52 protein-coding genes (1 of these 52 only partly in view) are annotated in these 55,970 nt (G+C 66.0%); 36 read left to right on the top strand and 16 right to left on the bottom strand.

The genetic code is table 11. The annotated features are described in order from the left end of the window. The first annotated feature begins 16 nt into the window (after positions 1 to 16). Positions 17 to 403 carry a contractile injection system protein, VgrG/Pvc8 family gene (locus ACTJLD_RS03015; RefSeq protein ID WP_440657944.1) on the top strand — a complete coding sequence of 129 codons (387 nt, stop codon included), beginning with the start codon at positions 17 to 19 and terminating at the stop codon, positions 401 to 403. Here ACTJLD_RS03015 and tssM read toward each other — a convergent pair. From tssM to tssH, 5 genes are read right to left on the bottom strand one after another with little or no spacing between them, the layout of a single operon-like run. Next, positions 400 to 4,164 carry a type VI secretion system membrane subunit TssM gene (tssM, locus tag ACTJLD_RS03010; RefSeq protein ID WP_440657943.1) on the bottom strand — a complete coding sequence of 1,255 codons (3,765 nt, stop codon included), beginning with the start codon at positions 4,162 to 4,164 and terminating at the stop codon, positions 400 to 402. The genes ACTJLD_RS03015 and tssM overlap by 4 nt on opposite strands. 15 nt (positions 4,165 to 4,179) lie before the next feature. Then, the gene (gene tssA, locus ACTJLD_RS03005) at positions 4,180 to 5,616 is read right to left on the bottom strand and encodes a type VI secretion system protein TssA (RefSeq protein WP_440657941.1); all 1,437 of its coding nucleotides are present in this window, start codon (positions 5,614 to 5,616) and stop codon (positions 4,180 to 4,182) included. Further along, entirely contained in the window at positions 5,604 to 6,314 is a 711-nt protein-coding gene (locus ACTJLD_RS03000) for a type VI secretion system-associated protein TagO (RefSeq protein WP_222214215.1), read from the bottom strand. Before ACTJLD_RS03000 ends, tssA begins: the two co-directional genes overlap by 13 nt. After that, positions 6,311 to 7,873: a sigma 54-interacting transcriptional regulator gene (locus ACTJLD_RS02995; protein WP_060196577.1), complete on the bottom strand. Its 1,563-nt coding sequence runs from the start codon at positions 7,871 to 7,873 to the stop codon at positions 6,311 to 6,313. Before ACTJLD_RS02995 ends, ACTJLD_RS03000 begins: the two co-directional genes overlap by 4 nt. 12 nt (positions 7,874 to 7,885) lie before the next feature. Beyond that, positions 7,886 to 10,453: a type VI secretion system ATPase TssH gene (gene tssH / locus ACTJLD_RS02990; RefSeq protein WP_440657940.1), complete on the bottom strand. Its 2,568-nt coding sequence runs from the start codon at positions 10,451 to 10,453 to the stop codon at positions 7,886 to 7,888. A 475-nt stretch (positions 10,454 to 10,928) separates the two neighbouring features. Between tssH and tssB the strand changes: the two genes are divergently transcribed. The 16 genes from tssB to ACTJLD_RS02910 all read left to right on the top strand — a co-directional run bounded on the left by tssB (position 10,929) and on the right by ACTJLD_RS02910 (position 26,954). Next, positions 10,929 to 11,432, top strand: coding sequence for a type VI secretion system contractile sheath small subunit (gene tssB / locus ACTJLD_RS02985; RefSeq protein WP_059696586.1), 504 nt, complete (start codon positions 10,929 to 10,931; stop codon positions 11,430 to 11,432). A 40-nt stretch (positions 11,433 to 11,472) separates the two neighbouring features. Further along, positions 11,473 to 12,954: a type VI secretion system contractile sheath large subunit gene (tssC, locus tag ACTJLD_RS02980; protein WP_060084967.1), complete on the top strand. Its 1,482-nt coding sequence runs from the start codon at positions 11,473 to 11,475 to the stop codon at positions 12,952 to 12,954. Positions 12,955 to 12,969: 15 nt separating this feature from the next. Next, positions 12,970 to 13,398: a type VI secretion system baseplate subunit TssE gene (gene tssE / locus ACTJLD_RS02975; RefSeq protein WP_059696590.1), complete on the top strand. Its 429-nt coding sequence runs from the start codon at positions 12,970 to 12,972 to the stop codon at positions 13,396 to 13,398. Between the two features lie 19 nt (positions 13,399 to 13,417). Then, positions 13,418 to 15,184, top strand: coding sequence for a type VI secretion system baseplate subunit TssF (gene tssF / locus ACTJLD_RS02970; protein ID WP_440657939.1), 1,767 nt, complete (start codon positions 13,418 to 13,420; stop codon positions 15,182 to 15,184). Continuing rightward, on the top strand, positions 15,148 to 16,167 hold the full coding sequence (gene tssG, locus ACTJLD_RS02965) for a type VI secretion system baseplate subunit TssG (protein WP_060084964.1): 1,020 nt from the start codon (positions 15,148 to 15,150) through the stop codon (positions 16,165 to 16,167). The genes tssF and tssG overlap by 37 nt, the downstream gene beginning before the upstream one ends. Next, positions 16,164 to 17,516, top strand: coding sequence for a type VI secretion system-associated FHA domain protein TagH (tagH, locus tag ACTJLD_RS02960; protein WP_440657938.1), 1,353 nt, complete (start codon positions 16,164 to 16,166; stop codon positions 17,514 to 17,516). Before tssG ends, tagH begins: the two co-directional genes overlap by 4 nt. Then, a complete protein-coding gene (gene tssJ, locus ACTJLD_RS02955) occupies positions 17,513 to 18,616 on the top strand; it encodes a type VI secretion system lipoprotein TssJ (protein WP_440657937.1) in 1,104 nt (367 codons plus the stop codon). Before tagH ends, tssJ begins: the two co-directional genes overlap by 4 nt. Beyond that, complete coding sequence (gene tssK, locus ACTJLD_RS02950; protein ID WP_440657936.1) at positions 18,613 to 19,950, top strand: type VI secretion system baseplate subunit TssK; 1,338 nt, start codon at positions 18,613 to 18,615, stop codon at positions 19,948 to 19,950. Before tssJ ends, tssK begins: the two co-directional genes overlap by 4 nt. A gap of 1 nt (position 19,951) precedes the next feature. After that, positions 19,952 to 20,839 (top strand): type IVB secretion system protein IcmH/DotU, encoded by an 888-nt coding sequence (gene icmH / locus ACTJLD_RS02945; protein WP_222214219.1) that lies wholly within the window; start codon positions 19,952 to 19,954, stop codon positions 20,837 to 20,839. A gap of 20 nt (positions 20,840 to 20,859) precedes the next feature. After that, the gene (locus tag ACTJLD_RS02940; protein WP_059696604.1) at positions 20,860 to 21,126 is read left to right on the top strand and encodes a hypothetical protein; all 267 of its coding nucleotides are present in this window, start codon (positions 20,860 to 20,862) and stop codon (positions 21,124 to 21,126) included. Next, complete coding sequence (locus ACTJLD_RS02935; RefSeq protein ID WP_440657934.1) at positions 21,083 to 21,742, top strand: hypothetical protein; 660 nt, start codon at positions 21,083 to 21,085, stop codon at positions 21,740 to 21,742. Before ACTJLD_RS02940 ends, ACTJLD_RS02935 begins: the two co-directional genes overlap by 44 nt. Before the next feature lie 22 nt (positions 21,743 to 21,764). Further along, positions 21,765 to 22,022 carry a PAAR domain-containing protein gene (locus ACTJLD_RS02930; RefSeq protein WP_059696608.1) on the top strand — a complete coding sequence of 86 codons (258 nt, stop codon included), beginning with the start codon at positions 21,765 to 21,767 and terminating at the stop codon, positions 22,020 to 22,022. Positions 22,023 to 22,734: 712 nt separating this feature from the next. Continuing rightward, complete coding sequence (rimO, locus tag ACTJLD_RS02925) at positions 22,735 to 24,096, top strand: 30S ribosomal protein S12 methylthiotransferase RimO (protein WP_027787268.1); 1,362 nt, start codon at positions 22,735 to 22,737, stop codon at positions 24,094 to 24,096. A 3-nt stretch (positions 24,097 to 24,099) separates the two neighbouring features. Beyond that, a complete protein-coding gene (locus ACTJLD_RS02920) occupies positions 24,100 to 25,026 on the top strand; it encodes a sugar kinase (protein ID WP_119337126.1) in 927 nt (308 codons plus the stop codon). A 90-nt stretch (positions 25,027 to 25,116) separates the two neighbouring features. Next, a complete protein-coding gene (locus tag ACTJLD_RS02915) occupies positions 25,117 to 25,659 on the top strand; it encodes a hypothetical protein (RefSeq protein ID WP_059675871.1) in 543 nt (180 codons plus the stop codon). Positions 25,660 to 25,772: 113 nt separating this feature from the next. Further along, the gene (locus tag ACTJLD_RS02910) at positions 25,773 to 26,954 is read left to right on the top strand and encodes a cystathionine beta-lyase (protein WP_060357956.1); all 1,182 of its coding nucleotides are present in this window, start codon (positions 25,773 to 25,775) and stop codon (positions 26,952 to 26,954) included. An 87-nt stretch (positions 26,955 to 27,041) separates the two neighbouring features. Here ACTJLD_RS02910 and serB read toward each other — a convergent pair whose 3' ends face one another. Next, entirely contained in the window at positions 27,042 to 27,887 is an 846-nt protein-coding gene (serB, locus tag ACTJLD_RS02905; RefSeq protein WP_027787272.1) for a phosphoserine phosphatase SerB, read from the bottom strand. A gap of 201 nt (positions 27,888 to 28,088) precedes the next feature. Continuing rightward, a complete protein-coding gene (locus ACTJLD_RS02900; protein ID WP_440657932.1) occupies positions 28,089 to 29,030 on the bottom strand; it encodes a LysR substrate-binding domain-containing protein in 942 nt (313 codons plus the stop codon). Positions 29,031 to 29,151: 121 nt separating this feature from the next. Between ACTJLD_RS02900 and ACTJLD_RS02895 the strand changes: the two genes are divergently transcribed. The 3 genes from ACTJLD_RS02895 (at position 29,152) to ACTJLD_RS02885 (ending at position 31,603) form a co-directional block, all read left to right on the top strand. Beyond that, complete coding sequence (locus ACTJLD_RS02895; RefSeq protein WP_175865137.1) at positions 29,152 to 30,168, top strand: zinc-binding alcohol dehydrogenase family protein; 1,017 nt, start codon at positions 29,152 to 29,154, stop codon at positions 30,166 to 30,168. 159 nt (positions 30,169 to 30,327) lie between these two features. Next, positions 30,328 to 30,879 carry a DUF6013 family protein gene (locus ACTJLD_RS02890; RefSeq protein WP_027787275.1) on the top strand — a complete coding sequence of 184 codons (552 nt, stop codon included), beginning with the start codon at positions 30,328 to 30,330 and terminating at the stop codon, positions 30,877 to 30,879. 250 nt (positions 30,880 to 31,129) lie between these two features. After that, on the top strand, positions 31,130 to 31,603 hold the full coding sequence (locus tag ACTJLD_RS02885; protein ID WP_124817737.1) for a PliI family lysozyme inhibitor of I-type lysozyme: 474 nt from the start codon (positions 31,130 to 31,132) through the stop codon (positions 31,601 to 31,603). A gap of 42 nt (positions 31,604 to 31,645) precedes the next feature. On the opposite strand, the gene ACTJLD_RS02880 is transcribed toward ACTJLD_RS02885, so the two are convergent. Together ACTJLD_RS02880 and ACTJLD_RS02875 are read right to left on the bottom strand one after the other, a co-directional pair. Continuing rightward, the gene (locus tag ACTJLD_RS02880) at positions 31,646 to 32,449 is read right to left on the bottom strand and encodes an ABC transporter permease (RefSeq protein WP_021159773.1); all 804 of its coding nucleotides are present in this window, start codon (positions 32,447 to 32,449) and stop codon (positions 31,646 to 31,648) included. After that, positions 32,446 to 33,147, bottom strand: a complete 702-nt coding sequence (locus ACTJLD_RS02875) for an ABC transporter ATP-binding protein (RefSeq protein WP_124817735.1) — start codon at positions 33,145 to 33,147, stop codon at positions 32,446 to 32,448. Before ACTJLD_RS02875 ends, ACTJLD_RS02880 begins: the two co-directional genes overlap by 4 nt. 152 nt (positions 33,148 to 33,299) lie before the next feature. Here ACTJLD_RS02875 and ACTJLD_RS02870 point away from each other — a divergent pair, with 152 nt between their 5' ends. After that, positions 33,300 to 35,585, top strand: coding sequence for an AsmA family protein (locus tag ACTJLD_RS02870; protein ID WP_124817733.1), 2,286 nt, complete (start codon positions 33,300 to 33,302; stop codon positions 35,583 to 35,585). Between the two features lie 139 nt (positions 35,586 to 35,724). Here the strand turns inward: ACTJLD_RS02870 and ACTJLD_RS02865 are convergent, their stop codons facing one another. Further along, positions 35,725 to 36,177 carry a lipocalin-like domain-containing protein gene (locus tag ACTJLD_RS02865; RefSeq protein WP_027787280.1) on the bottom strand — a complete coding sequence of 151 codons (453 nt, stop codon included), beginning with the start codon at positions 36,175 to 36,177 and terminating at the stop codon, positions 35,725 to 35,727. A 169-nt stretch (positions 36,178 to 36,346) separates the two neighbouring features. On the opposite strand from ACTJLD_RS02865, the gene ACTJLD_RS02860 reads away from it, so the two are divergent. The 6 genes from ACTJLD_RS02860 (at position 36,347) to ACTJLD_RS02835 (ending at position 43,103) form a co-directional block, all read left to right on the top strand. After that, positions 36,347 to 37,939 (top strand): ABC-F family ATPase, encoded by a 1,593-nt coding sequence (locus tag ACTJLD_RS02860; protein ID WP_027787281.1) that lies wholly within the window; start codon positions 36,347 to 36,349, stop codon positions 37,937 to 37,939. A gap of 255 nt (positions 37,940 to 38,194) precedes the next feature. Beyond that, positions 38,195 to 38,944, top strand: coding sequence for an FkbM family methyltransferase (locus ACTJLD_RS02855; RefSeq protein ID WP_027787282.1), 750 nt, complete (start codon positions 38,195 to 38,197; stop codon positions 38,942 to 38,944). After that, positions 38,945 to 39,937: a phosphotransferase enzyme family protein gene (locus ACTJLD_RS02850; RefSeq protein ID WP_440657930.1), complete on the top strand. Its 993-nt coding sequence runs from the start codon at positions 38,945 to 38,947 to the stop codon at positions 39,935 to 39,937. 22 nt (positions 39,938 to 39,959) lie between these two features. Continuing rightward, positions 39,960 to 40,820 (top strand): 4Fe-4S cluster-binding domain-containing protein, encoded by an 861-nt coding sequence (locus tag ACTJLD_RS02845; RefSeq protein WP_261325309.1) that lies wholly within the window; start codon positions 39,960 to 39,962, stop codon positions 40,818 to 40,820. Next, entirely contained in the window at positions 40,817 to 41,890 is a 1,074-nt protein-coding gene (locus ACTJLD_RS02840) for an asparagine synthase-related protein (protein WP_371142072.1), read from the top strand. Before ACTJLD_RS02845 ends, ACTJLD_RS02840 begins: the two co-directional genes overlap by 4 nt. A gap of 7 nt (positions 41,891 to 41,897) precedes the next feature. Then, complete coding sequence (locus ACTJLD_RS02835; RefSeq protein WP_060372803.1) at positions 41,898 to 43,103, top strand: glycosyltransferase; 1,206 nt, start codon at positions 41,898 to 41,900, stop codon at positions 43,101 to 43,103. On the opposite strand, the gene ACTJLD_RS02830 is transcribed toward ACTJLD_RS02835, so the two are convergent. Further along, on the bottom strand, positions 43,060 to 43,749 hold the full coding sequence (locus ACTJLD_RS02830; protein WP_027787287.1) for a cephalosporin hydroxylase family protein: 690 nt from the start codon (positions 43,747 to 43,749) through the stop codon (positions 43,060 to 43,062). The genes ACTJLD_RS02835 and ACTJLD_RS02830 overlap by 44 nt on opposite strands. Here ACTJLD_RS02830 and ACTJLD_RS02825 point away from each other — a divergent pair. After that, on the top strand, positions 43,748 to 44,734 hold the full coding sequence (locus ACTJLD_RS02825; protein WP_440657929.1) for a phosphotransferase: 987 nt from the start codon (positions 43,748 to 43,750) through the stop codon (positions 44,732 to 44,734). The genes ACTJLD_RS02830 and ACTJLD_RS02825 overlap by 2 nt on opposite strands. Before the next feature lie 18 nt (positions 44,735 to 44,752). Here ACTJLD_RS02825 and ACTJLD_RS02820 read toward each other — a convergent pair whose 3' ends face one another. Beyond that, positions 44,753 to 45,328: a polysaccharide deacetylase family protein gene (locus ACTJLD_RS02820; protein ID WP_060314112.1), complete on the bottom strand. Its 576-nt coding sequence runs from the start codon at positions 45,326 to 45,328 to the stop codon at positions 44,753 to 44,755. 76 nt (positions 45,329 to 45,404) lie between these two features. Further along, a complete protein-coding gene (locus ACTJLD_RS02815) occupies positions 45,405 to 45,953 on the bottom strand; it encodes a hypothetical protein (RefSeq protein WP_440657958.1) in 549 nt (182 codons plus the stop codon). A 286-nt stretch (positions 45,954 to 46,239) separates the two neighbouring features. On the opposite strand from ACTJLD_RS02815, the gene ACTJLD_RS02810 reads away from it, so the two are divergent. Further along, complete coding sequence (locus tag ACTJLD_RS02810; protein WP_021159760.1) at positions 46,240 to 46,719, top strand: DUF2501 domain-containing protein; 480 nt, start codon at positions 46,240 to 46,242, stop codon at positions 46,717 to 46,719. 111 nt (positions 46,720 to 46,830) lie between these two features. On the opposite strand, the gene ACTJLD_RS02805 is transcribed toward ACTJLD_RS02810, so the two are convergent. Further along, entirely contained in the window at positions 46,831 to 47,196 is a 366-nt protein-coding gene (locus tag ACTJLD_RS02805) for a hypothetical protein (protein ID WP_027787292.1), read from the bottom strand. Between the two features lie 331 nt (positions 47,197 to 47,527). Continuing rightward, positions 47,528 to 48,289, bottom strand: coding sequence for a hypothetical protein (locus tag ACTJLD_RS02800; RefSeq protein ID WP_027787293.1), 762 nt, complete (start codon positions 48,287 to 48,289; stop codon positions 47,528 to 47,530). 124 nt (positions 48,290 to 48,413) lie between these two features. On the opposite strand from ACTJLD_RS02800, the gene ACTJLD_RS02795 reads away from it, so the two are divergent. From ACTJLD_RS02795 to ACTJLD_RS02785, 3 genes are all read left to right on the top strand, one after another. Continuing rightward, entirely contained in the window at positions 48,414 to 49,850 is a 1,437-nt protein-coding gene (locus tag ACTJLD_RS02795; RefSeq protein ID WP_060174543.1) for an aldehyde dehydrogenase family protein, read from the top strand. A 121-nt stretch (positions 49,851 to 49,971) separates the two neighbouring features. Beyond that, the gene (locus ACTJLD_RS02790) at positions 49,972 to 51,162 is read left to right on the top strand and encodes an NAD(P)H-dependent flavin oxidoreductase (RefSeq protein WP_027787295.1); all 1,191 of its coding nucleotides are present in this window, start codon (positions 49,972 to 49,974) and stop codon (positions 51,160 to 51,162) included. A 65-nt stretch (positions 51,163 to 51,227) separates the two neighbouring features. Continuing rightward, on the top strand, positions 51,228 to 51,869 hold the full coding sequence (locus tag ACTJLD_RS02785; protein ID WP_027787296.1) for an OmpW/AlkL family protein: 642 nt from the start codon (positions 51,228 to 51,230) through the stop codon (positions 51,867 to 51,869). A 97-nt stretch (positions 51,870 to 51,966) separates the two neighbouring features. Here the strand turns inward: ACTJLD_RS02785 and ACTJLD_RS02780 are convergent, their stop codons facing one another. Beyond that, entirely contained in the window at positions 51,967 to 52,170 is a 204-nt protein-coding gene (locus ACTJLD_RS02780; RefSeq protein ID WP_021159754.1) for a DUF1289 domain-containing protein, read from the bottom strand. 421 nt (positions 52,171 to 52,591) lie between these two features. Here ACTJLD_RS02780 and ACTJLD_RS02775 point away from each other — a divergent pair, with 421 nt between their 5' ends. The 4 genes from ACTJLD_RS02775 to ACTJLD_RS02760 form a co-directional block, all read left to right on the top strand. Beyond that, a complete protein-coding gene (locus ACTJLD_RS02775; protein WP_027787297.1) occupies positions 52,592 to 53,686 on the top strand; it encodes a polyamine ABC transporter substrate-binding protein in 1,095 nt (364 codons plus the stop codon). An 85-nt stretch (positions 53,687 to 53,771) separates the two neighbouring features. Then, positions 53,772 to 54,932 (top strand): ABC transporter ATP-binding protein, encoded by a 1,161-nt coding sequence (locus ACTJLD_RS02770; RefSeq protein WP_027787298.1) that lies wholly within the window; start codon positions 53,772 to 53,774, stop codon positions 54,930 to 54,932. Next, a complete protein-coding gene (locus ACTJLD_RS02765; protein WP_027787299.1) occupies positions 54,929 to 55,855 on the top strand; it encodes an ABC transporter permease subunit in 927 nt (308 codons plus the stop codon). Before ACTJLD_RS02770 ends, ACTJLD_RS02765 begins: the two co-directional genes overlap by 4 nt. After that, positions 55,852 to 55,970 carry the start of an ABC transporter permease subunit gene (locus ACTJLD_RS02760; RefSeq protein WP_027787300.1) on the top strand. It continues 703 nt past the right edge of the window, so only the first 119 of its 822 coding nucleotides appear in the window; the start codon lies at positions 55,852 to 55,854; the stop codon falls past the right edge of the window. Before ACTJLD_RS02765 ends, ACTJLD_RS02760 begins: the two co-directional genes overlap by 4 nt.

The following is a 55,970-nucleotide window of genomic DNA, read 5'->3' as shown; positions in this document are numbered from 1 at the left end:
CCGGCAAGGGGCGCTCATGGTTGATCGAACTGACCTGCGCTTTACCTTCACCGCCGGCAACGAGTCGTTCGAAGTGGTGGAGTTCACCCTGCACGAAGGCTTGTCCGAGACGTTCCTCTTGCAGGTGGAATCGACCAGTGCCAACACAGCCATCGACTTTGGCCAGGTGCTCGACCGCAATGGCCTGCTCGCGATCTGGCAGGGCGGCTCGCCCGTGCGCTACGTGCACGGCGCGGTGTCGAGTTTTGTGCAAGGCGATACGGGCTTTCGACGCACTCGCTATTCCACCGTGGACATTGCAGAGCAAGTTGATGACCTAGTGCATGGCACACCCAGAAAAGCCCCGCGCGGGGCCAAGCCCGAGCTGATTGTGGATCCTGTAAACGCAGTACGTTCTATTTAACCGTCACCGTTCTGACGCGCGCTTGGCTTTACCAGCACCTTGCCCTGTCCGCCAGTCGACGCATCGGCACGCCGCTCGTCCTGCAGCAGCGTGCGCGGCAGCGCGAAGCCCTTGAACAGTGGTTGAGTGAAGGGGTTATTGGCCTTCTCGGTGCTGATGCGGTAGCGCATGCCGCCGTCCGCCGCGGCGAAGCTGAGGTCGACGCTGGTCGCTGTGGCGCCGGTGAGGCGGGCCTGGCTGAGCAGGCGGTAGAGCGACCACGGGCCGCGGTAGATGAGCCCGCTGCTGCTGCCGCCGGCGTTGACCAAGGTCATGCGGCTTTCGTTGCTGGGCGCCAGGGTGTTGGGCCAGATGACGGCGGTGCTGGTGGTGGGGCCGTGGTTATAGGTGATCAGTTGACCTTCGACGCTGAGGGAACTGCTGCGCTTGTTGGCGGCCAGGCCCAGAGGTTCCACGAAGAACTGCACGCCGAGTTGCCCGCGGCTATTGAAGAAGGCGTCGCGGATTCGGTCGGCGGCCTCGAGTTGGGTGAGCACGTCGTTGCGTACCAAATAGCCACCGAGGCGTTCGGAGTACAGGGCCTCCAGGTTGTCTTCGATGAAGAGGTTGAGGTACTTGTCGCGGAACTGTTGCAGGTGCCCTTGCGGCCCGAAGAAAGCGGTAAAGTCGTCGAGCGAGGCTTCTTCGCGGCTGCTTGGATTGAACGGGTAGCGGTTAGCAAGGCGCTCGCGATAGAAGCGGTACACGTCGGCGTCCCAGCGTTTTTCCAGCTCGCGCAGGGCTTCGACGAGGACGATGCGCGAGGACTCGTCGGCCAGCTTGCCGACTTGATGATTCAACGGATCGGGCAGCCCACCGGCGATGCGCTGCAGGTTGGCGATGGGATCGGGGCCCTTCTGACCGAATCGTTCGAGTACCAAATTGAGTGCTGTCTTGCCGCGGTCCGGGCTGTCGTGCACGGTGCGCACTTTGTCCTGCACGGCGCCGATTGCCTGCATGGTTTCGTCGAGATACGGGGACCGCTCGCCCTTGGCGTCGAGCAACTGGCTGACCGGTGCGAAGGCGCGGGCGATGGTGATGACCGGAAGCGGCGGGGCTTCGGACTCGGTGAGCTTGTCCGCCTTGCCGGCCAGCGCGGCGGCCTTGGTTTGTGAGGCTTCGGTGCCAGCGCTGGCCGTGACGGCGGGCGGGTTGCCGAGTTCGCTGTTGTCGCGCACGGTTTCGACCAGGCGCCGCAGCGGTGCGGCCGGGCTGGTGACGCTGCCCAGGATGGTGACGGCCTGACCGATATCCTGAAAGTCGCGGACCGCGATCTGGTTGAGGTTGCGTTGCCAGGTGTCGACGTAGTCGCGGCTGTAGAGCGCGCGGATGCGATCGGCCAGCGCGTGCTTGTCGGCCTCGGAGTAGTCGACGTTGCGTCGCTCGCCCAGCGCCCACTGGTCGATCATGGCCAGTTCGGTAATGTCCTGGCTGTGCGGAGCGAAGTAGCCGCGGTAGCCCTTGGCGGTGAGCAGGGCATCGATACGGCCGTTGGCGGGCGGGTTGCCGTCCTTGCCTTCTGCGGCGCGTTCGGGTTCGTACACGATGTCGTAGGCCGGGCCGATTTCGTTGCGCAGATCCAGCGGCGCGCGCAGCGCGGCGCCGGCCTGGCGGCGCAGGGTCATGTAGACGCGCTGCGGCAGCGGGATGGTGCGCAGCTCGCGCTGCGCGGCAGCTACGCGCTCCTGGTATTGCGGCAGGCGCGTGTCGGCGTACTTCATGGCGTAGTCCAGGTGGCGCATCAGCGCGCGCTGCACGCCGTCTTCACCCGGGAAGGCGGTTTGCCAGTGCGCGGCCATCCAGTTTTCGACCACGGGCGCGCGGCGGTTGGGGCGGTCTTCGATCATGCGGTAGACGCGCAGCGCGGCCAGTTGGGTATCGCTGTCGGTGCCGGCGCCATCCAGCTCGGTCATCACGCCGCTGGCCAGCGCGGGCAGGAAGCGATGCGACAACAGGGTGAGGTAGGCCTGGTCGACCTTGGGGCCGATGGTGCGGCCCTGGTACAGGCCGAGGTCGGCCACGACCGGCCAAGCATCGCGATAGTTGCCGTAGACGGCGACCACGCTGCCGATCTGGTCCAGCGGTTGCAGCAGATTGCGGCCGGTAGGGTCGAGTGTGCCGTCGATGGCGTGGGTGCTGAATGTGCGGCTGCGCTCGAGCACACTCAGGGCCTTGTCGCGATTCAGTGCGTAGTAGTGGTACCACGCGCCGATCACGAGCGCGCTGCCCAATGATGCTATGCCGAAGCGCAGGGCCAGCGCGTGCTTCTTCTCGGCGATGACCTTGGGATTGTCGCCGGCCAGACCGGATTCTGGGTAGATGACGCGCTGGAACAGGTGCTGCGCGAAGTAGACCAGGGAGCGCCCGCTGGGCTGCATGTAGTTTACCGGTCCACGTAACGCATAGGACTGCGACGCGGAGGCGAGGAAAGCGTTGTTGAGCACGCCTTGCTGGTAGACCGAGGAGAAGAACACGCCGCGCGGCAACGCCGGGGTGACGTAGCGATCGCTGCCCAGCACGTCAGCGAGGAAGCCCAGCAGCAGGGGCCGCAGGCCGCTGAGCTGTCGGGTGAGCGAGTAAAGTGCTTCACGCTGCGCCACGTCGGGCACATCGGCCAGGCTGTCGAAGACCTGTTCGTTCAGTCGGTCGAGGAAGGCGTCGTAGTGCGTGCCCAGCTCGTCCAGCCAGGCGTCGTAGCGCTGGATCGCATCCAGGGTGAAGCTGAAGCCGAAGAGGTCCTCGCGCACGGACTTGGGCAGCCGCGCGAAGAGTATTTCGAAGCCTTCCAGCAGATCGAACTTGCTGAGCACGACATACAGCGGCGGCCGTGTGCCGAGCTGCCGGCTGAGTTCGGCCAACCGCGCGCGCAGTACCGCCGCGAGCGCCTTGCGGTCGCTCGGTGTCTGGTGCGCCAGGGTTTCCAGGCTGACCATCAGCACCACGCCGTTGAGCGGCCGACGGCTTCGGTTGCGGCCGAGCCAGCCGACGAAGCTGTCCCACAACCGCGCGTGGATATCTTCTGGCAGCACGCCGTGGCGGGTCAGCCGCGTGGGCAACGCGGGTGCACTCGGGGTGGGCATGCCTTCGTTTTCGGCGTTATCGGGCGCATCGAACTGGGCGATTCGCGGCTGGCTGATCAGCTCGCCCGGCGGGTCGATGAGAATGGCTTGGTCGCCCATCCACCAGTCAATGGCGTAGAGCTTGTCCGGGTCTTCTTGCAGTCGCCGGCTGCCAGCCTTCATTTCGCCGGTGAGCGAGAAGCTTTGGCCGGAGCGGTTGACGAAGCTGGTCTTGCCGGAGTTCTCCTGCCCCAGCACCAGATACCAGGGCAACTGGTACAACGCCTGTCGTCCCTTGAGGTTGGCTTGCAGGGTGGCGAGGCTGCGATCGAGGTCGCGCTCCTGCGCCTCGACGTAACGCAGACATAGGTCGGTCTGCTGCTCTTCCACATGCTGCTGTTCCGCCTCCAGGCGCATGGCGCGCTTACGCAGGCGTAGCGCCCACAGCAGCAGCGGCAGTACCAGCAGAACCACCGTTGCCAGCACCCGGGCGGTCAGGCTCGCCAGAGGGCGATGCTCGCCCCAGCTCCACTTGGGTCCGAGCCACCAAATGGCGACCAGCACGAGTGCCAGTAGCAGCAGTTGCAGCACGGGCGCGCCTTGACGTCCCCAGCGCATGACAAGTTGGCCGTAACGTTGCAGTTTGGACACGATGTTCCACATGACGATGTTCCCTGTTTAATCCTTGTGCCCGGAGGCGTCCGGCTGGTGCCGTTGGAGGAGGCTGAAAAGGTTGGGCTCCCACTCGGGCGCCGAGGCGTTTTGCATAGACTGGTACGCACGGACGAACAGGCCATCGGCCAGCCAGGTGAGGCCGTGCGGTTGCAGCAGTTCGGCGGCGATCGCCATGACATGGCAGCGGTGCCGCAGGTCGGTTGCTTCCTGCTGGATCGTCTCCAACCGACGTAGCACCGACTCGACGCCTTGCGCTTCGAGCAGGCTGTGCAGTTCGTCGCGCACGGCGGCGTAGTCATGACCGGCGGCGCTCGTGGCGCCACTTGCCTGCGCGCCGCTGATCCACGCCTGGGTCTCGCCATCTACGAATGGACGTCCATCGGCGAACTCCAGCTTGCCCAGCGCCGGCAGCCGGGTGACGAAGCGTTCGGTCGCCTGACGGATGGCCTCGGCTACCAGCGGCATCTCCAGGCGCCGGGCGATGCCGGCGGCCAGGTAGCTGCCGCGCAGCCAGTACGGCGAGGTGGTGACGCTGCGTTCGACACGTTGCAACAGCGCTGGGTCGACAACGTTGGCAATGAGCGCTTCCGCATATCCTTCGGCAACGTCGGCGGGCACGGCCATCAGTTCGGTCTGGTGGTGTTTGCGTGCCGACGGTGCGTTGGTAAGGTGGGCCCACAGGGCAAACCGCCGCAGCAAGTAGCCGGTGGGATCGTAGGGGTCTTGCTGGTTGATGATTTCTGCTGCGGCCAGCAGCGACTTGCGGCCCTCGCGCTCGTTGCCGGGCGTGGGCAGTGCCGGCGTGAAGAAGGCGTCCGATAGCGCGTCTCCCCGCACGGGGGTATCGAGTTTGGCATCGGCCAACTCCGGCGCACGCAGTGCCTCGGCCTTTTGCCGCAGCAGGCCCTCGATCTTGGAGAGGGTGGGCACGTCGAGCTGGGCGCTTTCGGCACTGCGTTGCAGGCTATCGAGTGCGGCCTGGCCGGCCTTGTAGAACTCTTCGCCGTAACCGGTGTTTTCCAACGCGGCCAGGCTGTCGGACAGCCGCTCCAGCAGTTGCCCCACCAACCGTCGTTTGGCCAGGTAGCCGGTGGCGCCCGGTTTCGGATAGCTGGTTTCCCAGTAGCGTTCGACCATGCCGGCGAGTACGCCGGTGGCTTCGGCCCAGCCGCGCCAGCTGCGTGTACGCGCGCGAGCAGTCAGCAGATGCCCGGCGATGCGCAGGTGCTTGCACTGGCTGCACAGGTAATGCTGCGCGGCTTCATCGACGTAGGGCCAATCGATGGTCGCCTCTTGCAAGCTGCCGAGCTTGACCATTTCGTGATCGATGCCCTGGTAAGCATCGTCTTCCTCGTCGAAAACGCCAGCAGGCTGGCGCGGGTCGATCGGCGCCAGCAAGGTATCGAGGTCCAGCGGGGCGAGCAATTTCACCAGTGACATGCCTCGCGCTGTTGGACCAGTAGCTCATGGAGCCGGGAGACGTCGAAGACCAGTCCGTCGAAGGGGGCTTGGTCGCTCTCGATCCGCAGGTGCTGCGCAGGCTGGGTCAGATGACGGAGCTGCTCGATCGCTACCAGACCGCGTCCCGCATCGGTGACCGTACCGTCATCAAGGACCTGCCATGGCTGACTGGCCGACACGGGCCGGCCGTCTAGCAGCAGCCGTAGATTGGCGCGGTTGAAGGGCAGTGCGTCGGCGGTCAGCAGTTGCAGGCGCGAGATGTTTTGCACGCAACTGATCGCGAGGGTGAGGGCGGGTGTCGAGCCTCCCAGCGCCGGCGCCGAGATAACCACCTTGTCCTGGCCGGGAAGCTTTTCCGGCGTGCGCATCAGCAGCAAGCCGGTGTCGTCGGCGCGGCGCTTGGCCTCGTTGGCCTGGACCAGGTCTGTGATGTCCGGTCGCTTCGCGGTGGCCGGCGTGGCGGCGGGCGTTGGTGCCGCCGCGGGGGCCTTGGCCTGGAGTGCGGCCGGTGGCGATGGTGGCGGTGCCAGGGTGCCTGCCTTGGCGTCGAAGCAGGCCAGCCGTTCCTGCGGTAACACGATGGTGGTGCAATCGTTGTTCGCGGCGACGGCGGGGTGTTCTCCGTCGCAACCGGCCAGGGCCGCCGCAAACAGCAATGCCAGGCTGATCGATTTCATGATGAGCGATCCTCTCCATTCAAATTCCACTCCAGGCATTTGCGTGCCAGCGTGCGTTTGGGTATGCCGAGGCTGAGCGCCGCCTCACGCCGCGATCCCTCGACCCGGCGCAGCCGTTCGCCGACCACGAGGCGCTCGAAGTGCAGCAAGGCTTCCGGCAAGTTGTCGGTGTGCAGGAGCTGTTGCAGTGCCGATGCCGTCGGAGACGGCGGTTCGATCGGCGCTAGCGGTAGGTCTTCTTCCAGGTCGGCAAGCAGGTCGCCGCGAATGTGCTTGCCGGGCGCTGTGCGCTCGGCTGCCGCAAGCACCAAGCTGCGCAGCTCGCGCACGTTGCCGGGAAAGATGTGCGCTTGCAGGCGTGTCAGTGCCCTCGCGGAAATGCCGGCGATGTTGCCCTGGCATTCGCGGTTGTGTTGCAGCAGCACGTGCGCGACCAGTGCCGGGATGTCTTCCGGGCGCTCGCGCAGCGGCGGGATGCGCAACACGCGCTGGCGGATGCGGAAATACAGGTCCTCGCGGAACGCGCCGTCGCGCACGAGTTCAGGCAGGGGGCGGTGGGTGGCGCAGATCAGGCGGAAGTCGGATGCCTGCTCGCGTGTTGCGCCTATCGGTCGAAAGGTCTTCTCGTTCAGCAGGCGCAGCAGCGTGCCTTGCAGTTCCAGTGGCATATCGCCGATTTCGTCGAGGAACAAGGTGCCGCCATTGGCTTCCGCTACCAGCCCCGCGCGCGCCTGGGTGGCGCCGGTATAGGCGCCACGCACCGCGCCGAATAACTCGGATTCGATCAGCTCTTTCGGAATCGCCGCGCAGTTCACCGGTACAAACTTGCCCCGTCGGGACGAGGCCTGGTGAATCAGCCAGGCTGCATGATCCTTGCCCGAACCGGTCTCCCCGGTGATCAGCAAGGACAGCGACGAGTCGGCCAGCCGCAGCATGTCTTCTCGCAGTTGACGGGCCGTCGGCCCGACGCCGACGAAGTCCGCGGCCAGCAGACGGGCCGCACGTGTCCTGTCCTGGTCGATCTCGCTTCGTCGCTGCTCTTCGATGCGGTGGATGTCTGACGATGCCAGCAGGCGCGCCATCAGCACGTTATGCAGGGTGACCAGCTCCTGCCAGATTGGATTTGTCCGCCAGGCACGCAAGACCGCATCGGCGCCAATCAACGCGAAGATGCCCACCACCTCGTGCTGTGGGCTATGAATCGGCAGCGCGAGCAGGGCGGCGCGGGCGGTGAGATGTTCGCGCAGGGCATCGAAGCCGGCACCGACGTTGACCAGCGATCCGAGCCGTGCGACATGACAAGGTTTGGCGCTGGTCAGGCAATACACCAGCGGGTTGTCCAACTCTTCCAACGATATCGAGGTGAGCCCCGCGGCGTCTGCCACATGGGCATGGGCGATCGGTAGCAGTCTGTCGCCGGGGCGCTCATGCCAGTAGCAGAGCGCTTGCTCGATACCGGTGCCATCGCAGGCAGCGCGCAGCCAGGCCCCCGCCAGCGCGGCCATGGTGCTCGCTTGCGCTAGTTCGCGCGCCAACAGGACGGCGCTCACGGTCTCCATGCCGTGCTCCACTCAGTGCAGCGTGGCCAGAAAGGTGCCGTCCTGCCAGCGCAGGTCAGCGCGCTGGAAAGGCGCCCCCTTGGCCTGCTGCTGCAGGACCGCGAGCGACAGCGGCGGCAGCAGTTCGCCGTCGATGCTTGCGTCGAGCATGCGCGCGCCGTTGGCGTGCCGTATGCAGCGCGAGCGCAACTCGTCGCGTGCGCTTTCGGTCACCTCCAGAGGGGCGTTGTAGCGCTCGGCGAATTGCCGCTGCAGACGCTGCAAGCGGCTGTCCACGATGTCGCCCAACACTGCCTCGTCGAGGTAGCGGTACGGCACGAGCTGCATGCGCGCCAGCAGGGCCGGCTTGAAGAAGCGCATCAACTGCTGCCGCAGGCTGTCGACGTCGAGGTCGGACAACGACGGATCATCCTGGTCGAAACCGAGGTTGGAGGTCAGGAAGAACAGGATGTTCTGGCAGTCGATGCGCCGACCTTCGCCATCGGCCAGCTCGCCTTTGTCGAAGGCTTGGTAGAACACGTTCAGCACTTCCGGGTGGGCTTTTTCCACCTCGTCCAGCAATACCACCGCATAGGGATGCTTACGAATGGACTCGGTTAGCACCCCACCTTCGCCGAAGCCCACGTAGCCCGGTGGTGCGCCCAGCAGGCGCGACACGGTGTGTTTCTCCTGGTACTCGGACATGTTGATCGTGGTGAGGAAACGCTCGCCGCCGAACAGCGCATCGGCCACTGCCAGAGCCGTCTCGGTCTTGCCGACGCCGCTGGGGCCGACCAGCAGGAACGCACCCATCGGTGTACCTGGCCGGCGCAAGTCGGCCACCGCCGTGAGCAGGCGTCGGTGCAACGTCTCCAGCGCCGCGTCCTGTCCTTTGACGCGCAGTCGCAGGGCGGCCGGCAATTGTTCGAGGCGCGTCAACTGATCGCTGTTGATGGTGGTGGCTGGTATGCCCGTCCAGTCAGCGATGACCTGGGCAATCTGCTCGGCGCCCACGTCGGCATGCAGCAGGGCACCATCGCGTTGGAGGTCGGCCAGGCGGGTTACCCAGCCCGAAAGCAGCCGGGCGGTGTTGTCGTTAGCGTCCTGACCGCGAAGGCTGACAATCGTATCGATGACCGATTTCTGCTGTTCCCAGGCATGGCGCAGCTCGGCGATACGCGTTTCCACCTGTTGCCGCGCATCGCGCAGGTTGTCCAGTCGTGTCGTCGATGGTGCGCGGCCGGACCTGGCATCACGCACTAGGTGTTCGGCCTCCGCATCGATCTGCCGAAGCTCGTTCTCGAGCGCGGTCAGACGGCGCGGTGGCTCGGCCAGTGCGGTGGCGGCGCGTGCGCACGCGGTGTCGAGCACGTCGATGGCCTTGTCCGGCAACTGCCGGCCGGACAGGTAGCGCGCCGACAACGCAGCGGCGGCTTGCAGGGCATCGTCCCCGATATAGACCTTGTGCGCTTGCTCATAGAGGGGGCGCAGGCCGCGCAGAATATGCACGGCATCCTCCGGACTGGGTTCCTCCAGCTTCACCAACTGGAAGCGCCGGACCAATGCGGGGTCTTTCTCGAAGTACTTCTTGTACTCGGACCAGGTGGTGGCGGCGATGGTGCGCAGTTCGCCGCGCGCCAGCGCCGGCTTGAGCAGGTTGGCTGCATCGCTGCCGCCGGCGGCGTTGCCGGCGCCGATCAGCGTATGCGCCTCGTCGATGAACAGGATGATCGGCTGCGGCGACGCTTTCACTTCGTCGATCACCGCCTTCAGGCGCTTCTCGAATTCGCCCTTGACCGACGCGCCGGCTTGCAAAGCGCCGAGGTCCAGCTCCCATAGGTGAACGTCGCGCAGCGGCTCCGGTACGCGTGCCTGCACGATGCGTAGGGCGAGTCCTTCAACGACAGCGCTTTTGCCGACACCGGCGTCGCCGACCACGATGGGGTTGTTCTTGCGGCGGCGCGACAGGATGTCGACCATCAGGTCGATCTCGGTATCGCGGCACAGCACCGGGTCGATCCGCCCCTCGCGAGCCTGTGCGGTGAAGTCGTGGCCGAATCGGGCCAATGCACTGTCGTCACCGCCGACGCCCGCAGGGCGGTGGTCGGCGGACGCTGTATCGGCCGCCTCCGTCGATCCAGCCAACAGTTCGCCAAAGCGCTTGCGCAGCGGCTCCCGGCTCACGCCATCCAGTAGGCGTATCGCTGCCAGCGGAAGGTAGCGGCCCGGATTGAGTAGCACGGCGAGCAGCAAGGCGCCGCTACGGATCTCCGCTTGTCCCAGCTCCACCGAGCTGAGCAGCCATGCCTCCTGCAACAGCTCCACCAGCAAAGGGGAGAAGGAAGGGTATTGATTATGCCCGCTATCCCCCTCGGGAAATGCCGTGGACAGCGCGTGTCGCGCGGTGTCGACCTCAATCCCCGCGACGCGTAACACGAGACGCACGTCGCACTGAGGCTGATCGAGCAGCTTGACCAGTAAGTGAGGCACGGTGACTTCGGCGCCACGCTGCCCGATGCAGAGGCTGCCCGCTTCTTCCAAGGCATGTCGACACAACGCATTAAGGCGCTCGAAGAGCGCCGGGAGATCCACCGTAATCATGTAATCGAACTCCCCTTTTCAGGAAAGGTTTTTTAGAAAAAGCGTCTCCGCGTTGCCAATAATGCAAACGAATGTTTCGGTCTGGCGTTTTGTATAAGGTGGGTGAGGGCACCTTCGGTTTACACGCAATAAGCACACGGTCAAGCTATCGAGGAAACCACGTCAATAACTCGCTCGTCCATCGGATTCGTCTGAAATTAAAGAGGGATATTTCCGTAAATTCTGTATTAGAACGAAAATGACATATTCTGGAATAAAAATAAGACATGTCTGATTTCATTAATTGCCATTAACGTCTAGCCTCGTCGTTTGCGAGCGGAAAGCGATTTTGCGGCATGCCACAGATGGTGTTAGTTCGGCGGGGCTTGGCTCGGCCGGCACGCTTTCGCTTGCACTGCATACACCTTAGTGCGCTATGCGCCGGGGTTTATCGAATCTCGCGCTGCAAAGACTTCAATTCGAATGGGAGTGGCTCATGGCAAAGCAAGGATCGGTCGCACCGAAGGAACGCATCAACATTCGCTACGTTCCGGCAACGGGCGGCGAGCAGGAGGAAGTCGAATTGCCGCTGAAATTGTTGGTGACGGGCGACTTCAAGGGGCGTGAGGACGAGGTTGCACTCGAAGACCGTACCGCCGTCAGCATTAACAAGGACAACTTCAACAGCGTGATGTCCGAATTTGGCCTGGGGCTGACGATGGATGCGCCGGCCGTACTGGAAGAGGGGGGCGAGAACGACACCTTGCCGGTCCACCTGAAGTTCGGCGCCATCGAGGACTTCAGTCCCGATGCCATCGCCCGCCAGGTGCCGGAGCTACGCAAGCTGCTCGAACTGCGCGAGGCGCTGGTGGCGCTCAAGGGGCCGATGGGCAATATCCCGGCCTTCCGCAAGCAGTTGCAGGCTCTGCTCGGTGATGAAGCCTCCCGCGGCAAGCTCGCCAAGGAGCTGGAACAGTTGCTGGAACCCGGCAAGGCCTGATGCCGCGCTGTTCCTCTTCCCGTTTGCAAAGGACATAACAATGACACAAGCACAAACCACTGCTGCCCAAAAGCAGGACGCGTTGCCGCAGGAGGGCCTGCTGGCCCAGATCATGGCGCAGACCCGCCTGCAGCCTGCCCAGGAAGGTTATGCCGTCGCCGAGCGCGGCGTGGCTGCCTTCATTGCCGAGATGCTCAAGACCGATGCACGCGAACAGCCGGTCAACAAGCAACTGGTTGACCAGATGATTTCCCAGATCGACGCCAAGCTCGGCAGGCAGATGGACGTGATTCTCCATCAGCCAGCCCTGCAGGAGCTGGAGTCGGCCTGGCGCGGACTCCATCGACTGGTGGCCGGCACCGACTTCCGCGAAAACATCTTCATCGATGTACTTCACGTCACTAAGGATGAACTGCTGGAAGACTTCGAGAGCGCAGTGGATATCACGCGCAGTAATGTCTACAAGCTCATCTATACCGCGGGTTACGGCCAGTTCGGCGGCAAGCCCATTGGCTGCATCGTCGGCAACTATACCTTCGGCCCCTCGGCACCCGACATCAAGCTGCTCAACTACGTCGCTGCGATTGGCGCCATGGCGCACGCACCGTTCCTCGCCGCGGCCGGTCCCGAGATGCTTAATCTGGACTCCTTCCAGGACATCCCCAACCTCAAAGAGGTCAAGGATATCTTCGAAGGCCCGCGGCATGCCAAATGGCGCGGCCTGCGCGAATCGGAAGATGCGCGCTACCTTGGCCTGACCATGCCGCGTTTCCTGCTGCGTCAGCCGTACGACCCGCTGGAGAATCCGGTTCGCAGCTTTGCCTATCGCGAAACCATCGACGGCCAGCACGACAACTACCTGTGGGGTAACACGGCCTTTCTGATGGCCAACCGCATCACGGACAGCTTTGCGAAGTACCGCTGGTGCCCGAACATCATCGGTCCGCAATCGGGTGGCACTGTGGATGATCTGCCTGTGCACCTGTACGAGTCGCTTGGCCAGCTTCAGGCGAAGATTCCGACCGAAGTGCTGATTTCGGACCGGAAGGAGTTCGAGTTGTCGGCGGAGGGCTTCATTCCGCTCGCGATGCGCAAGGACAGCGACAACGCTGCCTTCTTTTCGGCGAACTCGGTGCAGAAACCCAAGGTCTTCCAGAGCACGCCGGAGGGGCAGGCCGCGCAGACCAACTACATGCTCGGCACGCAACTGCCGTACATGTTCATCGTCAACCGTCTGGCGCACTACATCAAGGTGCTGCAGCGCGAACAAATCGGCAGCTGGAAAGAACGCCAGGACCTGGAGCGCGAACTCAACAACTGGCTGCGTCAGTACATTGCGGACCAGGAAAGCCCCTCCGCCGACGTGCGCAGCCGCCGTCCGTTGCGTGCCGCCAAGGTCGTCGTGCAGGACGCGACGGGCAACCCCGGCTGGTACCAGATTTCCCTGTCGTTGCGCCCGCACTTCAAGTACATGGGCGCGAGCTTCGACCTGTCGCTGGTCGGTCGGCTCGACAAGGAATGACGGAGGGCATGACCCATGCCGCGTTCCCTCGGCCAGGGCAGCCTGTTCGAACGGCTTGATCCAGACCTGCCGCCGCGCCGTATGCGCACGCGGCAGGCGCTGGCGTCGGAGCGCATCGGTGCCATCAAGGACCACCTCGAGCGCATTCTCAATAGCCGCCAGGGCAGCTCGCAAAGCTGCCCTGGCTTCGGCCTTGGGGATCTGAACGACGCCGCGGCCAGCCAGATGGACTTGCGCCATCAGGTATGCCAGGACGTGCGCACTGCGGTAGTGGCCTACGAACCTCGCGTGCAGGTGCTGAACGTTCACCCCGTCACTGCGCAGAGTCAGACGGGCCCGCTGCATTTCCGTTTGCACTGTCTGGTGCCAGTCAACGACAGCACGGAGGACGTGGAGATCGATCTGCTCGTCCAGCACCGGGAGCGCTGGGTCCACGTGATCTAGCACCCAGCCAGGAGGGCTGATGCCACTGAAGAGAAAGTTCCGCGAAGAACTGGACTATATGCGCCGCCTCGGCCAGGTGTTCGCGCGCAACAATCCGCAGCTCGCGCGATACCTGGGGGAGGAAGCCACCGATCCCGATGTGGAACGGCTGATGGAAGGCTTTGCCTTCCTCACAGCCAAGCTGCGCCTGAAGATCGATGACGACTTCCCGGAGCTGACCCACCCGTTGCTGCAATTGCTGTGGCCGAACTACCTGCGTCCGTTGCCCAGCGCCACCATCATGCAGTTCCTGCCGATGGACCGCACCATTACGGAGCGACATGTGGTCCCCAAGGGGACGCGCATGCGCGCTCGCGAGGTAGACGGCATTTCCTGCGAGTTCCGCACCTGCGCGGACTTGGCCATCTATCCCTTGCGGATTGATCAGGTCAGCGATGCGCACTCGCTGGAGAAATCGACAGTGCGTGTGGACCTGTCCACGCTCAGCCAAAGCCCGCCCAGTACCTACGATTGCGACCAGCTCGATTTCTACCTGAGCGGTAGCGACTACACCGCCATGACGCTTTACCTGTGGCTGGCCGAGTACCTCGGCGAAATCCGCATGGAGGTCGCGGGGCAGGTGCGTCACATCCCTGCCAGCCAGGTGCTGTTCCACGGCTTCGCCCCCGATCAGGCGCTGCTGCCGTACCCGAAGAATGCACTGGACGGTTACCGTATTTTGCAGGAGTACTTCCTGTTCCCGAGGCGGTTCTTCTTCTTCGGTATCCGCGGGCTGCGTTCGCTTTGGCCCACCGAGCAGATTGGGCAGATCCGCCTAGAATTCGTTTTCACCCGGCCCATGCCCGAGGACGTGCGCATTCGCACGGGTGACCTGGCGCTTTACTGCACGCCGGCCGTGAACCTGTTCGAACACGAGGGCGAGCCCGTCCGGCTGACCGGCAAAGCGGTGGACTATCGCCTGAGCCCGGCAGGGCAGCGGACCGACGCCTACGAGATCTTCAGCATCGACAGTGTCGACGGCTGGAAGGGCGAGGGCAGCGGAAAGGCCGGCGAATGGCTGCGTACCTACCAGCCCTTCGAGTCGCTGCGCCACCAGATCGACTACGAGCGCGGCTACACCACGCTCTACTACCGCACCCGCATCGAACCGTCGATCACAGCTGCCGGTGTCGAGCACCGCGTGTCGTTCGTGCGTGGCGACGAGCACCACTACATCGGCCGCGACGAGACGGTCTCGGTGTCGCTGACCTGCACCAACCGTGATCTACCACTGGCGCTGGGCGCGGGAGACGTGTGCATCCCCACACACGACGTCCCCACCTTCGTCAGCGGTCGCAACCTGACGGCACCCACCCCGTCGTATCGGCCGGTTCTGGACGGTAACCTGCAGTGGCGGCTCATCTCCAATCTGTCGCCGACCTATCTGTCGCTGCTGTCTGCCGAGCCGTTGAAGGCCGTCATCAGCGCGTACGACTTCGCCGCTCACCACGACATCCAGCGGCGCCGCGCCATGCAGAAGCGTCTGGATGCATTGCTGGAAGTCGTTACTACGCCGGTCGACCGCATGTTCCAGGCGCTGCCGATTCGAGGCATCCGCAGCATGGTCAAGCTCGATCAGGCGGGGTTTGCCTGCGAAGGCGATCTCTACCTGTTCGGCACGGTGCTGAGCCACTTCCTCGCGCTGTACAGCAGTATTTCCTCCTTCCATGTGCTGGAGGCGATCAACACCACCAATCAGGAGCACTACGCATGGCCCATGCGCAGCGGAACCCAAGCCCTGATTTGACTGAAAAGCTGCTGGCGGGCGCCAGGAACCACGACTTCTTCTTGCTGCTGGAGCGGCTGCATGCGTTGCACGGCGACGACCTCGAATCGCCCGAAAGCGACGATCCCGAACGTCAGCGCATCAAGCTGAGCAACTATGCCGGCATGGGCTTCCCGGCCTCGGACGTGTCGCTGGCACGACGCCTGGCGCACGGCGAGCCGCATCAGTACGAAGTACAGGCGACATTCTTCGGCATGCACGGCCCTGACTCACCGTTGCCGTCCTATTACGTGGAGCGACTGGCATACGAGGCCGGGCAGGGCATCGGCATCCGTCCGGCGTTCTTCGACGTATTCCATCACCGCCTGCTGACACTGCTGCACCAGGCCTGGCGCAAGTACCGGCACTACATCCGCTTCCGTCCCGGCGCCAGTGACCCGCTCTCGCAACGCCTGTTCGCGCTGATCGGTCTGGAGAACACCGCCATCCGCGGCGACACGCCCATTGCCTGGAGCCGCCTGCTCAGTTTCGCCGGCGCCGTGGTGCATCGTAGCCGTTCGCCCGCGATGGTCGCCGGGCTGATTGCGCACTGCTTCGACCTCAAGGACGTCGACATCCGCGATTTCGAACTGCGCCACGCCGACATTGACCCGGGCGATCGCGTCCAGCTTGGTTGCCTCAATGGCCAGCTCGGCGAGAGCTTCCGCGTGGGCGACAGCGTGCGCACGCGCCACGCCAAATTCACCATCGTCATCGCCAACCTCAGCCAGCAGCGGTTCCGCGAATTTCTTCCGCACGGCGAGAACTTCGAGCGTTTGCGGCTACTGGTCGCCTTCCTGTTGCGCGACCAAACCCCGTGCGACCTCGAACTGGCGCTGCGCGAAAACGAAATCCCTTCCTTCAACCTCTCGGGCGATGTCGGCACCGAATTGGGCTGGACCAGTTTTCTGGAGCAGCCTGCATTGCGCCGGCCGCCTCGCGTTCAACTGACGGTGCGCGCATGAATACGGTATCCACGGAACCCCGCCTGGCCTTGGTCGTCGCCAACCCGGATGCCTTGCAGCAAGGCACGGCACCGCGCTACAGCTTCGACCCCGCCGGCGGCACCATAGGCTCGCAGGGTGCAAGTTGGCTGCTGCACGACCGCGCCGGCTGGGTGCAGCCTCAACACTGCGAAATCCGCTTCGAAGATGGCGGCTATATCGTCATCGATCGCAGCGGCCACACCCGGCTGAACGAGCAGACCCGCCCCCTAGGCCTGCACGCCAGCGCGCGCTTGCGCGACGCGGACACCCTGCACGTCGGGCCGTACCGCCTCACGGTGCACGTGGACGAGGAGCAGCACGCGTTGCCGGATCCGTCGCGCGCGCTGGCTCAGCACGACGTCGAGGAGTTGATGCAGTTGCCCGACGACTACCTGGACGGCTTGCCAGCCGCGGCATCCGAGGGGCCGCACCCCGTTGAGCCGAATCCCGGCTGGGCCGCTTTCCAGGCCTTGAGCGAGCCGACAAGGCCGCAAGGCCAGCTCGACCCGTTGCACGCGCTGGATCTCGCGGCCCAGTGGAGCGGGGGCGCCGCCGCGCGCGCCTCGTTAGATCCGCTCGATCCCCACCACTACGGACTGTCGCCGCTGGCGGCCCAGGCCGACCTTGCCGCCACGGCGCAGGAAGCCGTTCACGGCAAGCCCATCCATGCATCAGGAGACACCATCATGTCGGAGCCCGACAGCCATAACCCCGCCGCTCGCGAGTGGCTGCGTGCACAGCAAGCGAACGGCCACGATCCGGCCGCCCTGGTCAATCCGCTGATCGAAGGGCTCGGCGCACCAGTGGGGGCGCTGGATGCGCAAACAACCTACGCGCTGCTCTACGAGGCAGGCCGCAGCCTCAGTGCGGCCATCGGCGGCCTGAGCGCTTTGCACGGCGGCGCGCCCGGACAGCGACAGCGCACCTTGCAGCCCATCGAAGACAATCCGCTGCGTCTGGGTCAAAGCTACCCGAACACCGTCCGCGCCATGTTCGCCGCCGACCGCAGTGTCGTGCATCTGTCGCCCGCGGCAGCGATCGAGGAATCGCTGGAGCAGATCCATCGCCAGCAGCGGGCCACCCATCAGGCCATCACCGCCGGTCTCAGCGCGCTGCTGCAAGCCTTCTCTCCGGAGCAGTTACAACGGCGCTTTACCCGTTATCGCCCGCCGCAGAGTGGCCAGGCGAACAGCGATGGTTGGGCGTGGCAAATGTATGGGCACTACTACGACGAGTTGATCTCTGGACGCCAGCAGGGTTTCGACAAATTGTTTTGGGAGGTCTTCGATCAAGCCTACGACCAGGCCTTGCGTGCGGAGGCACCATGAAGCGAAGCCTCGCGCTTCTGCTCGCCGGCATGCTGCTCGCCGGCTGCAGCACCGTGGGCAACGTGTTCAAGAAGACGGGCCGGGTCTTGATGGACCCGTCCATCCCGGTGGGCGCGCCCGACGACCAGCCCACCCAGATCGCCCTCAGCCTGTACGCCAGCGCCTACGTCAATCCCAACCCGGTCAGCGCATCGGCCGCCGACAGCGCCGCCGTGGTCGATGAACCGACCGAGGAGAAGCTGATCGGGGAGGGGCCGTATTCCGTCAGCTTCAACGGCGCCACCAAGGGCGAACTCATCAGCGGCTTGCGCGCCTTGCTGGACCATTTGCAGGGCGAGGAGGGTGTGGTGCCGCTGCCGTCGCATGGCACAGGGCGCCAGCTTCCGAATTCCCTCACCGCCACGCTCAGCGGCAAGCCACCCTTGCCGCCGGATGGGCAGCTTCGCCGTAGCCCGTCGCTAGCGGACGCGCCCGGCGTCGCGTCAAACCTGGGCCAGTACCGCAAGGGCGACAGTCTGGCCACAGCCAGTGCACCGTCGCCAGAGTCACCAGCGCCAGCGTCCAGCGCCGCCGCCACCCCGGTCGCCTTCCAGGTGCTCCAACTCAAGGACGACAGCATGCTGGAAAACGCCGACCTCGACCTCGTCAGCCAGAATCCCAAGAAGGCGCTGGGCAGCACCTTCATTGCCGCGGACGACTACACCCTCGCGCCAGGCCAGTTCAAGTTCATCGAATTCAGTCCCATCGAAGACAAGGCCCGCTACGTGGCCGTCGTAGCTGCCTTCCACGATGTCAATGCGACCCGCCGATACGACGTATTCCGGCTCGAACCGCGCGGGCGCAAATACGCCTTGCTGGTCACCCTGCAAGACACCCGCGTCACCATTACCAACGAGGCCTATCGCGCGCCGGATCCGTTGCGCGAACCCGCCCGCGGCGCGCGGGATCCGCAACGCAAACCCGTTCGCGGCGCGCTGGGCGTGTTGCGCGAGCCGACCGATAGCGCGCCGGACCTGTTGCGCAAACCGGCCTCTCGTCCGCAGCAGCTGTTCCGCGGATCTTCTCGCGAGGCAGCCATCCAAACGAGCAAGCAACCATGACCACCCGCAATCCCGTTGCATGGAACGAAGGGCTCTTCGTCAAGCCCCAGCATTTCCAACAAACCAGTCGCTACCTCGAGCACTACGTCAACGTCCGTTTGGGGCGTAAATACGGCTACGGTTTCGCCGAGCTGGTGTTGAACCAGGACTTCCTCGCCATTGGCAAGATCGCGATCGTGCGTGCGCGCGGCATCCTGCCCGACGGCACCGCCTTCGACATCCCGCACGACCAGCCGCCGCCGGAGCCGCTAGACATCAGCGATGCCACGGCCGCCAACCAGACCGTCTATCTCACGCTGCCGCTGCGTTCCGACGGCATGGCCGAAATCCGCTGGCCGGACACCTACGCCAATGCACGCTACGTAGCGCGCAGCGAAGACGTGCGCGATACCCACAGCCACCAGGGCAACCATGTCGCCGTGGCCATGGCTGTACCCAACCTGCAACTGGCGCTGGAACGGGACGACCGTAGTGCCTTCACCGGGCTGGCCATCGGCCGCATTCTTGACCGGCGTCCCGATGGCAGCTTGCTGATGGATAGCGGCTTCCACATCACCGGCTTGCACCTGCGAGCCATCAGCCAGCTCGCGCATTTCATGGAAGAAATCGCCGCGCTGGCGCACGAGCGCGCCAAGAGCATCGCCGAGCGCATCGGCTCGCCTGGCCAGGCCGGCGTCGCCGACGTCACCGACTTCAACCTGCTGCAAGCGCTCAATCGTTGGCAGCACCTGTTCCGGCATTTGGCACGCGACAGCGACGTGCATCCGCTCGACGCCTACCTCGCGTGCGGCCAGGCCTGCGGCGAACTCGTCACCTTTACCGACGAGGCGCGCGTACCGCCGGAGTTTCCGGCCTACCAGCACGACAACCCGCAGGCCACCTTCCACTTGCTGCAGGAAACCCTGCGCCGCGTGCTCAGCACCGTGCTGCAACCGCGCGCCGTGTCCCTGCCGTTGGTCAAGGAGCGCCATGGCGTGCTTACCGCCCAGGTCAACGACTCCAGCCTCATGCAAAGCGCGGAATTCATTCTCGCCGTGCGCGCGCGCATGCCGCTGGACCAGCTGCGCCAGCTCTTCCTGCAACAGGCCAAGGTCGCTTCCCAGCAGACGCTGCTCGACCTCATCCGTCTGCAACTGCCCGGCATTCCACTCAGCCCGCTGCCAGTGGCGCCGCGCCACCTGCCGTTCCATGCCGGCTTCACCTACTTCCAGCTCGATCGCACGCATCCGAATTGGCAGAAGTTGATGCAGAAGGGCGCCAACGGTTTCGGCTTCCACATCACCGGCGACTTCCCGGAACTGGAACTCCAGTTCTGGGCCATTCGGAGTCAATGACATGAACACCACCGTCGACATCGGCAACGACAGGATTGATCGCGAGCCGCGACTGCGGGCACAGCAAACGGCGCCGTATCCACCGGGAGCCGCGTCGGGCGACTTCCTGCGCACACCGCCTGTCTCCCCGATGGGCGACAAGGACCGCATGCTGTTCGACTCGGTGCACCACATCGACTACGACGACGACCTGCAATTTCAGCTACGCGGCCACAGCCTCAACCCTCTAGTGGATGCCGCGCAGCCGCTGCTGGGGCTGGTCATTCGCCTGCGCCGCCTTGACCGCTGCGACGACATCCCCAGGCTCTACGCCAACGTGCGCGACCAGATCACCGCGCTGTCCGAGGAGGTGCGCCAGCTCGGCTACGACGGCGCCACCCAGTTGGCCTACCGCTACGCGCTGTGCGCGTTCATCGACGAAGCTGTCATGGCCACTCCTTGGGGCCACAGCTCGCTCTGGCGCGAACGCTCGCTGCTCAGCTACCACCACAACGAAACCTGGGGCGGCGAAAAATTCTTCACCGTGCTCGCGCGCATGCAGATGGAGCCGGAGAAGTACCATCACGTCCTGGAATTCAAATACCTCTGCCTTTGCCTGGGTTTCCAGGGCAAATACGGTCAGCAGCACAACCAGCAGGACACGCTCAACGCCATCATCGTCAAGCTCCATCGCATCCTGCGGCCGCTGCGTGGCGATGCTCCCGAGCGCCTCACCGACGCGCCGACCGTCGCTACGCATCGCTACCGGCTCAAGCGCCAGATGCCCCTCTGGACACCCTGGGCCATCGCATTGGTCGTACTGGTTGGCGCCTACCTGTTCTTCTCGATCAGGCTAGGTGCCACCACCGACCAGGTCCTGCAATCGCTGGATCACATCCTCAAACCGTAACCCAGGCCACGGGAGCGACCATGCCCACGCAATCCGTCCTGCGCTTTACCTTCACCGCTGGTGACGAGTCGTTCGAAGTGGTGGAGTTCACCCTGCACGAAGGCTTGTCCGAGACCTTCCTGTTGCAGGTGGAGCTCGCCAGCGCTAATCCCGCCATCGACTTTGGCCAGGTGCGCAAAGCGCCTGAGCGGAGGCCCATCGGTTTCGAAGCGGCCGATCAACTATTTTCTGGAGTGCGCTCGCATGACCAACTCCAGCCTCGAAATGGCGATCAACGGAGTCAATGACCTACCTAACGTGGTTATCTACACCCGGTGGCATCAGCCCGCTCCGTTGACGGCGCTATTTTCTCCACTGCTAGTCGTGTCGATGTTCGTGCTCTTCCCATTGCCCACCGCCGGACCTCTTCTTGCCATCGCGGTGCTGACAGTCGTCTGCATCGTCACCCCGTTGATCTTGGCCCACGTGGTGTACCCGCCTGCCAAAGACGTGGTGCACATCACACCCGATGCCTTGGTCTTCAAGCGCTATGGAACCGTTACCTTTGACAGTATCACCGCAGATACCTTGGATGGACTGATCCGACTCACGCGCCGGAAGCAGCCAACGCTCGTGTTGCTCGGTAACCGCAAGACACCCGGCTACAAGGCATTCCAGGCGGCGCTTGAACCCGCCATGGCGACGTGGCGGTCGCACCACCCAACGGTACCGATCAAGCAGAGCCATTTCCACGGCACGAGGCTGGCCAAGGTGCTCGGCGCACTGACCGTGATCAGTTGCGTGGGCCTCGCCATCACCGTTGTGACTATGAAGCTCGCCCTGGCCTCGTTACCTGCCTTGGCGATCGACATCTTCGATGGTCTTCGCTTGCTCGCTAGTAAGCGCCAGGATATTCAAAAGTAGTACAAAACATAAGGAGCTTGATATGCGACCTATCGTACTCGTCGGTCACCGACACAGCTGTCCCATCCACGGCGACGGAACCGTTGTCAGCGGCGCCGAGTCCGCTGCCATTAACGGCCGAGCAATCGCGCGCGTCGGCGATCGCATCAGTTGCGGTGCGGAGATTCAAACCGGCTCGCCCGGCACGGAGATCGAAGGCCGGCCGGCGGCGCGTCAGGGCGACACCACCAGCCATGGTGGCACCTTGGTCGAGGGCGAGACTGGGTGGCTAGTGGAGTGAAAGCAAGCGGTGCAAGCGATCGCGACGTGGGGGTGCCGTCTGTGATGTCTATCGGAGATGGATTACCGCTGCGATAGCGTAGGCAACGAGTATGGATGAACGACGACAATCAGTGATCGACAGGTAAGGGGGCATCTCGAACCTCAGGTCCGCAGGACGCCAGCGGCTTATCGATCGAGGGTCGAAACCCGGGATTTCGCATCTTGTAAGGACGGCGTCATTCTCGTGTTCGGCTCGGCAACGAACAGCAAAGCGTCCAACCGGTCCCCTCCGAACTCCTCGTCTGCACGCTGATGCCTGATGTACGGAGCGCACACCGGCAGAACGGTGTTGCGTTCTTTCGCCGCGAGGCTGTCGCCGGCCGCGTTGACCGTTATCCCGGTATTCGCGATCGACGTGGGTTGCTGCGCCAACGACGAAACAAGTGTCGGCTCGACTCTGGCGGCTCAGGCCCCCCGACAATCAGCGCAGGCCGTCCTGCATCCGCCTGCACGAACACGTCGAGTGCCCCTTCCAGACATCGCCGATGGTAAGCGGAAGACCCTTTGTCACGTAGTGAAAGGGTCGCATCAAGCTCGATCTTGCGCACGGCCGGCCGCCGCACGGCGTATCCGAGTTGAAAGCCTGCGCCGTCTCCAGCCGCTCCTTTTAGGCTGCTGACCCATAAATCGCTGTAAACTCACGCTTTTGCTGCCACGCCCCCACATTCCAGATGTCCCAATCCCCCAAAGTAGGGTTCGTTTCGCTTGGTTGCCCGAAAGCCCTCGTCGATTCCGAACAGATCATCACGCAACTGCGTGCCGAAGGTTATGAAATCTCCGGCACCTACGACGGCGCCGACCTCGTCGTCGTGAACACCTGCGGCTTCATCGACGAAGCCGTGCAGGAAAGCCTCGACGCGATCGGCGAAGCGCTGACCGAGAACGGCAAGGTGATCGTCACCGGCTGTCTCGGCGCGAAGTCGAGCGCTAGCGGCTCGAACCTGATCGAGGAGGTCCATCCGAAGGTGCTCGCCGTCACCGGCCCGCACGCGGTGGGCGAAGTGATGCAGGCCGTGCATTCGCATCTGCCGAAGCCGCACGACCCGTTCACCGACCTCGTGCCGGCGGCCGGCATCAAGCTCACGCCGCGCCACTACGCGTACCTGAAGATCTCCGAAGGCTGCAACCACCGCTGCACGTTCTGCATCATCCCGTCGATGCGCGGCGACCTCGTGTCGCGCCCGGTCGCCGAAGTGATGCTGGAAGCCGAGAACCTCTTCAAGTCGGGCGTGAAGGAACTGCTCGTGATCTCGCAGGACACGAGCGCGTACGGCGTCGACGTGAAGTACCGCACGGGCTTCTGGAACGGCAAGCCGATCAAGACGCGCATGACCGATCTGGTCGCCGCGCTCGGCGAACTCGCGGCACAGTACGGTGCATGGGTGCGCCTGCACTACGTGTACCCGTACCCGAGCGTCGACGAAGTGATTCCGCTGATGGCCGAAGGTCCGTTCAAGGGCCACGTGCTGCCGTATCTCGACGTGCCGTTCCAGCACGCGCATCCGGAAGTGCTGAAGCGCATGAAGCGTCCGGCGAACGCCGAGAAGGTGCTCGAGCGCGTGCAGAAGTGGCGCGAGATCTGCCCGGACCTGACGATCCGCAGCACGTTCATCGCGGGCTTCCCCGGCGAGACGGAAGAGCAGTTCGAAACGCTGCTCGACTTCATCCGCGAGGCGGAACTCGATCGCGTCGGCTGCTTCGCGTATTCGCCGGTCGAAGGCGCGACGGCAAACGAACTCGACGGCGCGCTGCCGGATGAGGTTCGCGAGGAGCGTCGCGCACGCTTCATGGAAGTCGCCGAGGAAGTGTCGGCGAACCGCATTCAGCGCAAGGTCGGCAAGACCCTCAAGGTGCTGATCGACGAAGTCAGCGAGGAAGGCGGGATCGGCCGCACGGCGGCCGATGCGCCGGAGATCGACGGCGTCGTCTATGTCGAGCCGGCGGCGAAGGCCTCGAAGCGCTACAAGGTCGGCGATTTCGTGTCCGTGAAGATCACGGGCGCCGACGGCCACGATCTGTGGGGCGAGGTGTAAGCGGTGGCCGCCGTATTCCCGGAGATCCTCGCGCTCGGCGAAGCGATGATCGAATTCAACCAGTCGCAGCCGGGCCGGCCTGAATTCCTGCAGGGCTTCGGCGGCGACACGTCGAACTTCTGCATCGCGGCGGCGCGCCAGGGCGCGTCGACGGGCTTCGTATCGGCGATCGGCGACGATCCGTTCGGCCGGCTGCTGGCCGACATGTGGCGCGCGGAATGCGTCGACACGACGTACGTGCGGATCGATCGCACGGCGCCGACCGGCGTGTATTTCGTCACGCACGGCGCCGACGGCCACCAGTTCGACTATCTGCGCGCGGGCTCGGCGGCGAGCCGCTATGCGGCGGGCGACCTGCCGCTCGACGCACTGGCCGCCGCGAAGGCGGTGCACCTGTCGGGCATCAGCCTCGCGATCAGCACGGCTGCGTGCGACGCCGCGTTCGCGGCGATCGACCACGCACGCCGCAACGGTGCGAAGGTCAGCTTCGACACGAACCTGCGCCTGAAGCTGTGGCCGCTGCCGCGCGCCCGCGCGGTGATGCGCGAGGCGCTGCGCCAGACGGATATCTGCCTGCCCAGCTGGGACGACGTGACGGCGATCACGGGCGCGAACGATCGCGACGCGATCGTCGACGCGATGCTCGAACACGGGCCGCAGGTCGTTGCGCTGAAGCTCGGCAAGGAAGGTGCCTACGTGGCGACGCCGAACGAGCGGCGCGTCGTGCCGGGCTTCGCGGTCGAAGCCGTCGACGCGACGGGCGCGGGCGACTGCTTCGGCGGTGCCTTCGTCGCACGGATCGTCGCGGGCGACGATCCGTTCGCGGCGGCGCGTTATGCGAACGCCGCGGCGGCATTGTCGACGACGGGCTACGGCGCGGTCGCGCCGATTCCGCAGCGCGAGGCGGTGGAGCGCCTGATGCAAGGCTGATGCGCAATACGCGCGCCGGCCGCGGCTTCGTATGACGGCCAGCGCATCGCCGCAATTTGCGAGCGAATCTGAAGCAAGGAGCAACACAAGGTGGGTCGATATTCGCAATGGCAACGGGCGCTCGTCGTCGCGGGCGCGCTGGCGGCGGGCATGGCGATGCCGGGCGTGGTCGCGGCGCAGGCTGTCGCGCCGGGCGTGCAGCAGGACGAACCGGCACCGGCGCGGCCGCTGAAGCCGAATCCGGAGTTTGCCCGCCTGCCGCGCTACGAAGGCACGCTCGGCGACCGCCCGATCGTCGTGCATCTCGGCCCGAAGACGGACGAGGAAGGCGTGCACGGCGAATACCAGTTCGCCGATACGGGCGAGGTCGTACTGCTCGCGGGCGATCGCGACGGCGACACGCTTGAAATCGAGGAATCGAACGACGGCACGAACATCACGGGCGTGTGGATCGGCCGCTTCGACGCGACGGGCACCCTGAAGGCCGATCGGATGAATTCGGACGAGTCGGATCCGCAGCCCGTCGTGCTGCGTCTCGCGCCGGGCAAGCGCGCGGCGCTGCAGGTGCGCGACGGCCGCGTGCAGGAAATCGAGACGGTGGGCGGCGTCGTCAACCTGCGCACCGACAACTGAACCCGCGCTGGCTCGGCGCGCGCGGCGCGCATTGTACCGGGCCAATCGTGCCGATTTTGGCTAATCTGGCGACTTATTCCGCAACCGAACGGCCTCGTGCCCGGCTTCCTGTCATGACTGCATCCACTCCCAAGCGCGCGCTGCAAACCCGCATCGTTCAACCCGACGACGTGATCCCGGAAGGTTTCCGTTCGTTCGTGCCGCCGGTCGCGCGCGCGTCGACGGTCGTGTTCCCCGATCTCGCGACGATGCGTGCGCTCGTCTGGCACAACGACAACCAGTGGCGCTACGGGCTGCATTCGACGCCGACGTCGCTCACGCTCGCGCAGCGGCTTGCCGAGATCGAGGGCGGCACGCATGCGCTGCTGCAGCCGTCGGGCCTCGCGGCGATCATGAACGTCTATTTCGGGATCGTGAAAGCCGGCGACGACGTGCTGATTCCGCACAACGTGTACGGGCCGAACGCCGATTTCGGCAACTGGCTCGCGAAGGATTTCGGCATCACCGCGCGCTACTACGATCCGCTCGTCGGTGCCGGCATCGCCGACCTGATCCAGCCGAACACGCGGCTGATCTGGATCGAGGCGCCCGGCTCGGTGACGATGGAAGTGCCCGACGTGCAGGCGATCACGGCAGCCGCGAAGGCGCGCGGCATCGTCACCGCGATCGACAACACCTTTTCGGCCGGGCTCGCGTTCAAGCCGTTCGAGCACGGCGTCGACATCTCGGTGCAGGCGCTGACCAAGTACCAGTCGGGCGGCAGCGACGTGCTGATGGGCGCGACGATCACCGCGAGCGCCGACCTGCAGGCGAAGCTGAAGCTCGCGCGGATGCGCTGCGGGATCGGCGTGTCGGTCGACGATTGCTCGCTCGTGCTGCGCAGCCTGCCGAGCATGCAGGTGCGCTTCGACGCGCACGGCAAGAGCGCGCTCGCGCTGGCGCAATGGCTGAAGGCGCGGCCGGAGATTGCGTCGGTATTGCATCCGCAGATGGCCGATTGCCCGGGGCACGCGTCGTTCATGCGCGATTTCACCGGCGCGGGCGGGTTGTTCTCGGTGGTGTTCGACGAACGCTACAGCGCGGAGCAGGTCGACCGCTTCGTCGAGTCGCTCGAACTGTTCGCGATCGGCTGGAGCTGGGGCGGCGCATGCAGCCTTGCGATGCCTTACGACGTCGCGTCGATGCGTCCGGACTGGCCGCATCGCGGCACGCTGGTGCGTTTTTATGTCGGCCTGGAAGACGAAGCCGACCTGCGCGCGGACATCGAACGCGCGATGCAGGCCGCACTCGGCTGATCGCCGGCCGGTCAGGTTCCCCGGCACGACAAAACGCCGGCGCGATGCAACATCGCGCCGGCGTTTTTCATTTGACGTGCGGCAGGATCAGAACAGCCGCAGCAGCCCGTCGAGGCCGACGTGATCGAACGCGACCGTCGCCGCGTCGCGCACGACGGGTTTCGCGTGGTACGCGACCGACAGCCCGGCTTCGGCCATCATCTTCAGGTCGTTCGACCCGTCGCCCATCGCGATCGCGCGGCTCGGCTCGAGGCCGAGCGACGCGCACGTCTCGCGCAGCAGGCGCGCCTTCACGTCGGCGTTGACGATCTCGCCGAGCACCTTGCCGGTCAGCTTGCCGTCGACGATCTCGAGCGTGTTCGCATGCGCGTAGTCGAGGCCGAGGCGCGCCTTCAGCCGCTCGGTGAAGAACGTGAAGCCGCCCGACACGAGCAGCGTCTTCATGCCGGCGGCCTTCACGCCGGCGAGCATCGTCTCGGCGCCCGGCGTCAATTGCAGCCGTTCCTCGTACACGCGTTCGAGCGCGTGCGCGTCGAGCCCGGCCAGCAGCGCGACGCGGCGCGTGAGGCTTTCGTTGAAGTCGCGGATCTCGCCGCGCATCGACGCTTCGGTGATCTCGGCGACCTGCGTTTTCAACCCGCAGAAATCGGCGATCTCGTCGATGCATTCGATCGTGATCAGCGTCGAATCCATGTCCATCACGGCGAGCCCGAAATCGGCGAGCGTGCGGCCGGCCTCGACGAACGCGAAGTCGAGCGCGTGCGTGCCGCAGTACGCGTCGATGTCGATGCGCTGTGCCGGGCTCGCGTCTTCGATGCGCAGCGCATGATCGTCGGTCTGCACGATGCGGGTGCCGCGCGACAGCGCGAGCAGCGGTTTGTGATGGGCGTCCGACAGCGGCGCAAGGCTCTGGATGACGAGGTTGTGGGTCATGACGGGATGGTTGGGAGACGGATGAAAAGCGTGCGCGGCCAATGGGCGGCCGTCTGCGTGCGCGGCCCCGTTCGACTGCGGGCCATTGCGTCGCGAACGCGCCATTGTAGCCGGTTGGCCGGGCCGGGCGGTCGCGGCAGGGACGAATCCCGAGGCCCGACTCGAACCGGTACGCCCGCGGCGCGAGCCGAATGAAGGCGCCTATCGCCCGTCCGCGCGATCCCAGTACGGTGGATCGCCGAAATGCTCGGCCAGGAACGCGATGAACGCGAGCGTCTTCAGCGGCACGTGTGTGCGGCTCGGGTAGACGGCCCAGATCGCGACGTCGTCGGCGAACGGATAGTCGTCGAGTATCGTGACGAGCGCGCCGCTCGCGAGCAGCGGGCCGACGTCCCAGGTCGACTTGATCGCGATCCCGAAGCCGTCGACGAGCGCTTCGCGGATGGCCTCGCCATTGCTCGCGACGAGCCGGCCGCCGACCCGCACGGTCAGCGGGCCTTGCGGCGTGGCGAACGACCAGTCGCGCTGGTCGCCGAGGATCACGCATTCGTGCTGCGTCAGGTCGGCCGGATGGCGCGGCGTGCCGTGCCCGGCGAGATACGCGGGCGAGCAGCACAGCACGCGGCGGTTGGCGGCAAGCTTGCGCGCGACGAGCGTCGAATCCTTCAGCGCGCCGAGGCGGATCGCGACGTCGTAGCCGTCGTCGACCAGATCGACGATCTCGTCCGACAGCCGCAGGTCGAGCGACACGGACGGATAGCGGCGCAGGAATGCGGGAATCACCGGCGCGACATGCTGCCGGCCGAACGACGACGACATCGACACCTTCAGCCGCCCGTACGGCTCGGTGCGGCCGTGGCCGACCGATGCGCGCGCGGCGTCGGCGGCCGACAGCAGCGTGTCGGCGTGCGCCATGAATACCTCGCCGTCCTGCGTGAGGCTGATGCGGCGCGTGGTGCGGTGCAGCAGCCGTGCGCCGAGCTGACGCTCGAGTTGCGCGATGCGCGCGCTCGCGACCGCGGCCGACACGCCGAATTCGCGCCCGGCCGCGGTGACGTTCGCGAGCAGGGCCGCGCGAACGAACAGCGCGACGTCGAGCAGGTCGAGCGGCTTGTCGGGGGCCGGAATCGGATCGGAGGCCATTATTCTGAATTTCCTGAAAATGTTTCAGGAAATATAGCGGTTTTCTCGAATGATCGGGTTGCCTACGATGACGTCCATGGGGCTGCGCCGCGGCCCCCAGGTTTCCAGAAGGAGTTTCGTGATGAAGGCCGTTGGACTGACCCGTTATCTGCCGATCGACGATCCGCAAGCCTTGCTCGACGTGGAGCTGCCGCAGCCCGTGCCGGGCCCGCGCGACCTGCTCGTGAAGGTCGAGGCGATTTCCGTGAACCCGGTGGACACCAAGGTGCGCGCGCCGAAGCCGCAGGTCGAGGACACGCCGCGCGTGCTCGGCTGGGATGCGGCCGGCACGGTGGTCGCGGTCGGTGCCGACGTCACGTTGTTCCGGCCCGGCGACGCAGTGTTCTATGCGGGCAGCATCACGCGGCCCGGCGCGAACAGCGAATTCCATACGGTCGACGAGCGGATCGCCGCGCTGAAGCCGCGTACGCTCGATTTCGCCGCGGCGGCCGCGCTGCCGCTCACCGCACTGACCGCGTGGGAGGCGCTGTTCGACCGGCTGCGCGTGTCGCCGCAGGGGGCGGACGCCGGCAAATCGGTGCTGATCATCGGCGGCGCGGGTGGCGTGGGCTCGATCGCGATCCAGCTCGCGAAGGCGCTCGGCAAGCTGCACGTGATCGCGACCGCGTCGCGGCCGGCGTCGGCCGAATGGGTGCGTGCGCTGGGTGCGGATGCGGTGGTCGACCATTTCGGCGACTTGCCTGCGCAGTTGCGCGAGGCCGGGCATCCGAGCGTCGACTACGTGCTGATTTTCAACGATACGGATCGTCATTTCCCCGCCGCTGCGGAGGTAATCCGGCCGCAGGGCGGCATTTGCACGATCGTCGAGAACGACAAGCCGGTGCCGGTCGAACTGCTGAAGGCGAAAAGTGCGGCGTTTCACTGGGAGTTCATGTTCACGCGTGCGATGTTCGAGACGCCGGACATGATCGAGCAGCACCGGATCCTCGGCGAAGTCGCGCGGCTCGTCGACGGCGGCACGCTGCGCACCACGCTCGGCGAACAGCTCGGCACGATCAATGCCGCGAACGTGCGGCGCGCGCACCAGCTGCTCGAGGCCGGGCGCGCGATCGGCAAGCTCGTGCTGAGCGGCTTCTGAGCCGGCATCGCGCGTAAGGTTGCGGCGCCGCGAACGCAAGCGGGGTAACACCCGATGCGTTTGCGGCGCACGGCATGCCGCTTGGCGGTAGACTGGCAGCGCATCATGCATCGAAAACCGCGCGGCACGCGCGTGCCGCCGCATACCAAGGAGGTCAGCATGAGCCAACGCAGCTTGTCAGTCGCCGCATCGTGGTCGGTCGTGTTCGCGGCGGCGTGCGTCAGCGCGAGCGTATTCGCGGCGCCGCCGGTCAAGGGCAGCCTGAAGGGCGGCGGCACCGGACAGCTCGAATACACCGTCAAGGTCGATTCGAAGACCTTCGGCAACACGCAGGAGACCCGCAAGATCCGCTCGGGCGAGACGGACGACTTCAACTGGAAGTCGGTGCCGCCGAGCGGTGCGGTCGCGATGCCGGACGGTTGCCCGAACGCCGACAGCCTGCCGCGCGACGCGAACGGCGCGATGGTCCGCCAGACCCAGGTGCGGCTCGCGCCGTCGATCGACGCGAAGGGCGTCGCCAACGTGCAGATGAGCTTCCAGGCGGCCGCGCCGAAGGGCACGCGCAATGTGACGGTCGGCGGCAAGTCGCTGCAATGCCCGGACGTCGCGTCGGTGAGCCAGGTGAAGTGGGTGTCGATCCCGACCAACGGCGGTTCGAAGTCCGTCACGATGAGCGACGGCACGAAGGTGACGGTGTCGATCAAGCGCTGAACGGCGCGCGCGGGCCGCTGCCGGAACCGGTGCGCGCGCAACGGATTCGGCGCGCGGGCCGGCCCGGCGGCGCGTGAGCGTTTCGTGTCGCCGTCACGGTGCTTTCCCGCGACCTGCTCGCGGTACCGTGCTGCTGCAACGGTATGGCAGCAGCACGGCGTGCGGCGGCGTCGCGCGTCGACCAGCGTGACGTCATGCGAATGTCACGCTATGCTCGCCCGCATCATCCACTTCCCGTAACGACATCCCGATGAAATGCCGAATCCGCGCATTGCTGTGCGCCATTGCGTTCGCCGCCATGCACGCGCACGCGGCCGACGATTGCGGTTTCGTGAAAAAGGTCGGGCTGCCGTCCCGGCAGCAGGTGGCCGTCGTGTCGAGCGGCGCGCTCGAGCCGTGCTCGACCGGCAGCTACGCGGTGCGGGTGTATTCGACCGCGCATGCCGCCGCCGGCTTCGATACCGACGACTACGTGACGGGCGCGCTGCACGCGCGTGACGGTACGATCACCGATGCGTTCACGGCCGACCTCGGCACGCGGGCGCCGCAGGCGCTCGTCGTGACGACACGCTCGGCCGGCAGCGGCGGCTATGTCGGCGCGCAAGCCTATGTGACGACGTCGCGCACGGTGCGGCTCGTTGCGTCGGTCGACGGGCTCGCAGCGGACGCGGATATCGTGGCCGCATTGCGGCAGGCGATCGGCAAGCGTCGCGGCGCGCGCTGACCGGCGAACCGCGCGAACGCATCGCGCGGCGACTTCCGCGTGTCAGTGCGCGCGTTCCTCGAGCCGCGATGCGAGAAAGCGGTGATCGGCCGAGAACAGCCGGCGATAGGTCATCAGCACCGCGCCGACGGTGCCGAGCGCGGAAGCCGCGGCGATCAGGAACATGATCACGATCTGGTAGCGCACGGCCTGCAGCGGCGACTGGCCGGCCAGCACCTGGCCCGTCATCATTCCCGGCAGGCTCACGACGCCGACGACGGCCATCTGGTTCAGCGTCGGCAGCATGCCTGCGCGCACGGCCTGGCGCGCGGCGTCCTGAGCGGCTTCCCAGCGCGTCGCGCCGAGCGCGAGTGCGGTTTCGACGCGGTCGCGGCGCGCCGTGAGCTCCTCCATCATCCGCTCGACGCCGAGCGACACGCCCGTGAGCGTATTGCCGAGAATCATCCCGAGGATCGGAATCGCGTATTGCGGTGCGTACCACGGATGGATGCGGATCACGACGAACAGGCCGACCGCCGCGACGAACCAGCTGCTGAACCAGATCGACGCGATGCTGTCGATGCGCTGGCCGCGGTAGGTGCGCTTGCCGCGCCCCGCGCCGGCGAACCCGGCGATCAAGGTCATCAGCGCGGTGAGCGGCAGCACGATGTACCAGTGAGGATGACCGAATACCCAGCCGAGCACGTAGCCGATCGCGAGCAATTGCACGACGGTGCGCACGGCCGCGAGCGCGAGCTTGCGGCCGAGGCCGAGCGACAGTGCCATCGAGATCGCGCCGTTGACCGCGACGAGCGCGGCGGCGATGCCGACGTCGACGAGGCTCAGGTCCTGCAATGCGGGGCTCATCGTGTTGCCTCCGTCGGGTTGGCAACGTGTATCACGCCGGCCTGCATCACGAGCCGCATCGTGCCGATCCGTGCGGCCTGGGCCGGATCGTGCGAAATCCACATGTACGCGCGGGCGTCGGGCGCCGCGTCGAACCATGCGCCGACGAGCGACTCGATCGCGCGCGCCGATTCGGGGTCGAGCGCGGAGGTCGGCTCGTCGAGCAGCAGCACGTCGGGATCGAGCTGCAGCACGCGCAGCAGCGCGGCGATCTGCGCTTCCCCGCCCGACAGGTCGCTCGAGCGCTTGTCGAGAAAGTCGGGGCCGCGGCCGGCCTGCGCGGCGAGCGCTTCGGCGCGCGCGCGATCGAACGCGACGTCGCGATAGATCGCGAGCGAATACGGATAGCGCAACTGCGATTCGACGGTGCCGTCCATTTGCGCGGGGCGCTGGCGTACATAGGCGACGCTGCGCCGGTAACGCGGGATCGCGCTGCGCCGGATCCGTTTGCCGCGCCACAGGATGTGGCCGCCGTCGAGCGGATCGAGTAGCGCGAGCGCGCGCAGCAGCACGCTCTTGCCCGACCCGGACGGTCCCGTGACAGCAATTCGCGATCCCGCTGCGAGGCTTAAATCGGTCGGGGCGAGCAGGGTCTTGCCGCTGCTGGCGTCGCGCCGCGTGATGTGCTGCGCATCGATGAGGCCGTTGGGGGCTGTCATGTCACAAATGAAAAAAAGCGTTAATGGCGCCGAAACGTCACCATGGCGTGCGTCATAATACCGACTGAAAAGCCGCGGGTGTCGCGCGCCGTTCGTCCACGCAAGCGGCCCGGCAAGGTGCGGCGACATTTCAGAACAACAACGGAACCGCCATGACGCTTACCCGAGCCATCGGCAAATCGGCTGCATGGATCGTCGGTATCGTCGCGGTGCTCATCGCGGCGGCCGGCGTCTTTCTCTTTACATTCGACTGGAACCGCGCGAAGCCGTGGGTCAATGAACAGGTGAGTGCCGCACTCGGCCGCCCGTTCGCGATCAACGGCGATCTCAAGGTCGGCTGGCGCCGCCCCGACGGCGAAACCGGCTGGCGTGCCTGGGTGCCCTGGCCGAGCTTTTCGGCCACGCAACTCGAGATCGGCAACCCCGACTGGGCGAAGACGCCCAAGTTCGTCACGCTCGATGCCGCGCATTTCGACCTCGCGATCCTGCCGCTGCTCGCGCATGAAATCGTCATCCCGTCGATCGACGTCGTGAATCCGGCCGTCGACCTCGAGCGCCTCGCCGACGGCCGCAACACGTGGACCTTCCAGTTCAAGCAATCGTCGCAGCCGTCGCCGTGGAAAGTGCGGCTCGACAGCTTCGGCTTCGCGAAGGGCACCGTCACGTATCGCGACGCGATCACGAAGGCCGACCTGACCGTCGCGATCGATACGCTCGGGCAGCCGATTCCGCTCGGCGATGTGCTGAAGGAGCAGGAGCAGACGTCGCGCGCGGCATCCGCGCAGCGTGTCGGCAAGCGCGGCGCCGCGCAACTGAGCGCGAAGGCCAACGCGGAAGCCGCATCGGGCGCGTCCGCCGCGCAGGCCGCGAGTGCGGCGTCGGGGGTGGGGGCTTCGGCTGCATCTGCGGCGGTATCGGCTTCGTCGTCGTCCGCTTCTGCGGCTCCGGTCGCCGCTTCCGCTTCTCCTGCAAGCGGCGTCGCGGCGCTCGCGAAGCCGTCCGGCCCGACCTATGCGTTCGGGCTGAAGGTCGACGGCCGCTACAAGAACGTGCCGATCAGCGGTACCGGCAAGCTCGGCGGCGTGCTGGCGATCCAGGATGCGTCGCGGCCGTTCCCGCTGCAGGCCGACGTGAAGGCCGGCGACACGCGGCTCGCGATCGTCGGCACGCTGACCGATCCGATGCATCTCGCGGCGATCGACCTGCGGCTGTGGCTGCAGGGCACATCGATGTCGCACCTTTACCAGCTCACCGGCATCACGCTGCCCGACACGCCGCCTTACGCGACGGAAGGGCGGCTGATCGGCAACTTCAAGCGGCGCGCGAGCACGTTCCGCTACGAGAACTTCAACGGCCGCGTCGGCGGCAGCGATCTCGGCGGCACGCTGGTGTACGAGCAGCGCGAGCCGCGGCCGAAGCTGTCGGGCGAGCTCGTGTCGAACCTGCTGCAGTTCTCGGACCTCGCGCCGGTGATCGGCGCGGATACGGCCGCAAGCAAGGCCCGGCGCGGCGACACGACACGCCAGCCGCCGGGCCGCGTGCTGCCGGTCGAGACGTTCCGTACCGATCGTTGGCGCGAGATCGACGCGGACGTCAAGTTCACAGGCCGCAAGCTGATCAAGAGTTCGAACCTGCCGATCACGAACCTGTACACGCACATCGTGATGCAGGACGGCGTGCTGTCGCTCGAACCGCTGCAGTTCGGCGTCGCGGGCGGCACGCTCGCGACGACCGCGCACCTCGACGGCAGCGGCGCGCCGTTGAAGGGCCGCTTCACGGTGGCCGCGCGGCACCTGAAGCTCAAGCAGCTGTTCCCCACGCAGAAGGTGATGCAGTCGGCGCTCGGCGAGATCAACGGCGACGCGTCGCTGTCGGCGACCGGCAACTCGCCGGCCGCGCTGGCCGCGACGTCGACCGGCGAAGTGAAGGCGCTCGTCACGGACGGCCGCATCAGCCGCCTGCTGATGGAGGCGGCGGGGCTGAACGTCGCGAACGTCGTGTACGAGAAGCTGTTCGGCAACAATGACGTGAAGATCAACTGCGCGGCAGTCGACTTCGTCGCGACCAACGGGATGCTCGACCCGAAGGTATTCGCGCTCGACACCGACGACGCGCTGATCAACGTCGACGGCCCGATCAGCCTGCGCGACGAAACGCTCGACCTGAAGATCCATCCGCATACGAAGGGTTTCCGGATCTTCTCGCTGCGCTCGCCGCTGTATGCGAAGGGCACGTTCAAGGATCCGAAGGTCGGCGTCGATGCGGGCGCGCTCGCGCTGCGCGCCGGCGCGATGGTCGGCCTCGGCCTGATCAACCCGTTCGCGGCCTTGATCCCGCTGATCGCGCCGAGCAACAACAAGGACGTGCCGTGCTCGGAGCTGTTCGGGCAGGTGAAGGCGACGGCGGCCCAGAAGGCCGCCGCGAAAGCCGGCAAGTGACGGACGTGCGTCGCGCGGTGAGCGCGACGCGCGTGCGGCCGATGCAACCGCCCCGTGCGCGGAGCAGGCTTGCAACGACCTGCCGCCTGGCCGTATCGATGTATCGCCCCGGCGAACCGTGTCGACCGTTCGTGGCGCGTCAGCTACCCGCGCGCGCCCACAGCAGCACGGCGTCGACTTCCCGGCCGTCGATTCGCACGGGGCCGACGGTGCCGAGCTGCAGGCGATCGCCGTCGAGCCTGAAGACCCGCTGCTGCACGTTGCCGATCCAGTTGGGGAACAGGCTGACGTCCATTTCGTGGGTCAGCGTGCCGTCGTCGTCGAGATGAAAGGGGCCTGAATAGGCAATGTAGCCGCGTGCGGCGGCCGTGCACTCGCTCTCGGTGCCGCGGTGCAGATCGCCGCTCGCGTACGGCGGGCGGCCGGCAGCCATCAGCTGGGCCGACATGTAACCGTCCCGCGTATAGAGAATCCAGCCGCGCGCGTCGCGGCCGAGCGGATAGGTGACGGCGCTGCCGTCGCGCGGGCGGATTTCGTAGGACACGAGGCGCCACGCGCCGACGAGTTGTTCGCGAAGCTGGCTGGCAAGCATGCGGGATTCCTGTCAGGCGGCGGCGGGGCGCGGGCCGTCGCGTTGGCGGGCCGCCGGGCGGCTGTCCAGGGGGCTGGAATGCGCTGCCGGAACGGTGTGGTCGGCAGTTTCTCCGACACCTGCTAAAATACACGGTTTTCCGTCGATTTATCCTTTAACGGGACCTGCCGTGCTTTCTACTGCCAACATCACGATGCAATTCGGGCCAAAGCCCCTGTTCGAGAACATCTCGGTCAAATTCGGCGAGGGCAACCGCTATGGTCTGATCGGCGCGAACGGCTGCGGCAAGTCGACGTTCATGAAGATCCTGGGCGGCGACCTCGAGCCGAGCGCCGGCAACGTCGCGCTGGAGCCGAACGTGCGCCTGGGCAAGTTGCGCCAGGACCAGTTCGCGTACGAAGACGTGCGCGTGCTCGACGTCGTGATGATGGGCCACACCGAGATGTGGGCCGCGATGACCGAGCGCGACGCGATCTACGCGAACCCGGAAGCCACCGACGACGACTACATGCACGCCGCCGAGCTCGAAGGCAAGTTCGCCGAATACGGCGGCTACGATGCCGAGGCGCGCGCGGGCGCGCTGCTGCTCGGCATCGGCATCGAGGAGAAGTTCCACAACGGCACGATGAGCGACGTCGCACCGGGCTGGAAGCTGCGCGTGCTGCTCGCGCAGGCGCTGTTCTCGAAGCCGGACGTGCTGCTGCTCGACGAACCGACCAACAACCTCGACATCAACTCGATCCGTTGGCTCGAGCACACGCTCAACGAGTACAACTCGACGATGATCATCATCTCGCACGATCGTCACTTCCTGAACTCGGTGTGCACGCACATGGCCGACATGGACTACGGCACGCTGAAGGTCTGGCCGGGCAACTACGACGACTACATGCTCGCATCGGCACAGGCGCGCGAGCGCCAGGCCGCGGCGAACGCGCGCGCGAAGGAGCGCGTGGCCGAGCTGCAGGACTTCGTGCGCCGCTTCTCGGCGAACAAGTCGAAGGCCCGTCAGGCAACGAGCCGCGCGAAGCAGATCGACAAGATCAAGATCGAGGAATTCAAGCCGTCGTCGCGCCAGAACCCGTTCATCCGCTTCGAGTTCGAGAAGAAGCTGCACAACGTCGCGGTGGTCGCGGAAGACATCACGAAGAAGTACGAGCGCACGATCTTCCAGAACTTCAACCTGTCGGTGCAGCCGGGCGAGCGGATCGCGATCATCGGCGAGAACGGCGCGGGCAAGACGACGCTGCTGCGTTCGCTGCTCGGCGCGCTCCCGCTCGAGCACGGCACGGTGAAGTGGTCCGAGAACGCGAATGTCGGCTACATGCCGCAGGACACGTACGAGGAGTTCCCGAACGACATCACGCTGATGGACTGGATCGACCAGTACCGCAAGGACGGCGACGACGAAACGATGGTGCGCGGCACGCTGGGCCGCCTGCTGTTCTCGTCGGACGACATCAAGAAGTCGGTGAAGGTGCTGTCGGGCGGTGAGAAGGGCCGCATGATCTGGGGCAAGCTGATGCTCGGCCGCCACAACGTGCTGCTGATGGACGAGCCGACCAACCACATGGACATGGAATCGATCGAGTCGCTGCAGATCGCGCTCGAGCAGTTCGAAGGCACGCTGATCTTCGTGTCGCACGACCGCGAATTCGTGAGCGGGCTGGCGAACCGGATCATCGAAGTGCGCACGGACGGCACGCTGTTCGACTTCGGCGGGAATTACGAGGAGTTCCTGACGAGCCAGGGGCAGGAATAAGTGTCCTGAGGCTTCCTCCGGCCAAGTGCCGCGGCTGGACAGGCAAGCAGTGCCTCCAGCCGTCCCCACGGAGCGAACCGCCGGAAGTAAATCGGGCCCGCATCGACAGCGTTGTCGATGCGGGCTTTTTCATTTCCGCTTGCCGCGCGGCCCGGCAGCGTTTCTCATTCCGGTTTCCTCCCGCGAATCGACTTCGGGTAAATTACCCACCGAACGCCAATCATCACTCCCCATTTCGACCCGGAGCCGCCCCCGATGCCGGACCATCCTCTCCCGCTCGACCTGTCCGGCCTTGCGCAAAGCCTGTACGCGCAGGGCACCGAGGAAGGCATCCTGTCGCGCCTGATGGAGCGGATCGCGCCGGTCAACCGGTTCTGCGTCGATATCGGCGCCAGCGACGGCCTGCGCAACAGCAACACCGCCCGGTTGCTGCGCGAACAGGACTGGGCCGGCGTGCTGGTGGAGGGCAGCGCGTACCGGTTCGGCAAGCTGGCCGCGCACTACGCGGGTGCAGAGCGCATCCGCCTGCATCATGACCGCGTCCAGCCCGACACGGTCGATCATCTGCTCGCCGACGCGAACACGCCGACCGACTTCGACCTGCTGTCGATCGATATCGACGGCAACGACTACTGGGTCTGGCGCGGCCTGCGGGCGTTCAAGCCGCGCATCGTCGTGATCGAATACAACCCGTACTACACGCCGCCCGAGCGTTGGGTCATGTGCTTCAACCCGGATCACGAATGGGACGGCTCGACCTATTACGGCGCGAGCCTCGAATCGCTCGTGCACCTCGGCAGGCAGAAGGGTTATGAACTCGTCTGCTGCGACGACATGGGCAACAACGCATTCTTCGTGCGGCAGGACCTGTATCCGCTGCTCGGCATCGCGAACAACGATCCTTCGGTGCTGTTCCGGCCCGCGATGTACAAGCTGCGCTATGTCGGACACAACACGTTCCTGACCGGTCATCCGTATCGGCACGGGCCGGCCGAGCACATCTGAATGGGCCCGCTCGCCGCGACCTTCGACGAGATCCTGGAAGCCTGCGCGCTCGGCCGTAGCGGGCCGCCGCGCCAGGTCAGCGAACGCGTGTGGCACCTGCCGACGAATGACGGCGGCGTAGCGGTCAAGCTCTACGCGGCCGGGCATCAGGCGCGTGCGGCCAGGGAAGCGGCGGTGCTCGCGCACTTCGAGACGCACGGCGATACACGTTTCCATGTGCAGGCGCTGAAACGCACGGCAGCCGGCGCACCGCTTTGGACGGGGGCGAACGCCCACGCGATGCTCACGCGCTGGGAAACCGGGCAGTTCAGAACCTACGACACGTTTTCGCCGGCCGAATGGGAGGCGCTGGGCGCGAGCCTGGCCGCGTTGCATCTGAGTCTCGAACGGCTTCAGCTGCCATCGCTCGACACGATCCGTGCGCGGTTGATCGCGATCGACGCGGATGCGGTGCGCCGCAGTTTGCTCGATGCGCTGAATCACGCACGCTCGAACGAGAACGCCGCGAACTTGCGCCGCTACGTCGATCTCGCGCTGCGCATGCTCGACCGCTACTATCCGGGCAGCATCGACGCGTTTCCCGCCGACGATCCGCAGCACCCGATCCACAACGACTACAACCAGTTCAACTATCTGTTCCCGGGCACGCTGCCGCCGCTGATCCTCGACTGGGAAGCGACGATCGGCGCGCCGCGCGAATACGAACTGGTGCGTTGCCTGAATCATTTGCCGCTGGAAGCGCCGCAGCTGGCGGAAGCGTTCGTGTGCGCATACCTGCGGGTGCGGCCGGTGGATCCGGCACGCATTGCCTGGGCGGTCGATGCCGCATGCCTGCAGCACGCGCTGAAGCTCTGGATCGTGCAAGGCTGGCTCGACGAGCCGTCGCGTTTCGCGTCGCATCTGAGCGGCGCGGTGACGATGGCATCCGCGATGGTGGATGCCCGCGACCGCCTGGTCGATTTCTTTTCCCGTTGCATCGAAGCAGGACGCTGAAGTGAATTCGAACCTGAACCGGATGCCGCATCCGACGTCGCCGCCGGGCGAGCGGCAGCACGTATTTCCGCCGCCGCTGGATCGCGACTACCGTGTCGAAGACGGGCGCGTCCTGACGCGCTCGCTGGAAGCGCATGTCGTCGACCACTGCAACCTGACGTGCGCGGAATGCTGTTCGCTGTCGCCGCTTCTGCCAGAGTGGTATGCGAGCCCGGCATCGCTCGAGGCCGATCTGCGCCGTGCGGCGAAGGTGCTGCGCCCGCGCATGTTCAAGCTGGTCGGCGGCGAACCGCTGCTGCATCCGGCGCTCGTCGAGCTCGTCGGGCGCGTGCGCGCCACGGGTATCGCGCCCGTGATCTCCGTCACGACGAATGGCCTGAAGCTCGGCGAGATGACGGACGCGTTCTGGCAGGCGGTGGACGCGCTGACGATCTCGCGCTATCCGAAGCCGTCACTTTCGGCCGACCTGGTCGCGCACATCGAGCACCAGGCCGCGCGCTTCGACGTGCGCCTGAACTGGAAGGTGCAGGACGTGTTCACGACGATGAACCGTGCACAGCCCGGCACCGACCGGGACGCCGCGCAGCGCCTCTATCACGATTGCTGGATTCGCGAGCGCTGCCATATGATTCGCGACGGCATGTTCTATACGTGCACGCGCCCGGCGCATTTCCACACGCTCTACAAGGGCGAGAAGGATTTTCGATCCGACGGCCTGCCGCTGCGCGACGACGCGGGCATGCTCGACGCGATGCTCGCCTATCTGCAACGCGAGGCGCCGCTCGAAGCGTGCCTGCATTGCCAGGGCGGCAGCGCGCCGGTGGCGCCGCACCGCATCCTCAAACGCATTGAAGTGGACTCCTTGAAGGCTCGTTATCCATGATCGTCGGCACGCGCGACCTGTTCGGCTTCGACCGGCTTCACTACCATCCGCGCAGCGGCACGGCGGCGTCCGGCATCCGGGCCGTCCTGCGCGCGTCGGCGCAACCGGCCGGCGAGCCGGACGCGGCGGCCATCGCGGGCTACCTGAGCGGCGAGCGCCTGGTCGGCCGCACCGTGCTGCGCGACGTGCGCGCGGTGCCGCCCGGCCATGCGCTGATCCGTTCGCCGCAAGGGCTGGCCGTTCAGCCGGCACCCGGGCGGCCGCAGCACGCGGATCTGGAAACCGTGCTGCGCGCGTCGCTGCAACGTGCGCTCGACAGCGGCAAGCGCGTTGCGCTGGCGTTGAGCGGCGGGCTCGATTCGGCGCTGCTGCTTGCGCTGCTGCGCGAACTCGGCGCGCAGCGGCACGTGACGTCCTACATCCTCGTGACCGACATGCCGGACTATTGCGAACGCGATGCGGCACTCGAACTGGCCGGGCAGATGCAGGCGAACGTGAAGCTCGTGCGCGTGAACGAGGCGGATTTCGTCGCGGCGCTGCCGAGAACGACCCATGCGGTCGAGGAGCCGATGTTCAACCTGCATCCGGTCGCGAAGCTGCTGCTGGCCGAGGCGATGGCCGCGGACGGCGTCGAGGTGGCCATCACCGGCGACGGCGCGGACCAGGTGTTGCGCCGCGACCAGTCGGCCAACTATCTGCCGCTGTGCCATGCGTTGTTCGATGCGGCGTCGGTCGACCTGCATCCGCCGTTCGTCGACGATGCCGTCGTCGCGCATCTGACCAGCATCGCCCCCGATCCGGACAAGCAATGCCTGCGCGATCTCGGTGCGCGCCTGAACCTGCCGGACCGGCTCGTGCATGGCCCCAAGCGCGGGCGGCTCGCCCCGGCGATGGATCTCGCGACGCTGCTCGATCGCGACCGCACGCACGCGCTGGCCGACACGCTCGGTCTGGACGCGCCCACGCTGCAAACGGACAACGAACGCATGCTGTGGACGACGCTGTCGCTGATCCTCGATCATTTCAACCGCCTCGGCACTCCCCTCGATGCCGCGCATCGCCCAACCTGAGCCGCTCATGAAACGCATCCTGTTCTGCGTGGTGCCCGAGAAAGGGCACGTCAATCCCTGCATCGGCCCGGCCCAGCATCTGCGCGCCGCCGGTTGCGACGTCGCGTTCTATGCGCCGGCCGACATCAGCGCCCAGCTCGACGGCGCCGGCGGCTTCGCGTTCGTCGGGCCGCGCGAGACACCCGAGCGTCACGACCTGTCGCGCGGCGCGAGCTTTGCCGCGAACATCCGCGACGCGGACTGGCTGCGGCACTGGATCCGCACGCTGCTGATCGACCTGGCGCCCGCACAGGTGGACGGCATCCGCGCGGTGCTGCGCGACTGGCGGCCCGACGTGGTCGTGATCGATCCGCTGCTCTATGCGGCTGCGATCGCCGCCGAGCTGGAGGGGCTGCCGTGGGTGGCGATGTCGAATTCGCTGAATCCGGTGCTGCCGGACGATCTCGACTCCGAATTGCTGCGCACGGTGCGATGGCTGGCGCCGGAACGCACCCGACTGTTCGCGCGCTACGGGCTCGATGCGCGCTTTCGCGGTTGCGACATCCTGTCGCCGCACCTGACGCTCGCGTTCACGACCGACGCGCTGGTCGGCGCGCCGCCGCCCGGTGTCGAACTGGTCGGCCCCGCGCTGCCGTCCGGCCCGCGTGGCGACGAGACGCCGTTCCCGTGGGAGCGCCTCGATGCCGATCGTCCGCTCGTCTACATGTCGCTCGGCAGCCAGCTTTATTACCATCCCGATGTGTTCGCGAAAGTCATCGAGGCGGCGCGCGCGACGCCGGCGCAACTGGTGTTGTCGGTGGGCGAGCTGGTCGATGCGGATCTGCTGCCGGCCGACGACGCGCGTGTCATCGCGGTGCGTTACGTGCCGCAACTGGCGCTGCTGCGACGCACGCACGCGTTCGTCAGCCATGGTGGCGCGAATTCGGTGATGGAGTCGCTCGCATGCGGCGTGCCGATGTTGCTGTCGCCGTTCTGCAACGACCAGTTTCATTCGGCGCACTTCGTCGAGCGGGCCGGCGCGGGGCGCGTGCTGGATCTGCAGCACGCCGGCGTGGCCGAGATTGCCGATGCGCTCGCGTGCCTGTTGCGCCCCGGTTCGTTGCGCGAGCAGGCGGCGCGGATTCGTGCGAGCTACGCGCGTGACGGCTCGGCGGAGGCCGCGCGCCTGATCAGCGAACTCGCTTCAGGAAACCGCCTGGCGACAGCGTCATGAGTACGCGGTCTTCGATGTCGTAGTCGACCTCGAACCGGTCGTCGCGGTCGAGATAGTCGCGCACGGCGGTGGCCGGGTTGTTGCCTTTGCCGTACGGCTTGCCGTCGAACATCGACGCGGGCAGGTATTCCATGACGGTATCCATCACGATCGCGTAGCTGCCCGGCGTCACGAGCGGCGCATAGCATTCGAGTTCGCGCAGCACGTGCGCGTGGGTATGCGTGAGGTCGAGGATCGCCATCACGCGCGCATCGTGCGGGATCTGCGCGCGTACCGATGCGAGCGTGTCGGCCGCGCACGATTCGCCTTCGATCAGCACCATGCGATCGGCGAGCCGATGCGACTGCAGGCGCTGCCTGACGTCGTCGCGCAGGCGCGGCTCGATCGCGACGACACGGCCGCGATCGCCGTTCAGCGCCAGCATCGACGCGGAGAACACGACGCCGCCGCCCGCCGCGATGCCGGTCTGCACGATGCAGTCGGGACGCTCGCGCCAGATCAGTTCCTGGAGCGCGAGCATGTCGCCGGGCAAGTGGAAGAAGCGCTCGCCGAGCCAGCGCGTCTGGAACAGGTGGTCGAATTCGGCGGCGCGCGTCAGCCATTCGATGTTGATGTCCCGCATGCGGGCCGAAGGACGCTCTGACATGGTCAATGCAACGAGTAGGAGTGACGTGAAAACGCTGGAACCGTGGCTTCACCGGTATTGGAACATCGGGCCTGCACGCATGCAGGCGCTGGCGTCGGGCCATACTAACAAAACGTATCTCGTCGAGTGCGATGCGGGACGCGCGGTGCTGCGCGTGTCGTGGTCCGGCAAGCCGGTCGGGCAGGTGGATCGCGAGGCGGCGATACTCGGTCATCTCGGTGATACGCGGACGGCGCCGATGCTGCCGGCGCTACCGCGCCTGCGGCCGACCGTCGACGCGCAATCCGGCGTGCGACTGCCTGACGGAAGCTGGCTGCATCTGTTCGAGCATATCGACGGCAGCCCCGGCCTGCCGGACGAAGCGGAGGCGGGCGCGATCGACGCGATGCGTGCGCTCGCGCATCTGCATGCGGCGCTGGCGGCGATACCCGTGACCGAATCGGCGCCGCTGGCCTGGCTGTCGGCGCGGCACGCACGCGTAACCGCGCGCGCCGCGCCGCCGTTGCCGGGGGACCTGAGCGACCACTACGGGACGATGATCCGTCGGATCGGCGCGCATCTCGACGCTGCCGCACGCTGGCTGACGGGGACGGTGCACTGGCTGCACGGCGACTATCACGCGGGCAACCTGCTGTACGTGGGGGGCGCCGTGAACGGCGTGCTCGATTTCGACGACGTCGGGCAGGGCGCGCAGTGGCTCGAAGCGGCGTTTGCGCTGTTTGCGCTGTCGCGCGATGCGGGCCGGGACGATCGCTTCGTATTCGACGCGCGCCGCTGGGACGCCGGCCTGCGGGCCTATGCGGCGACGCGGCCCGATGCCGTGCCTGACTGGATGCACGACCGCCGCGACGCGCTGATGGCCCTGTTCTGCGCGGACCAGACGCTGATTCACCTGGAAGCCGCGCAGCGCGGCCTGTGGGTGCCGGGGCCCGGCATCGGTTTTCTCGGCTGCTGGCGGCAGTTGCTGGATGGCGCTGCGCCCTGACGCCGGCCGGATGCCACGTCAGCGCGGCCGATTCAGGAACAGGCGCACGGCTTCGACCGTGTTGGGCCGCGCCTCGCCGTGCCGCGATCCGTCGTGCATGCAGAACAGCACGTCGCGCTGCCGTGCCGTGCTGGCGTCGACATGGGCGCACATCGCGTCGAACAGTGCCTGCGGCGACGGCGCCGGCCGCTGCCAGTCGTCGAGGATCGCGGTCCAGCCGGTATGTTCGCGTTGCAGCCGTGCGAGCACGCGGGCGCGACTGTCCCGCGGCATCAGTCCATAAGGCAGGCGCAGCGGGATTGCATCCGGCGCGGGCACACGGGCCTCGCGATAGGCATCGCGGATCAGCGCGTCGGTCGTCTCGATCTCGTCGATCAACGCGTCGTCCGACAGCGTGCCCGGTTTTGCGTGCGAACGGGTGTGATTGCCGAGCCGGTGGCCTTCGCGCGCCATGCGTGCGGCCACATCGAGCGCGCCTGCCAGATTCCGGCCGAGCAGGAAGAAGGTCGCGCGGCACGACGCGGCATGCAGGACGTCGAGCAGGAGGGGCGTCGACGGGCCGGGGCCGTCATCGAAACTGAGGCAAATGGGCATCGCAGGTGGGTGCGCCGTTCAAGGTGTACCGGGGGAACGATAGCGCAAGTCGCGGCGAGCGGCAGCCGTCGGCCGGCTACTCGCGCGGCTCGATGGCCAATGGACAGGTGCCGACCCGACGCAAGCGCGTACCGGTCCACTCGTAGAAGAACCGGGCAGCCTTCGCGTCGTTGTAGTCGCAATCGTCGTTGAAGCAGCCCGCGACGATCAGCAGCGTACTGCCGGGCCGGAAATCGACGCGCTCCTCGTCGTTGCCCGTCACGCCTGCGATGGCCTGTACGCCGGGCATCGTGTACGTCGCGCCCGTGTACTTGTCGACGATCGCGAAATTCCGGCAATCCGTTCCGCAACCCCAGGTCGCGACGCGGTAGTGGCCGGCAAAGTTGGCCGGTTGCGTGAATTCGTCGCGAATGACGGTGCGGTAGAGGCGGGCTTCCCGGGTGGTCAGGCGTGGTGCCGCGGCGGGCTTGCGCGGTGCGCTTGCGGCGGGTGCCGGATAGCGCTCGAACGATGGCGAAGGGCACGCGGCGGCGGCTGTGGCCGAGGCCGCGCCGGCTGTGCCTGCGCCGCAACCCAGCGCAGTCGCCACGCCGGCGAACAGCAGATATCGATGGGCAAGCGTCACGCGAGCGTCCTTCATGTTCGGGATCGAGATCGGGCCGGAGGGTCCGGGCGGCCGGCGACGACGATTCTATGACGCTTCGCGCGCGCAGGCGACCCGGACGGGCGATCGCGCGCGGATGCAAAACCGGCATGTCCGCACGCGGCTCGCCGTCAAGCTTTGTCAAATCGTGGCGATATCACGATGCCTGACGTTTCAGGCCGCCTCCGAAGGCTGTCATGCACGGGTTGATTGAGTATCCTTGGATTCGATTCGCGGTACTCACGCAGTCACAACCGGGAGGCTTCACATGAATGCACGTCTATACCGCGCGACCATTGCCGGTGCGCTGATCGGATTGCTCGCGCCGTTTTCGGTGGCGCATGCGCAGCTGGGCGATGTCCTGAAGCAGGTCGGCGGCGGGGGCGATTCAGGCGGCAGCGCGGGCGGTGCGCTCGGCAACCTCGGGGGCATCGGCGGCGCGTTGACGGGCGGTGGCGGTTCGTCGCTGATGCCGGGCAGCACCGGCAACGTCGCGGGCCTGCTGCAGTTCTGCATCCAGAACAACTATCTCGGCGGGGCATCCGGCGGTGCGTCGTCGGTGAAGGACGCGCTGATGGGCAAGCTCGGCGGCAACGCGTCGTCCGACAGCGGCTATACCAGCGGCGCGAGCGGTGTGCTCGACGCCGGCAATGGCAGCAAGCTCGACCTGAGCGGCGGCGGACTGAAGCAGCAGGTAACCAGGCAGATCTGCGACAAGGTGCTGACGCAGGCGAAATCGCTGCTGTAAGCGCGCCTCGCGATTCGGGGTGCGGTGCGCGACGTACCGCCCCTGTCAGTCTTTCAGGCTGACATTCCCGTCAACGACAGGAGCGCGGTGCCGCGCGTGCCGTCCCGATCGTCAATCGGCCAGCCGCTTGTCGGCGAGCGCCTTGCAGCAGTCTTCGTAGACCCATTGCACGAGTTTCGCCCGATAGTCGAGGTCGTCGGTATCGACGATTTCCTCGACCGCGTCGCGCGCCCACGACGCATCGACGAACCCGGCGTGCCGCTTGGCGATGTCCTGCGCGAGCGCCGCGAGCTTGGCGATCGCGAGCCAGTCGGCCTGACGGTGATGGCGGTCGAGCCAGCGGTGCGCGGCCTGGACCTGGAACGTGGCGTCCGGCCACGATTCGTTGAGGTAAAACGCGCCGAGGTTGCCGCAGGTGAGCCAGCAAAGCAGCTCGAGGCGGTCTTGCGAGCCGAGGGTATGGGGTGCGTCGGACATGGCAGCGCTCACGAAATACATGGATTCCGGGCGGCGCCGGTTGCAACGGGCCGGTGCCGATAGTAAAAACATAGCACGATGCGGGCCCGGCCGCGCACCCGGGCGGATGCTGACATGGCGGTGGCGAAACGGACGCCGCGCCGACGCGGATGGCCGACGGCGGAATGAGGGAGCGGCGGGAACGAAAAGTGCGCGAGCGTGTGAGGAACGACGCGGGAAGATGCGGCCGGGGAGTGACCGGGAAGCGACCAGGAAGCGGTCGCTTGCGCCGCAAAGCGGGCCCGTTGCCGGGCCCCCGCAGCCCGGCGCGCGGGCTGGCGGATGAGCGGGATCAGGTCGCCGTGTGCGTGGCGCGCGCGATCGAGCGGATGCTGCGCTCGACGCGGATCAGGATGATCAGCACCGCGAGCGACACGAACGAATACAGCGCGACGAGCGCGGCGACGCCGGCGAAGCGCGCGGTCTGGCCGTTCTCGGCGGCCGTTTCTTCGGCGGCCTTCTTCTCATTGTCGATCGCGGTCCGGCGTGCGTCGTAGCGCTCGGAGAAGTCGCGCATGACCGCCGACACGACGTCGGTGTACGCCTGCTCGCGCGCATATTCGTCGCCGTGCCCGGTGACTTTCTTCTTGACGCTGGCCGCGACATCCGCGCGTGACAGCACCTTGTCGAGATACGCGATCTGCTGCTCGTAGTACGCGACTTCCGGATGGTCGTCGTCGCCGAGCACGCGCTGGAACGACGGCTCGTACGCGTCGCGATCGACCGCGTAGTCCGGCGACAGGGCCGCCCGGCCGTGCTTCTGCACGATGCCCGACAGTTGCGTCGACAGGCGCAGCGCGGGCGACGCGTTGTCGTCCTTCGCTGCCGCGCCGCCGGCGGCCGGCGTGGCCTTGGCGGTTGCATCGTTCTCCCACGCGAACGATGCAGGATCGACCTGGATGGCCGAATCGACTTTCGGCGGTTTCGACAGGCGCGCATCGAGTGCGATCGCGCCGAATATGACCCCGCCGATCAGGACTGCGGTCGCGAACAACAGCACGATCACGCGCAATACCTGAAGATAGCCGCCCTCGATTTTGGTCAGGATGCTCAAGGCATTCTCCTTTCTTATGATGAATGAGGCGCCGAGGCTAAAGACCTTTCCAATAGCTGTCAATCGTCACACCGGCCGGCCGAAACGCTCGCTAGAATGTCGGCTTTCCTGGAGGCGGAAAACGATGAAAATCTACGACCAGTTCTATATCGACGGCGCGTGGCGCAAGCCGGCCGGCACCGGCACGATCGACGTGATCGACTCGGGCACCGAAGCCGTGATCGGCCGGATTCCGGAAGGCGTCGCGTCCGACGCGCAGGACGCGATCCGCGCGGCGCGCGCGGCCTTCGACGCGTGGGCGGCCACGCCGGCCTCGACGCGCGCGGGCTACCTGCGCAAGATCGTCGAGCATCTGCAGGCGCGCAGCGAGGAGCTCGCGCAGTCGATCACCGGCGAAGTCGGGATGCCGATCAAGCTGTCGCGCGCGATCCAGGTCGGCGGCCCGATCTACAACTGGAAGGCGTACGCGAAGCTTGCCGAGTCGTTCGAGTTCGAGGCACAGGTCGGCAACTCGCTCGTCGTGCGCGAGCCGGTGGGTGTCGTCGCGGCGATCACGCCATGGAACTACCCGCTCAACCAGGTGACGCTGAAGGTCGCACCGGCGCTCGCGGCCGGCTGCACGGTCGTCCTGAAGCCGTCCGAAGTCGCACCGCTCAACGCGTTCATGCTTGCCGAAGCGATTCACGAAGCGGGGCTGCCGGCCGGCGTATTCAACCTCGTGTGCGGCTACGGCCCCGTGGTCGGCGAGGTGCTGGCCACCGATCCGGACGTCGACATGGTGTCGTTTACGGGCTCGACGCGCGCCGGCAAGCGCGTCGCCGAGCTGGCGGCCGCGGGCGTCAAGCGCGTTGCGCTCGAGCTGGGCGGCAAGTCGGCGTCGGTGATCCTCGACGATGCCGATTTCGCGGCGGCGGTGAAGGGCACGGTCAACGCGTGCTACCTGAACGCGGGGCAGACCTGCTCGGCGCATACGCGCATGCTGGTGCCGGAAGCGCGCTACGACGAAGCGCGCGAGATCGCGAAGGCCGCGGCCGAATCGTACGTCGCGGGCGACCCGCGGCAGGATGCGACGCGTCTCGGCGCGCTTGCGTCGGCCGTGCAGCAGCAGCGCGTGCAGGACTACATCCAGCGCGGGATCGACGAAGGCGCGGAGCTCGTGACGGGCGGCACGGGCCTGCCGGAAGGGCTCACGAAGGGCTTCTTCGTGAAGCCGACCGTGTTCGGCCGCGTCGATCCGAAATCGACGATCGCGCAGGAAGAAATCTTCGGGCCGGTGCTGTCGATCATCACGTATCGCGATGAGGACGAGGCCGTGCGGATCGCGAACGATTCGCCGTACGGGCTCGGTGGCGCGGTGTGGGCCGGCAGCGACGAACGCGCGATGGGCATCGCACGCCGTATCCGCACCGGGCAGGTGGACATCAACGGCGGCACGTGGAACGGCGCCGCGCCGTTCGGCGGCTACAAGCAGTCGGGGCATGGCCGCGAGAACGGCGTGTACGGGCTCGAGGAATATCTCGAGTACAAGTCGATGCAGCTCAAGCCCGCGAAGCCTGCCTGAGCGCTTCGCGCCGCACGAACCGAAAACGGCACGCTGGTGCCGTTTTTTTATTGACGGTCGTCAAGGTGCGCGGCGGTGGATCGTCGATCATCGCGGTTCCGATGTTCCGACGAGGTTTCAGATGACCGTACGCACTTCCTTTCCGCCGCTGACGATCCGCGGCCGCACCTTGCTGCCTGTCGTGCAGGGCGGCATGGGCGTCGGCATCTCCGCGCACCGCCTGGCGGGCAGCGTCGCGCGCGAAGGCGCGGTCGGCACGATCGCGAGCATCGACCTGCGTCACCATCATGCGGACCTGCTCGCGCGTTGCCGCGCGCAACCCGATCGCGCGACGCTCGAGGCCGCGAACCTCGAGGCGCTCGCCCGCGAGATCCGTCTCGCGAAGACCTACAGCGAAGGACGCGGGATGATCGCGGTCAACGTGATGAAGGCCGTGAGCGCGCATGCGGACTACGTGCGGGTCGCATGCGACGAGGGCGCGGATGCGATCGTGATGGGGGCGGGCCTGCCGCTCGACCTGCCCGATCTCACGCAAGGACACGACATCGCGCTGATCCCGATCCTGTCGGACAGCCGCGGGATCGCGCTCGTGCTGAAGAAGTGGATGAAGAAGGGGCGCCTGCCCGACGCGATCGTGATCGAGCATCCGGCGCATGCGGGCGGCCATCTCGGCGTCACGCAGATCGACGACATGCACGACCGCCGTTTCGATTTCGCACGCGTGCTCGACGAGACCGCGCAGGTGATGGCGTCGCTTGGCATCGCACGCGAAACGATCCCGCTGATAGTTGCGGGCGGGATCAACAGTCACGACACGGTGCGCGCGGCGCTCGAGGCCGGCGCGAACGGCGTGCAGGTCGGCACGCCGTTCGCGGTGACGGAAGAGGGCGATGCGCATCCGCACTTCAAGCGCGTGCTGGCCGACGCGACGCCCGACGACATCGTCGAATTCGTCAGCGTGACCGGGCTGCCCGCACGCGCGGTGAAAACGCCGTGGCTCGATCGTTACCTGCGCAACGAGACGCGCATCCGCAACAAGCTCGGCGCGCTGAAGCAGCGCTGCCCGACCGCGCTCGAATGCCTGAGCGTATGCGGCTTGCGCGACGGCATCGAGAAGTTCGGCCATTTCTGCATCGACACACGGCTGGCGGCGGCGCTGCGCGGCGACGTCGCGAACGGGCTGTTCTTCCGCGGCCGCGAGGCGTTGCCGTTCGGCCGTGCGATTCGCAGCGTGCGCGACCTGCTCGACCTGCTGCTGACGGGCTGTGCGACCGAGCCTGCGGCAAACCGTCCCACGTTTACGCTGGCTTGACGGATATCAAGACGATGAAAAGACCCTACGAGGAAAATGGGAACCATTCTTTGGGGGTCCGTACCATGCATAAAACGATTCGAACTTGTGTCACCGCTGCCGCCGTTGCGGCCAGTTTCGCCGCGATGCCTTCGCTGTCGCACGCGGCCTCGCCGGGCGACGGCATCAACCAGGGCGACGTCCTGGTCCGGCTGCGTGCGATCAGCATCCAGCCGAACGAACGCGCGAGCGACACGCTGGGCGCGCTCAACGTCGGCGTGAACAACGCGATCGTGCCCGAGCTCGACTTCACGTACATGATCCGCGACTACCTCGGCGTCGAACTGATTCTCGGCACGTCGCGGCACCAGCTGACGTCGAGCCTCGGCAATCTCGGCGGCGTGGGCGTGCTGCCGCCGACGCTGCTGCTGCAGTATCACTTCAACCATGCCGGCAAGGTGCGTCCGTATTTCGGCGCGGGCGTGAACTACACGTACTTCTACAACAACGGGCTCAACGTCGGCGGGCAGGGCGTGTCGATCAACAAGAGCAGCTTCGGCCCGGCATTGCAGTTCGGCGTGGACGTGCAGTTGACGAAGAAGGTCTTCATGAACGTCGACGTGAAGAAGATCTGGATGAGCACCGATGCGACGCTCGGCGACAAGGGCATCGGCACGCTGCACATCGATCCGCTGATCGTCGGCGTGGGCGTCGGGATGAAGTTCTAGGCGCGGCGGGAAAGAAACAGAAACAGGAACAGAAACAGAACAGAGTTGGGGTTGGCGGCATGGCGGTCTGCATGCCGCTTTTTTTTGCGCGGCGGATTTACAGCTTGTCGTACTGGAAGCGCATCGCGGTGCCTTCGCGCTGGATGCGCTCCCATACCGCGCGCTTTTCGTCGTCGCTCAGGAACACCCAGTTCGACACTTCGGCCGCCGTGCGGCCGCAGCCCTTGCAGACTTCGTCGAAGAGGGTCGAGCACACGCCGATGCAGGGGCTGTCGGGCAGGTCGTGGAGATTGGAGGCCATCGGAGGGGTTCACGCAGTTGAATCGTCAGCCGCCATTTTAATGCATCGCGGCCGGTCGGTCGGACGGGCGCGGCCGGCATGCCGTACCGGTGCAGCGGCGTGACAGTACGGCCGGGTTCGGGCGCGGCCGCCGCACGGCTCGCGTCCGGCCGGCGAACGCGGTTTCGTCGCCGCCCGTCTTTCCCGGTGGACAGCCGCCGATTACCCGATAGAATTCCCCGGGAACGTCCCGCCGCACGGGCCGCCTGACCGGCCAGCAGCGGGATATCTGTTCCGTTTGCGCGACACCGGCATGATTTTTTTGTGACGGGGCGCGAATGATGGTAGTTTTCGGGGTTTTCGAGGGGCGGCGCGCCAGAATGCGCCGCCATGACGAGGCAGACGGCAGCCGGGCAACGTGTCCGGCCGGAGGGAGAACGGGATGAAAGCAAAGGTAGTGGGCCGGTTCGCAGCGCTCGCGCTGTGCGTGGGTGCATCGGCGGCAGCGGCGAAGGATACGCAGCTCAATGTCTATAACTGGTCGGACTACATTGCGAAGGACACGATCCCGAACTTCGAGAAGCAGACGGGCGTCAAGGTCCGCTACGACAACTACGACAGCGACGATACGCTGCAGGCGAAGCTGCTGACGGGCAGCTCGGGCTACGACATCGTCGTGCCGACCAGCAACTACGCGGGCAAGCAGATCGCCGCCGGCATCTTCGCGCCGCTCGACAAGTCGAAGCTGCCGAACCTCAAGTACCTCGATCCGCAGCTGATGGCGCTCGTCGCCGGCGCGGACCCGGGCAACAAGTTCTCGGTGCCCTGGGCGTACGGCACGACCGGTCTCGCGTACAACCTGACGAAGGCGCAGCAGGCGCTCGGCAAGGTGCCGCTCGACAACTGGGACATCCTGTTCAAGCCGGAAAACATCTCGAAGCTGAAGACCTGCGGCGTGTCGGTGCTCGACGCGCCCGACCAGATGTTCGCGGCGACGCTGCACTACATCGGCAAGGATCCGATGAGCACGAACCCGGCCGACTACAAGGCCGCGATGGAAGTGCTGAAGAAGATCCGCCCGTACATCACGCAATTCAACTCGTCGGGCTACATCAACGACCTGGTCGGCGGCGACATCTGCTTCGCGTTCGGCTGGTCGGGAGACGTCGTGATCGCGAAGCATCGCGCGATCGAGGCGAAGAAGTCATACAAGGTCGAGTACTACATTCCGAAGGGCGGCGCGCCGGTGTGGTTCGACGTGATGGCGATCCCGAAGGACGCGAAGAACAAGGAAGCCGCGCTGGAGTGGATCAACTACATCGAGGATCCGAAGGTGCACGCGGCGATCACGAACGCGGTGTACTACCCGAGCGCCAACGCCGAGGCCCGCAAGTACGTGCGGCCCGACGTCGCGAACGACCCGGCCGTCTATCCGCCGGCCGACGTCGTGAAGACGCTGTTCCTGCTCAAGCCGCTGCCGCCTGAAATCCAGCGTCTGCAGACGCGTCTGTGGACCGAGCTGAAGTCGGGCCGCTGACGCGAGCCGGCGTTCCCAGCAGTCATGAAGCCCCTGGTGCCCCCGGGGGCTTTGTTCGTTCAACGCAGGAGAGATGCAGCACATCATGAATAGCCAGTCGGGTGCGCCGGTCGCGGGCGCACCGTCCTCCGTTTCCTCCTCCGGCGCCGATGCGCGCGCCGAGAACTTTGTCCAGATCGTCGACGTCGTCAAGAAATTCGGCGACACCGAAGCCGTGCGCAGCGTCAACCTGACCGTGCGCCAGGGCGAGCTGTTCGCGCTGCTCGGCAGCTCGGGCTGCGGCAAGTCGACGTTGCTGCGGATGCTCGCGGGCCTCGAGACGGTCACGTCGGGCAAGATCCTGATCGACGGCGAGGACCTCGCGCAGATGCCGCCGTACAAGCGGCCCGTGAACATGATGTTCCAGTCGTATGCGTTGTTCCCGCACATGTCGGTCGAGTCGAACGTCGCGTTCGGCCTCAAGCAGGAAGGCACGCCGAAGGCCGAGCTGAAGGAGCGCGTGGCCGCGGCGCTCGAACTCGTGCAGATGACCAAGTACGCGAAGCGCAAGCCGCACCAGCTGTCGGGCGGCCAGCAGCAGCGCGTCGCGCTGGCCCGCTCGCTGGTCAAGCGCCCGAAGCTGCTGCTGCTCGACGAGCCGATGTCCGCGCTCGACAAGCAGATCCGCCAGCGCACGCAGATCGAGCTCGTCAACATCCTGAACAAGGTCGGCGTCACCTGCATCATGGTCACGCACGACCAGGAAGAAGCGATGACGATGGCCAATCGCCTCGCGGTGATGAGCGAAGGCCAGATCGTGCAGATCGGCTCGCCGAACGAAGTGTACGAATACCCGAACAGCCGCTTTTCGGCCGAATTCATCGGCTCGACGAACCTGTTCGAAGGCGTGACCGTCGAGGACGAACCCGACCACGTGTACATCGAATCGCCGGAGCTGCCGAGCCGGTTGTACGTGAGCCACGGGATCTCGGGCCCGCTCGGGATGCCGGTCACGGTGTCGGTGCGCCCCGAGCGGATCGCGCTCACGCGCAAGCCGCCCGAAGGCGCGTTCAACTGGGCGCGCGGCCGGATCGGCAACGTCGCGTACATGGGCGGCTATTCGCTGTATCACGTGAAGCTCGACGGCGGCAAGACGGTGATCGCGAACGTGTCGAGCCTCGCGATTTCGGAGCTCGACACGCCGTCGCTCGGCGACGAGATCTACGTGCGCTGGAGCGCGACTGCCGGCGTGGTGCTGACGTCATGACCTCGTTCAAGTCCATGCTCTCGTGGCCGGTGCGGCGCTTCAACCTGACGGGCGCCACGGCGGTCGTGGCCGGCCCGTTCACGTGGCTCGTGCTGTTCTTCCTCGTGCCGTTCGTGCTGGTCGTCAAGATCAGTTTCGCGGAGCTGCAGCTCGGCATCCCGCCGTACACGGAGCTTGCGTCGTACGCCGACGGCGTCGTGCACGTCGCGCTGAACCTGTCGCACTACGCGTTCCTGTTCACGGACAGCCTGTATTTCGCGACCTACGTGAACTCGGTGTGGGTGGCCGCGATCACGACGCTGCTGTGCCTGCTGATCGGCTATCCGATGGCGTACTACATCGCGCGCTCGAACCCGGCGACCCGCAACCTGCTGATGATGGGCGTGATGCTGCCGTTCTGGACGTCGTTCCTGATCCGCGTGTACGCGTGGATCGGCATCCTGAAGAACAACGGGCTGCTGAACAACTTCCTGATGTGGATCGGCCTCACGCATACGCCGATCGAGCTGTATCGCACCAACTACGCGGTGTACATCGGGATGGTGTATTCGTACCTGCCGTTCCTCGTGATGCCGCTGTACGCGCACCTGGTGAAGATGGACCTGCGTCTGCTCGAGGCCGCGTACGACCTCGGCGCGAAGCCGTGGAAGGCGTTCGTGCAGATCACGCTGCCGCTGTCGAAGAACGGGATCATCGCGGGCTGCCTGCTCGTGTTCATCCCGGCGGTGGGCGAGTACGTGATTCCCGAGCTGCTCGGCGGCGCGAACACGCTGATGATCGGCCGCGTGATGTGGAACGAGTTCTTCAACAACGCAGACTGGCCGATGGCGTCGGCCGTGACCTGCGCGATGGTGCTGCTGCTGCTCGTGCCGATGGCGATGTTCCAGCACTTCCAGGCGAAGGAGCAGGGAGGCCGTCGATGAAGCCGAATCGTTACCTGCAGTTCGCGGCGCTGTTTGCCGGCTTCGCGTTCCTGTACATCCCGATCATCAGCCTGATCGTCTATTCGTTCAACGAGTCGAAGCTCGTCACCGTGTG

Source organism: Burkholderia sp. 22088 (assembly GCF_052045915.1).
In the GTDB taxonomy this organism is placed as follows: domain Bacteria; phylum Pseudomonadota; class Gammaproteobacteria; order Burkholderiales; family Burkholderiaceae; genus Burkholderia; species Burkholderia cepacia.
Note: the sequence above shows the minus strand (reverse complement) of the source record. Positions and strands in the feature narration are given on the sequence as shown.

Coding starts and splice junctions, on each gene's coding strand:
- ACTJLD_RS03000 (WP_222214215.1), bottom strand. CDS start 6,314: ATGAAATCGATCAGCCTGGCATTGCTGTTTGCGGCGGCCCTGGCCGGT.
- ACTJLD_RS02795 (WP_060174543.1), top strand. CDS start 48,414: ATGAAAATCTACGACCAGTTCTATATCGACGGCGCGTGGCGCAAGCCG.
- tssM (WP_440657943.1), bottom strand. CDS start 4,164: ATGTGGAACATCGTGTCCAAACTGCAACGTTACGGCCAACTTGTCATG.
- tssJ (WP_440657937.1), top strand. CDS start 17,513: ATGAAGCGAAGCCTCGCGCTTCTGCTCGCCGGCATGCTGCTCGCCGGC.
- ACTJLD_RS02885 (WP_124817737.1), top strand. CDS start 31,130: ATGAAATGCCGAATCCGCGCATTGCTGTGCGCCATTGCGTTCGCCGCC.
- ACTJLD_RS02820 (WP_060314112.1), bottom strand. CDS start 45,328: ATGCCCATTTGCCTCAGTTTCGATGACGGCCCCGGCCCGTCGACGCCC.
- tssC (WP_060084967.1), top strand. CDS start 11,473: ATGACACAAGCACAAACCACTGCTGCCCAAAAGCAGGACGCGTTGCCG.
- tssA (WP_440657941.1), bottom strand. CDS start 5,616: ATGTCACTGGTGAAATTGCTCGCCCCGCTGGACCTCGATACCTTGCTG.
- ACTJLD_RS02765 (WP_027787299.1), top strand. CDS start 54,929: ATGACCTCGTTCAAGTCCATGCTCTCGTGGCCGGTGCGGCGCTTCAAC.
- ACTJLD_RS02835 (WP_060372803.1), top strand. CDS start 41,898: ATGAAACGCATCCTGTTCTGCGTGGTGCCCGAGAAAGGGCACGTCAAT.
- ACTJLD_RS02995 (WP_060196577.1), bottom strand. CDS start 7,873: ATGGAGACCGTGAGCGCCGTCCTGTTGGCGCGCGAACTAGCGCAAGCG.
- tagH (WP_440657938.1), top strand. CDS start 16,164: ATGAATACGGTATCCACGGAACCCCGCCTGGCCTTGGTCGTCGCCAAC.
- icmH (WP_222214219.1), top strand. CDS start 19,952: ATGAACACCACCGTCGACATCGGCAACGACAGGATTGATCGCGAGCCG.
- ACTJLD_RS02895 (WP_175865137.1), top strand. CDS start 29,152: ATGAAGGCCGTTGGACTGACCCGTTATCTGCCGATCGACGATCCGCAA.
- ACTJLD_RS02890 (WP_027787275.1), top strand. CDS start 30,328: ATGAGCCAACGCAGCTTGTCAGTCGCCGCATCGTGGTCGGTCGTGTTC.
- ACTJLD_RS02935 (WP_440657934.1), top strand. CDS start 21,083: ATGACCAACTCCAGCCTCGAAATGGCGATCAACGGAGTCAATGACCTA.
- ACTJLD_RS02865 (WP_027787280.1), bottom strand. CDS start 36,177: ATGCTTGCCAGCCAGCTTCGCGAACAACTCGTCGGCGCGTGGCGCCTC.
- tssB (WP_059696586.1), top strand. CDS start 10,929: ATGGCAAAGCAAGGATCGGTCGCACCGAAGGAACGCATCAACATTCGC.
- tssF (WP_440657939.1), top strand. CDS start 13,418: ATGCCACTGAAGAGAAAGTTCCGCGAAGAACTGGACTATATGCGCCGC.
- ACTJLD_RS02910 (WP_060357956.1), top strand. CDS start 25,773: ATGACTGCATCCACTCCCAAGCGCGCGCTGCAAACCCGCATCGTTCAA.
- ACTJLD_RS02930 (WP_059696608.1), top strand. CDS start 21,765: ATGCGACCTATCGTACTCGTCGGTCACCGACACAGCTGTCCCATCCAC.
- serB (WP_027787272.1), bottom strand. CDS start 27,887: ATGACCCACAACCTCGTCATCCAGAGCCTTGCGCCGCTGTCGGACGCC.
- ACTJLD_RS02850 (WP_440657930.1), top strand. CDS start 38,945: ATGGGCCCGCTCGCCGCGACCTTCGACGAGATCCTGGAAGCCTGCGCG.
- rimO (WP_027787268.1), top strand. CDS start 22,735: ATGTCCCAATCCCCCAAAGTAGGGTTCGTTTCGCTTGGTTGCCCGAAA.
- ACTJLD_RS02805 (WP_027787292.1), bottom strand. CDS start 47,196: ATGTCCGACGCACCCCATACCCTCGGCTCGCAAGACCGCCTCGAGCTG.
- ACTJLD_RS03015 (WP_440657944.1), top strand. CDS start 17: ATGGTTGATCGAACTGACCTGCGCTTTACCTTCACCGCCGGCAACGAG.
- ACTJLD_RS02770 (WP_027787298.1), top strand. CDS start 53,772: ATGAATAGCCAGTCGGGTGCGCCGGTCGCGGGCGCACCGTCCTCCGTT.
- ACTJLD_RS02900 (WP_440657932.1), bottom strand. CDS start 29,030: ATGGCCTCCGATCCGATTCCGGCCCCCGACAAGCCGCTCGACCTGCTC.
- tssE (WP_059696590.1), top strand. CDS start 12,970: ATGCCGCGTTCCCTCGGCCAGGGCAGCCTGTTCGAACGGCTTGATCCA.
- ACTJLD_RS02845 (WP_261325309.1), top strand. CDS start 39,960: ATGCCGCATCCGACGTCGCCGCCGGGCGAGCGGCAGCACGTATTTCCG.
- ACTJLD_RS02870 (WP_124817733.1), top strand. CDS start 33,300: ATGACGCTTACCCGAGCCATCGGCAAATCGGCTGCATGGATCGTCGGT.
- ACTJLD_RS02840 (WP_371142072.1), top strand. CDS start 40,817: ATGATCGTCGGCACGCGCGACCTGTTCGGCTTCGACCGGCTTCACTAC.
- tssH (WP_440657940.1), bottom strand. CDS start 10,453: ATGATTACGGTGGATCTCCCGGCGCTCTTCGAGCGCCTTAATGCGTTG.
- ACTJLD_RS02880 (WP_021159773.1), bottom strand. CDS start 32,449: ATGAGCCCCGCATTGCAGGACCTGAGCCTCGTCGACGTCGGCATCGCC.
- ACTJLD_RS02855 (WP_027787282.1), top strand. CDS start 38,195: ATGCCGGACCATCCTCTCCCGCTCGACCTGTCCGGCCTTGCGCAAAGC.
- ACTJLD_RS02940 (WP_059696604.1), top strand. CDS start 20,860: ATGCCCACGCAATCCGTCCTGCGCTTTACCTTCACCGCTGGTGACGAG.
- ACTJLD_RS02785 (WP_027787296.1), top strand. CDS start 51,228: ATGCATAAAACGATTCGAACTTGTGTCACCGCTGCCGCCGTTGCGGCC.
- ACTJLD_RS02780 (WP_021159754.1), bottom strand. CDS start 52,170: ATGGCCTCCAATCTCCACGACCTGCCCGACAGCCCCTGCATCGGCGTG.
- ACTJLD_RS02810 (WP_021159760.1), top strand. CDS start 46,240: ATGAATGCACGTCTATACCGCGCGACCATTGCCGGTGCGCTGATCGGA.
- tssK (WP_440657936.1), top strand. CDS start 18,613: ATGACCACCCGCAATCCCGTTGCATGGAACGAAGGGCTCTTCGTCAAG.
- ACTJLD_RS02775 (WP_027787297.1), top strand. CDS start 52,592: ATGAAAGCAAAGGTAGTGGGCCGGTTCGCAGCGCTCGCGCTGTGCGTG.
- ACTJLD_RS02825 (WP_440657929.1), top strand. CDS start 43,748: ATGGTCAATGCAACGAGTAGGAGTGACGTGAAAACGCTGGAACCGTGG.
- ACTJLD_RS02790 (WP_027787295.1), top strand. CDS start 49,972: ATGACCGTACGCACTTCCTTTCCGCCGCTGACGATCCGCGGCCGCACC.
- tssG (WP_060084964.1), top strand. CDS start 15,148: ATGGCCCATGCGCAGCGGAACCCAAGCCCTGATTTGACTGAAAAGCTG.
- ACTJLD_RS02830 (WP_027787287.1), bottom strand. CDS start 43,749: ATGTCAGAGCGTCCTTCGGCCCGCATGCGGGACATCAACATCGAATGG.
- ACTJLD_RS02875 (WP_124817735.1), bottom strand. CDS start 33,147: ATGACAGCCCCCAACGGCCTCATCGATGCGCAGCACATCACGCGGCGC.